Source organism: Pseudarthrobacter sp. NPDC058329 (genome assembly GCF_042879835.1).
In the GTDB taxonomy this organism is placed as follows: domain Bacteria; phylum Actinomycetota; class Actinomycetes; order Actinomycetales; family Micrococcaceae; genus Arthrobacter.
The window spans coordinates 1-40,390 of sequence record NZ_JBHVZR010000026.1 but is presented as its reverse complement, the minus strand read 5'-3'; the positions used below and the strand labels follow the sequence as shown (position 1 = coordinate 40,390).

The window sequence follows — 40,390 nt, the reverse complement described above, 5'->3', positions numbered from 1 at the left end:
AGGGCCAGGAGTGCGGGCGTGAACCACCACCACGTAGCGAAGCGACGCTCCGAACGCTGAAGATCCTTGGTGCCGTTGGATTTGGTGGAGCGGGGGCTGGCGCCCGGTGACCCGGGCGCCCTCCGTATTTTGCTCAAGTTGTACGGTCATGGGATGTTTTTCCAATCAGATTGCGTCGCCGTGGCTAAGCGCCCCGGTCGTAGGCTTCGTCCATTGCTTCCAACACCCCCTCAGGGGTGGCTTGTCCAGTTAGAAGTCCTTGGATCCCAGCTCCCAGTGCGTCGAAGACTCCGCTGTTAGGCCAGGCCAGATTTGGCTGTGAAATGATATTGGCAGGGTCTTCGAAGTATGGCTCCAGCGTCGGGAACTGGGTCGGATTCGTGCCAGCCAAAGCCGCGGTCATGGAGACATTGCCGTTGAGCTTCGCCAATGCATCCTGGTTTGCGGGTTTGGCCAGGAACTCCAGAAACTTCAATGCGGATTCCTTATTCTTTCCAGCTGCGTTTACCGCAAGGGCGTTGACTGGAGTGGCGATCATGCGGCTGTCACTGGTGCGGTCACCCGGGAAGATTGCGATCTCGAATTGGCCGTCCGCGACCTGTTTGCGGAGGGCGGCGACAGCGCCCGCAGGGGTGAACGCCGCCGTGACCTTGCCTTGAGCAACGGATGGGAACAGCTGGTCGAAGCCGGCTCCTGCCACGCCGTCCTGGTAACACCCCGCATCCTTCATTTGCACGATGCGTTCCAAGACCTTCTTCCAGTCGGACCCGGCAAACGTTGTCTCCTTCTTCTGTCTCTTGTCATCCCAATCCGCGTCCTTGGCGTACACCGTGGAAGCTGCTACCTGCATAGCGTGCATGCCTGTATTGGCTGCTGATGCGCCTGCCAGCCCGAACAGGGCCTTCCCTGCCTGGCGCGCGGCTTCGCATTGCCCCAGCACCTCGTCAAATGTTGCTGCCGGTTTCAGGTCCATCTCCTCGAGTGCGCCAATGTTGGTCAGCTGACCCAGCGGTGCCAGATCCACCGGCATGGCGAAAAGCCTGTCCTCGTCGTAATAGAGGCTCTTCGCGGGGTCGGGGACGGTGTCAGTCGCCCAGGCGTGGGCCGTGAGTTCTTCAAGGTATCCGGCATCAGCCAGTGCACCGAAGGATTGCGTGATGCCCCGCCCGGCGGTCACATAAAAGAGATCCGGCGCATTGCCCGCTTGCAGCTGTGTCCTCATGGTTTGGCCGTGCTGGTCATTTGGCGTTTCCACCAGTTTTATATTGATTTCTGGATTTTCCTTGCTGAAGGATTCCATCAAAGGCTCGTACGGATTGGCCCCACCGCCGGCGTACGCCGGGGTAGCGAGCGTCAGCTCGACAGGGCCAGCGGCAGGAGACTGCGCGGCTCCGCCGCACGCAGTGAGAGCCACGGTTGTTATGGCAACAACTGCGGCCCCGGAGAGTCGTCTGCGGTGTCCTGCCGGCCTTGTGATCTTATTCATCGTTGCGCCTTTCGTGAATTGCTTTCGAAATAGAGGTATAGATACTTGTTATCTGGAAATGTCTATTTCCGTGCCGACGCCGCCCCTAACTGCGGCGTCAATGAGCAGCCGGGCGGCGGCGAGGTCTTGGAGACCCGTCCCGAGGGAGTTGTACAAAGTGATTTCCGTGTTCGAAACCCGGCCACCTTCGAGGCCTGCCAAAACGTGGCCGATTTCCCTCCGGAAGTGGTTCTCCGTTATCGCGTTTTCCTTCAAGGGAATGAGCACGTCCCCGGATTCGGCCAGGGCGCCCTGCAAGCTATCGACAAATACGGATGAACGAACGATGCCCTCGGTGTCGATTTCGCGGTGGTCAGCCCTGGGAGGGGCTCCGACAGCGTTGATGTGGTGTCCGCTGCGGAACCATGCGCCTTTGACTATCGGCGCAGCTGAAGGGGTCAGCGTGCAGACGACGTCGCTCTCACGGACGACACTTTCGGGACCATCACAGGCCGTGGCCTGGAACCCCCTGTCCCTGGCGCTCTTGGCAAACTCCTGCCGTCGTTCGACTGATCTGCTCCACACCTTTACTGAGTCGATGTGCATCACCGTGGCGAGGGCCTGGAGGTGTGCCACGGCAAGGGCGCCGGCTCCGACGAAGCCCACCACAGCGCTGTCCCTCCTTGCCAGCGCGCTGGTTGCCGCTGCGGAAGCGGCAGCCGTCCGAAAGCGCGTCAGGGTGGGGCCGGAAATCATGGCTTCTGGCCGCCCATCGTGGGCCGACACCGCAAGGACGGTTGACCGTTGACTCGGCAGGCCCCGTTCTACATTGGACGGTATATCGGCCAGTAGCTTGACCACTGCCAGACTGTCCCGGCTTGACGCTGCGAGCATGGACATGAAGACGGAGTCTGTGCAGGAAAGCCTGGCAGCGGTGGGCGGCGGCAAAGCCACCCGCCCACACGCATGATCGATCTGGGCACGCTTTACGGCGTCTATGACGTCCGGCATGTCCAGAAGCTGAAGTACGTCGGAATTCGTGAGGATGATCATCGCAGGCGCTTTGCCAGCCGGGGGAATAGTGCCAAGGCGTTGCCGGCGGCTATGGCCGTGGCGTTTGTTGGCCCGAGTTGGTCGGCTTGTTCGAAAACCTTTTCCCGTTGCATGTGAAGCACGCTCTTCGAGCACCAGGGGATGTCGGTGCCAAAGAGGATGCGGTCGGGCCGTTCCAGCAGCTGGAGGGGGCCAAGGTTGAGCGTCGTATCGTAGTACAGGCCATCGAGTTTGGCGATTTCCCTGTCAAAGTCGGCTGGATCCGTTTCTGTGGTCCACAGCTCTCCCTGAAGCACGTACATGGCAATCCGCCACTTGATGTACGGAACCATTCCGCCGGTGTGGGGCAAAATGAATCTGATGTTGGAGTAGCGTTCAAAAGCGTTGGCTACCGCCATCTTGACGGCGAACCTCGTGGTGTCGAACGTTCCCTCGAGAAGGGCCGGCGGGAGCCCTGCAACACTTTCACGGACGAGTATCGGGTGGACGAACACTACCGCGTGGCGCTTGTTCAGCTCGTCCAGCAGGTCAACGTACTTTGGGTCGCTCAGGTAAGTGCCGTCGTTGCTGGAAAGCATGGAAACGCCGTCCAGCCCTAGCAGGTCCAGAGCCCGGACGGCCTCGCTGACGGCGGCGTCCGGGGAGAGCATGGGAATGGCTCCGAAGGCGCCGAACCTGGTCGGATGACTGGCGACCATCGACGCGAACTCGTCATTCATCGCCTGCATCAGTGCCGGTCTTTCGGCAGGTGGGAGAAATCCGAGATCAGTAGGTTGTGACAACAGTGAGGCGCTGGTCCCGATCTCCTCCATCCGGTCCAAGGCAATCTCCGGGGACCACTTCGGCAACCAATCCGGCACGACGATGTCCAGTTCCCGCTGCTTCGCCGCGATCGCTTGAAGCGATGCGTGATGATGAACATCGATGAGGAGATCGAGGGGCGTGTTCACGCGGTCCCCTCCGGCAATGGACCGTTTGTATTGACTCCATATGGCAATGGAGTTCCATAGCCCGGGTTTCTCATGTTGGCTGCCTTTCATTTGGGCACGATTGAAAAGAGCGGAGTTTGGCTCTTTGGTATACCAAGTTTGCTTGCGCGTGCCCAGCATTACAAGCGTTCAGGCGAAAATAGTTTCTGGGCATAAGGGTTTTGAATACCAACAGGGCAAGAGATTCAGCCCCTCACGGTGCCCCGCCGACGCCTATCATCAGGTCCGCCCGCCCGTGGCGCCAAGCTCCGACGGCATTTCGACGACTATCTCCTCGTGCGCAACGGCCGGAAGTCCCCTGCTACAGCAACCCCAGTGCACCTCGGAGGACGTACCGACGGTTTCCCACGCCGTCGGCTACTTCGGGGCAGGCATCAGCACCCTGGCCGACAAGTGTTCGAGTCGCAAGTGCAAGCGGCGCGTCGCAGCTCTGTGGCCCAGGCCTGTCCCTGCCGCTCCTGGTTGAGGGCGCAGACCTGATAGCGCTGGTCCCGCGCATGCTGGCTTTCAGGGCCAACGCGGCGCTGACACCCGTGGTCAGCGCACGGGCGCCGGCTGCACGAACTCTTGCCCGTGACCGCCCTCCTGGGGACTATCACTACGACGGATACCAGCCAGCAGCAAACTGCTAGTCCCTGCGAAAGCCGACAGAAACACGCTGATTTGAGAAGGGACCCGTGCCTGCTCCACCCCAACACCGAGCAGACAGGACCTCGGTGCTAACTGGAACGGCCGGTTGCCAGGCGAGGGCGGCTGCCCTTGCCTTGCAGGCGTAGGTGCTGTGGTGGTGGGCTGCGACATGGACGACAAACGGCATACCGGAAGAAGACGTTGAATGCGCTCGTTCTCGCACCTTAGGCCGGAGCCTAACTGCCCCTCAAGGGCGCAGGCGCCTAAATCCCAGCAAAGCTCCGGCGACGTACAGTTGCCGGTTCGCCCGCGGACGCAGCTGGCGGGTGAGGCGCCATTGAATGCGACCTGGGCGCTGTGGGGGTCCTGATTCTGAGCCAGGCCCTTGCGTACGCACATTCCTCATGGAGGATGCGGTTGAAGGAGTTCTACACCTCCGGCTGCCATCAGCCCTCTGGTAGGTGGCTCGCCAGTCCTTGAAGGGATGGTTCCCTGCCAAGCTCAACATGAGCAAACGCCAGCGCTGCCGCCAGGTCCGCCTTACCGTCGTAGATCGCTTGACATAAGCTCAAATGTTCGGCGCACTGAACCCCAGGATCACGGTGCCCGGTCAAGGTGAAAAGCCACTGCATCCTGCCCATTAGAGGCTTCATGGAGTCTTCCAGTAACGAGTTGCCTGCCATCGATACGATCTCCGCATGCACGGCCGTATTGGTGAGCGGTATCAGCACCTCGTCGCGATGCTTGGTTGCTTCCTCTGCCTGGTTCATGACCTGCCGCAACCGCGAGGACGGCCGACCCCTCGCCGCGGCTTGGGCGGCAAGGCGCGCCGCGAGGACTTCCAAGCTGAGCCGCACATCAAAGAGTTCATTAACATCGCGCAGGGTGATCTGCTTGACGGTGGCTCCCCGCCGGGGGAACGTGTCGATAAAACCTTCGGCTTCCAGTTGCTGAAGGGCCTCCCGGACGGGTACCCGGGAAACTTTCAAGGCCAAGGACAAATCGCGTTCCCTAAGCCGAGAGCCCGGCGGGAAGTCACCCGAGATGATTAGTTCACGAATTCGTACCCGTGTAGCCTCAGCCGAGGAAGCTGGAGATTCTATTTGGGCCGTCATTGTGCCTTCCCTAAATTCTGGTCTATAGCGCACTGTCTCAGCTAATCATCTGCACGTAGTTTAGGAGAGCCAGCTATGGTCAGGTCCTGAAGACCGATGCCACGACTTAAACAAGGTTACTTCCTCATCGCCAAGGCTCCCGGTTTTTGAGCTGACCACCACCTCAGCTAGTTCGACCTCCACGTCCCTTTGGACCACGTTGCCGCAAAGACCGCAGGCGTCAAATCTTCCGGAACCATCGATGAGCTTCCGGATTCAAACCCGCCAAGCTGGCGCCAAAATTCTTGAGGCACCCCGCTGCGTGCCTCCATCCCAAGCCACACCGAATCATCAACACCGGCGACGCCCCATTCACTCAAAACCTTTGACGCAGCCACCAACTGCCCAGGCGGACTTCATCAATTCAGATTCTTGGGACTATTTCGACTGTTCTCAAGCTTCCCGCCCGGTTTCCGCCCAATCTGACTGTCAGGGTGGGATCTGACAACATCATGATTCACTGTCCATAAAACAGAGTGCCGCACTACCCTGACACCAGCCCACCACATCGATGGCTGCCGTATCGAGTGAATGAGGGCAAAAGAACTTAAGGCGCAGAGCGATTCGAAGAATTGGCAGCCGGCATAAACGGCGCCCTGGGGCCTGGACGCCGCGTGCCAGAACAACCTTTCGCTGGCGGTTCTACGGCTAGGCGACCGCAGATAGCCCTTGACCGGTGCAAGGTGAAGCGGGCCTTGCTCCCCCAGCGCGTAGACGATGGCTACCTGACGGAAGGCCGGTTATCGGTTTTAGACAATGGCCGAAGAAGGGGTACTTTCGCGCCTTTCGTCAGGGTTTCAGGTCTCAGTGAGAGCGTTGTTGCGCTGAGCAAGGGTCCGGAGGATTCCTGTGTGGTCAAGGGCGCCGTCGCCCCGCGCGACCATTTCCCCGAAAAGATTCTGGATTACCGTGCTCAGGGGTAGCTCCAGGTGTGCTGCTTGGGCTGCCCCAAGCACGAAGTTGAGGTCCTTCAGCTGGTTTTGGGCGCTGCCGCCTCCTGTGAAGTCGCCGTCGATCCATCTGTGCCCTTTTTGGCGCAGCACCTCGGAGTCGGCCAGCCCACCCCGAAGCAGTTCAAGCATCACCGATGGATCCAGTCCCCCGCCGCGTGCGAGTAGCATGGCTTCGGAAACTGCTGTGACCGTGCCGGCGACCACGATCTGGTTGCAGGCCTTGGCCAGCGCGCCCGAACCTCCTAGACCCATGTGTCTGATGGTTGTGCCCATGAGTTGGAACGCCGGGGTCGCTGAGCGAAGTGCGTCTTCGTCTCCGCCCACCATGATGCTCAGGGTGCCGTTTTCGGCGCCCACGATGCCGCCACTGACGGGTGCGTCCAGGACTCTGAGGCCGTGGTCGCGAAGCATCTGTTCGCCAAAGGCCGCCACTGCTCCCGGCGAGACGGTTCCGTGCACGACGAGTATCGGCCGGGCAGTGCCCCGGGCTGTCCATCCGGCTATCAGGCCCTCGTCTCCCGGAAGCAACGATTCGACGTGGCTTAGGTCCGGCAATACGGTGAGAACGATGTCGGCGGCCGCCTCAAAAGGTGAGGTCGCAGCGCGGGCGCCCAGGCCCACCAGGGCTTTGGCCTTTGAAGCAGTCCGGTTCCAGACTGTCAGTCCGCCGTAGCCCTTCAGCAGCCGGCGCGCCATGGGTTCCCCCATCGGCCCTAATCCCATCAGGGCAAGCGCTGGGTGGTCATGTTCAGGCATGGGGGATCCTTTAGCAATTTGGGGCGTGCAGGTTCGTATTGGATAGCGAACTGAGGGCAGGCGTTACCGGTCGGTCAGGAGATCAGCCGGCCACAGGATGAGCTGCGGGAAGATGGCCAGCATGACGATGGCAACCACCATGACCACGTAGAGCGGCACCGCGGCCTTCACGATCTTCTCCATCGGCAGCCCGCTGACATAGGACGCCGCGAACAGGCAGACGCCGACGGGCGGCGTGACCAGGCCAACGGCAAGGGCAGCAACGAGGAAGACGACGAAGTGGATGGGATCCACACCGGCGGACACGGCCGCGGGCATGAGCACCGGTGTGCAAAGCAGGATGGCTGCGACTTTGTCCATCACGGTTCCGATGACGATCAGGATCAGACCGATCAGCAGCATGACGATGGTGGGGTTAGTGCTGACGCTCAGCAGCCAGCTGCTGACCTTTGCTGGCAGCCCGTCAATAGTGAAGATGTAAGAGGCAACGCCGGCGATCATGGCGATGAGCAGAATGGTGCCGGTGGTGAGGCCGGCGTCCACGATCATCTTGGGCATCTGGCGCCACTTCATGTCCCGGTAGACGTAGACGCCGACCAACAGACTGTAGAAGACGGCGACGGCGGCCGCCTCCGTGGGCGTGACGAGCCCGCTGAACATGCCTACCAGGATAATCACCGGGCCCCCCATGGCCGGGATTCCCTCGAGGACGATCCTCAGGCCCTTCTTGAAAGGCGTCCTTGAGACCTCGCCGTAACCATGGCGTGCCGACAGGAAGAAATTCACAAGCATCAGGACGATGATCAGGACAATGGACGGTCCAAATCCTCCCGCGAGTGCCGCGCCTACCGAGACGTTTGCGGTCGAGGCGGCGATGATCATGAGGATGCTCGGCGGTATCAATGAGGACAGGGTAGCGGTGACCATGGTCATAGCTGCCGCATAGGGCCGCGGGTACTTATGGTCAGTCATGGCCTTGATCTCGATCTTGCCAAGGCTGACAATGTCGGCAACCGAGGAACCGGAGATGCCGCCGAAGATCGCGCTCGATGCGATGTTCACTTGGCCAAGGCCGCCACGGAAGCGGCCGAAGATGACTTCGGCGCCACGGAAGATGCGGTCCGAAATACCCCCTCCGGACATGAGGTTTCCGGCCAGGACGAACAAGGGGACAGCAACCAGCAGGAAGCTGTTCATGGAGCTCATCATGGACTGCGGCAGCAGGTCGAGGGGGATATCGAAGATCAGCAGCGTGGCGATGACGCCAATCCCGAGTGAGATTGAGAGCGGAACCCCCAGCAGCAGAAGCAGGAGGAAAATGCCCAGCAGGGTCAGGCTCATGCGATCATCTCTCCTTCGAGGATCCTCTTACGCATATACGGGGAGAAGTAGACGGTCGTGATATGGGCGACGATGGCGAGTGCCGCGCTGATCACAAGGGGCAGGGTTACCAGGAACATCTTGAGTCCCAGGGCAGGACTGGACTCTCCGGCGGCGTACTGCTGCAGCATCAGTTCCACCGTCTTGTAGAGCAGGACACTGAAGAACACGGTCCCGCAAATGGCGTAGAGATGCATGCTGACTTGCTTAAGCCAGGCCGGTCCCCACGCCACCGTGAAGTTCACCCGCGGGTGCACGGCGGCCCGGAAGCCTGCGGCCATCCCCAAGAATGTGGTGTCCATGAACAGGAAACGCGTCAGTTCCTCGGTCCACGGCAGCGAGGCTCTCATCTGCCGGCTGATCATCTGGGCAGCAAGGCTGAGCAGCATCGCACAGATTCCGATGAAGAGGAGAGCATCCACGGCCTTCCAAATCAGACCCTGAGGTTCCGAGACTTCGCTTACCGGAAGCACCTTGATGCTGTCTTCGGCCGCCTGATGTTCGCCCCCCCGGGTTGGCGTGGTTCCCTCGTCATGCACTGAACCGGTCACCTTATCGTCCAAGGAACGCAAGGCTTGACTGGACGAATTCCTTGCCCACGTTGCCCTCAAGCTCGGGGTAGACCTTCTGCGCTGCCGCCTGGAACTTTTCCCTGGCTTCGGGCGTCAGCTCGTTGATCTGCACGCCTTCGCCCTTGAGCTTGTCGAGGGTTTTGGTGGCCTCGTCGTTGTCGTACTTTGCCTTGAAGTCAGCGGTTTCGTCTGCAGCTTCCTGCAGGACCTTCCGGGTGTCCTCATCGAAGGAGTCCCACTTCTTCTTGCTGAACCCCAGGACGAGGCCGTCGGAGATGTGGCCCGTCAGGGAGAGGTAGTCCTGGACTTCGAAGAACTTATTGTTGACTGGAACTTCCAGGGGGTTTTCCTGGCCGTCAATAGTGCCCAGCTGCAGGGCGGTGTAAACCTCTTTGAAGTCCATCGGCGTCGGGTTGGCGCCCACTGAGCCAAAGAACTTAACCCAGAGGTCATTCTGCGGTACGCGGAGCTTCAGGTCCTTGAAGTCCTCGGGCTGGGTGATGGGACGCACTGAGTTGGTGGTGTGCCGCGGAGTACGGGTCAGCATGGACACGCCCTTGATGCCCAGCTTGTCCAGTGAGCCCAGCAGTTCCTTGCCCGGCTCGCCCTCAAAGTACTTGGTCACCTCCTCCGAATCCTTGAACAGGTAGGGAAGGCTGACGGCATTCATCTTCGGCTCGAAGGACGCATACACCGAGGTGGACATGATGGTCGAGTCCAACGTGCCGTTTCCAAGCAGGTTGACCGCGGCATTCTGGTCCCCGCCGAACAGGGTGCCGTCGGGGAACGTCTCAACCTTGACCTTGCCGTCGCTCAGCTCGGCAACCTTCTCGGCGAAGTGCTTTGCCGACACACCCATGGAAGAGGCTGCGGGGTCGCCGATGCCGAGGCGGACGGTGGTGCTGGACCCGCCGGCGGCGCCGCCCCCGCCGCAACCGGTGAGGACAGTAGTAACAGTGAGTGCAACGGCCACAACTGCGGTGGCCATGATGCGCTTTGGCATCTGATTCTCCTTTGAATACTTGCTGGTTCCTGGCCTACACGGACAGGGGTACTGATGCTTTGATGGGGGTGACTGGGGCGTCCTGGGCTGTGCGGACAGGGTCGAGAAGGGCGTCCAAGTACACGCCTACAGAACAGAGTGGAAGATCGCGGTACTAGTGGAACCGGTACACTTTTTTACCACAAGCCCGGCGCTGCTGTAAACCGTTAGGGAGTGAGCCTGCTTGTTACTTCGAGAACTGCAGCCGGGCAACGCTGGACCGTTCGACCAGTTCGGCGGCTACGCGTATGACGTTGGGTTTTCCCGACGTCTTGCCCTGCGTGTTGGACAAAGCGAGCTGCACTGAGTGCCGGGCGAGCAGATCTATGGGTTGCCTGACGATTGTCAGGGGTGGGGTCATGAGTTCGGTCCAGGGTGAATCTTCGAAGACGATGACGGACAGCGTCCTTGGGATGTCGATTCCGGCGTGGGAGAGGCGCCGCAGGACTTCGGTTACCTGGGCGGTGTTTGCTACTACCAAAGCGGTGGGTGGCTCCACGATGCTGAGCAGTGCCGATGCGGCATCTCCTCCCGCCGGCCCGCGGAACGCGGCGTGCCGGATGAGGAGCTCATCCTGCACCAGGCCGGCTGCTTCCAGGGCTTGCCGATAGCCGGCGATCCGGTCCCTTCCGGTGGTGGAGGAAGCTGGCCCGGAGATGATCCCGATGCGGCGGTGGCCGTGGGCTGCGAGGAGCGCCGTTGCGGACCGGGCGGATTCGAAGTTGTCGATGCTGACCACGTCAACCTCGGGGAGCGACGGGATTGAGCGGTCGACAAAAACCACGTCAGTTCCCAGATCCTGGAGCTGCTTCCAGATGGCAAGGTTGTTGCCGGTCGGGGTCGCGATAATCCCACTGACCCTGCGTTCGATCAGCGTCGCCAGACGCTCTGACTCCAGCTGGTCATCCTCCTGCGTGGTCATCAGCAGCACTTGGATTCCGCGGGCGTGCGCTTCCTGCACCACCTGGTCGGCAAGGCGGGCAAAGAAAGGGTTGGAGACATCAGCGAGCAGCAGCCCCAAGGTAGTCGGCGGACCGTACTTGAGCTCCCTGGCTGCTGTGCGGGGGTGATAGCCCAGGTTCTTCATGACGTCGTTGACCCTACTGCGGGTAGCCGCGGCGACGGGACCCGACCCCGGATTGAGCACTCGGGAGACGACTGCCACGGACACCCCGGCCGCCTGGGCAACATCGCGGATGGTCGGTTGTTTCTGCACGCCTGCTCCTTGGCCTGGCACTTCCTGGACATTTGAGAACCTTGTTCAGCCTAGGGCTTGACCTTGGGCCTATCCCTGTGAAATAAAAGTGTACCGGTTCCACTTATTTTACCTTAGTTTCGGTCCCGCTTGTTCTGCAGCCTCATTGCCGTGGCGGCGAGCCGCAAGGTGAAAAGCAGAGCCCCAAAGCTGCGGTTAATCCCAGACCAGCCCGCATCGCTTCCGGAACAGCGCCGTATCCCTTGAAAGGCAACCCATGAATCTGCACCATCTCCTGACCCAGCGCGAGGCCGACGGAAAGCCCATCCGGGTCGGCCTGATCGGCGCCGGACGCTACGGGACGATGTACCTGGCCCAGGCAAACAACATTCCGGGCATCCACGTCGTCGCCATCGCAGACATCAACGTCACACGCGCTGAAGGTGCTTTCGACCTCGTTGGCTGGCCCAAAGACCAGATCGCCCCCGACATAGCAACCGCTCTGAGGGACCGCTCAACCACGATCGTGGCCAACGCTGACGAGCTTTTCGACGTCGACATCGACATCATCGTGGAAGCCACCGGCAACCCCATCGTTGGCGTCAAGCACGCGCTGCGCGCCATCGAAACAAAAAAGCACATCATCATGGTCACGGTTGAAGCCGACGCCTTGGCAGGGCCCGCCCTGGCCAAACGGGCAGAAGCAGCCGGCGTTGTCTACTCAATGGCATACGGCGACCAGCCGGCCCTCATCATGGAACTCGTCGACTGGGCCCGCACCAGCGGATTCGACGTCGTCTGCGCCGGCAAGGGCGCCAAATTCCTCGAGCACTACCACGAGATGAACCCCGACAACGTCTGGGAAAACTGGGAATTCTCCAAGGAACTCACCGACTCCGGACAGCTGAACCCCAACATGCACACCTCCTTTCGCGACGGCACCAAAGCCGCCATCGAAATGGCCGCCGTCGCCAACGGGGCAGGACTCGTCCCCTCGGACACCGGACTGACGTTCACGCCGGGAGACGTTGAGGAAATCGCCTCAATCTGCCGCCCCGCCGACGTCGGAGGAGCCCTCGCACACGAAGGGACCGTTGACGTCATGTCCAGTGTTAAGCGCGACGGCACGTGGATCCCCCATAACACCCAGGAAGGCGTCTTCGTCGTCGTGAAAGCCACGAACGAGTACGTCTCCGGCTGCTTCAACGAATACCCGTGGCATCCTGACCCCACGGGACAGTACGCCGCGCTCTACCGCCCCTACCACTACGTCGGCCTGGAACTGAACGTATCCATCGCCAACGCCGTCCTCCGCGGAGTCCCTACGGGTTCGCCCATCGGGTTCTTCGGGGACGTTGTCGCCACCGCCAAGAAAGACCTCAAAGCCGGTGAATTCCTTGACGGCGAAGGCGGATACACCGTATGGGGCCAGCTCGTTTCGGCGAAGCACTCCGTCACGACCGGTGCCCTGCCGGTTGCGCTGGCCCACCACGTGGAACTGCGCAGTGATGTGGCCAAGGGCGGGATCGTCCGCTGGGAAGACGTCATCATGGACGACTCGCTCGCCCAGGCACTCGAACTGCGGCGCGAAACCGAGGCCCTTGCGTCCACTGAAAGCCCGGCATCTGGAAACCTCGCCGCTCTCAGCTAATCCTGAAGAACACCCTGCGGATGTCCGGTGGGGACCGGCCGACTTCAGCCGTCGGTCCCCGCCGCGTCCTCAAGGACCTTCCCACACCCCCTCAGGGGCACTGTTATAGCAAGGAAAACCTCACCATGACCATCGTTGTTACCGCTGCTTTCAGCCCGAAGGAAGGCGTCTTCGACCAGGTCGTCGCTGCCCTCTCCCCCGCAATCAGCGAAGTGCACCAGGAACCCGGCTGCCTGCTCTACGCAATACACGAAGCCCCAAACAACCAGATCCTCATGATCGAAAAATGGGAATCCGCTGAGCTACTCGACGCCCACGGCGAAGGTGAACCGGTCAAACGCCTGAACGCATCCCTCGAAGGACTGCTGGAAAAACCCGTCGTCGTGACCAGGCTGGCGCCGATCCCCGCAGGAACAGCACAACAGGGAGCGCTGTAGTGCATAGCCCGCTTGTCATCATGGGCGTGTCGGGCTCGGGCAAGACAGAGGTCGGCGCTGCCCTGGCAGCCCGGCTGGGAGCAATCTTCAAGGACGCTGATGACCTGCACCCCTTGCCGAACGTCGAGAAAATGACAGCCGGCGTACCGCTTACCGATGAAGACAGATGGCCCTGGCTTCGCCTGGTCGGCGCAGAACTCGCGGCCGAACACCCCCATGGGGTCGTGGTTGCGTGTTCGGCCCTCAAACGCACCTACCGTGACGCTATCCGCGCGGCCGCTCCTTCTACCAGATTCATCCTCTTAAGGGTCGACCCTTCGGTACTGAAGGAGCGGTTGGTCCAACGTCCCGGACACTTCATGCCTGTATCCCTTCTCACCTCACAGCTGGAGACACTCGAGGCCCTGGAAACAGCCGAAGCTGGAATGACCGTGATATCCGAAGGCGGCATTGAAGCAGTAACCGATCAGATTCTGGCGAATCTGCGCGAAGGACATCTCGCAATACCGGCCGGTAACAATCAGAACGAAAGATGAACGTCTAATTCAACGCCCCCGGCGCCTTGGAACGTCCACTCAAGCACACCCCAACCTGACGTCAAAACCTCCTGGCCGGGAAGGACGTGGCTTGTGCGCGGAGCTCCCACGTGTCCTTCGATGCCCTATCCAGCCACAAACTGTGAGTATCGGCCCACCGCCCCAAGCGGACTTCATCAAGTCCGGATTCTTTGGACTTAAATCGACTGTTCTCGAGCTTCCCACCCCGATTTTCGCTCCCGACTGTCAGAGTGGGATCTGGGAACATCACCAGCCACTGTCAATAAAACGGTATTTGGCACTACCCTGACGCCAGCACGGCCGACAACGCCCACTTGCTGCCCCTTGTTTCATTGACCGGTTTGAATTGCCGGTGACACGCCTAGCGAACTGCAACGATCGGGGTGTACCTTTTGGCCACGGAACCCCGGCCTACCGCTCTTGGCCGGGGTTCCGCTACTCAGATCATCCGGGAACCGTAGGGCGGTTGGCTGCCCTTAACCCCAATACAGGGGTTGTAGCCTTTGCACCAGTGGTGGTTGTAGTTGAAGCGAACAGTCATTAGATCCTTTGCGCTGAATTAGGGTCTTAGCGTGCGTGGGGTGCGCGGCGGCGTTGTATTGCAGCGAGGATAACGGCCGGAATAAGTGTGAGCGCGACGATGATCGCGCCGACAGCGGCCGGGCCTTGTGTGCCCAGCGGGGTAGTCAGGGCAGCGCCTGCCACCGCTGTGCCGACGGCGGTACCGGCGTTGAATGCGGAGACGGCCAGCGCGGATCCAAGCGTGGCGCCCTCTCCGGAGAAGCGGACGGCGAGGTGGATCAGTACGCCGGAGGCGCTGAGACCGAACAGGCCGAGGATCACAACCAGGGCAGTCATCACCCACGGAAGGCCCGTCGTTATGCCGATGGCAACGAGAACGACGGTGGTCACCGCCGGTGTGACAATGGTGACGAGACTCGGATACGCGTCCCCGAACCGTCCGGCGAGGATTGTTCCGATGAACGAACCGATGCCGAAGGCGGTTAGAACCAACGGAACGAGGGTGGCAGGAACCGCGGCCTGATCGATGAGGATCGGTGCGATGTAGGAGTACGCCGCGAGCACACCTCCGGTCGTAGTTGCGCAGGCCAGCAGCGCCAGCCACAACCGCCCCGAACGCAGGCCGGCGAACTGTATCCGCATCGGTGTCGCTTGCTGGTTCGAGCTGTCGGCCGGAACAAGTCTGGCGACAAGGAGGGCCGCTATCGTTGCTGCAGCGGCCAGGAACCAAAACGTCCCTCGCCACCCGGCGATTTGGGCGATGAAGGCCCCGACAGGTACGCCTAAAACGGTTGCAAGCGCGCCGCCAGCGCTCACAATTCCCATCGCACGGGCGCCTGCGGCCGGGCTGACGGAGCGAGTCGCGACCACTGCTGAGACCGCCCAGAAGGCTCCCGTAGCAACGGCTGTGATGAAACGGGCGCCGAGCAGCACGGTGAATTCCGTTGCCAGGGCGACAATCACGTGGCCTGCGACGAAGACGATGAGCGCCAACACGAGGGTGAGCCGTTTCGAGATCCTCATGGTCAGCAGGGCCATCATAGGCGCGCCAACAACCATGCCGGCCGCGAACACTGCGATCAGGTTGCCCGCCTGGGCGAGCGGGATCTGCAGATCCCCTGCGACCTCAGGCAGGATTCCGGCAATGACGAACTCAGTCGTCAGCATCAGGAACGTGCCCAGTGCCAGGACATACACAACCAGCGGAAGTCGGGTCTTTCCTGGTGTGTTTGAACTGTTCACCGCAACCGGTGCGGTCTCCATGTTCTGCTTGCTTGTCAAAGTATTTCTCCTGGAAGTTTTGGTGGGTGGACCGAATCGGCATACCAGCCCTCACGCGGGCGAGAGCGTGTTTATTGGGAGGGACCCGCCCTGCGGTGTGTCTGAAGATGCCCTTAACGTGGACGCGCAGGTGTCAGGCGTTTGTCGCAGGAGCTCTTTACATCGTGAGGCGTTCCTGGTGGATGCGCCGTTGCGAGACGCCGAGGTGCCGCAGGAGACTTTGGGTGGCAAGCACTGCCGGGTTAGGGCCCACGATGAAGAACGCACCCTTTGCGATGGTTTCGGGGGTAAGGAGGCCGGTGAGGTGCTCGCGGCGGAAGCGGCCGACCTGGATGGTCACGTGCGTTTTTCCATCGGACGCTGAGCGGTATTGTTCGAGCAGGTCGCGGTAGTAGGCGTGGTCCGTCTCGCGCACGGCCCACAGCACGCGAAGTGGCCGGGTGGTGTGGTGCGCGGCGGCCAGGGACAGCAGTGGCGCGATCCCCGCGCCCATGCCCAAGAGCACGAGCGGGGCGTCGGCGTCGTGCCGTTGCACGGTCGACTCGAAACGCCCAAATGGTCCTTCCAGGCGGGCGCGGGTACCTACAGGGACGCCGGCGAGCCGGCGGGTATAGTTGCCGTGCTGCCGAATTGTGAAGGTGACCGTCTCCTGATTTGCGTCAGTGACGGAGAAGGGATGCCATTCCCGGCCGATGGCGGGCGAGCCTTCGAAACGGAGGAAGAAGAAGTCGCCCGGGCGGAGCCGGTTTTCGGGCTGATCAAGCCGGATCGAGATGCGGCGGCTCGACTCGCCGAGCGGGGTGTTCGCAGTCACGGCACCGGTTGCGTACCCGTCAGGTGCGACCCACTTCTTCCAGGCGTAGGTCGCGAGGACGGCGAGGGTATAGAGGTCGAAGAGCATCATGAACCAGAAGTACTGGTTCACACGCACGAGAAGGTGGGCATGGAGCCAGATCATCGCGATGATGACGAGGTTCAGCCGGTGCACCCACACCGAGACCTGGTGACGGAATACCTTTTCGAGCCAGCGTTTTACGGTGTGCAGTAGCCGTACGCGGTCAACGAGCCAACCGCTGAGGAAGAACACCGAATAACACAGCACGGCGAGGGCCGCATAGAAACCCCAGTCACCGAGCAGGACCGCGAGCTGTTCACCTGAGTAGGAGTTGTCGCGGTGCACGAACGCTAGAACGATCGCGAGGACCCCGAGCATGCCATGCAGCCCGTAAATCACGGGCAGACCCACCACACGTTCCAGCCATACAGGACGGACGCTCAGCAGAACCGAAAGCAGCCACCACGCATAGGCAACCAAACCCAGCGTGACGAAGAACTTTAGCTGTTCCGGCTCGCGGGCCAGGACCCAGTAGACGATCACGAGCGGCAGCGGAAACAGGACCGTGACGGACCAAAACACTAATCGCCGAAGTTGCGTCACGTGATCTCTCCTCGCTGACCGGTTGATGCCGCACTCGGTGACTTGCCGATCGCTGAATTGCCCGCCACAGTAGACAAGGCCGAGCGGGGGGACGGGCCAGCGTCGCGGATGTGCTGCAAATTCACAAAGGCGAGCACCAAAAGTGCGGCGGTGATGAGCGTGAATAGGATGATGAGCTTGGTGCGGGCCTTCATCTACTTTTCGTTATTCAGCGACTAGGGTTTTGAGCCAGGCATCTACTTCGGTTGGCGCGCTGTCCATGTCGGTGTGGGTAATCGTCAGGGCGTTTGTGTTGACTGTGGCGCCTGGCAATAACTCGGTGATGACCTCGACGGTTCCCGAGAGCCGGCTGCCACCGTGGGTGTTGAATGGAATTACCGTTTTACCGGTGAGGTCGTTCTCTGCGAAGAAGGTGTGCATCGGCATCGGCAGGTCGTACCACCAGATGGGATATCCGACGAAAACGGTGTCGTACTCGCCGAGGTTAGGGATCTGCGATGCGAGCGGCGGCCTGGCGCCGGAATCTTGCCAGTCCTTCGCGAGGTCCTCGAGAACGCTGTGGGTAAGCGGCAGTTCTTCCGCCGTCTCGATCCGGAACGTGTTCGCGCCAATGCCCGCGGCAATAAGCTGTGCGACGTACTGCGTGTTGCCCAGAACCTCGCCATTGACCACATGCGTGCTGTTTTCCTCGGCCGGGGTCATGTTCTCCGGGTTGTCCGTCTCCGGGACCGAGAAGAACACCACCAGCGTCCGATTGCTATCGAGGTTGATCAGGGCATCGGCCCCTGTAGAGCTTGCGTGGTTGGTGCCTGTGCCGGGCGATGCCGCAGGGCCGCTGCATGCTGCCAATACGGCTGCAGCCCCGGAAGCTGCTGCTAAAGCCAGAAAGGTCCGGCGTGCGGGTTGTCTGTTCATGTCGGTGGTGCTCCTTTTTACGTGTGCGTGAATCGTGCGCGGGCCGGTGAAGGCCTTCCCAGCGGGCCGGATCGCTTGACCAAAGGGCGAACGGCAGAGTGCGGGGGCCGGGAGCGGTACCGACACCAGCGCGTACTTAAACGCACTGATGTCGGTACCACCTCCACGCCTGTGCCCAAAGGATGATGTCGTTCCAGGGACCGCCGCCAAGATGTTCCCGTCCAGTCGCAGCGGCCGGGCCGGGCGGACGGGATACAACAGCGAGGACAGGACGTGTTTTCACGCCTCTAACGGGCTGCCTGGGAGGAAACGGTTTGGCAACCTTTCCGGTCTTCTTCTGTTCCGTTCGCCGTGGCTTTACGGCAGGGGTGAATTGCCGTGCCCGCCGATTGAGCTCGTCCCCAGCTTGGCTCCGGCGTCGATGATTGCCAGCATCGGCTCGCTGAGTCGTGCGCCCTGCACTCGGATTTGAGCGAAACCGTTCTCAATTTCTTGGATGTCGGCAGCGGTCAACCGGACCTGAAGCGCGTCCATGTTCTGCTCCATGTGGTCCTGCGTGGTCGGCCCTGGGATGGGCACGATAAACGGCTTACGGGCGAGCAGCCAGGCAAGCGCGATCTGGCCGGGAGCTGCTTGATGGCGGGCGCCGACCCGCTGCAGCAGTTCGACGACGGGCCAGTTTGCCCGGCGTGCCTCGGGGGTGAAGCGGGGCAGTCCAGCCCTTAGGTCTGCGGTGCCATGGACCATCATCGGGGTGACGGTGCCGGTGAGGTAACCCATTCCGAGCGGACTCCAGGGCACGAAACCTATGCCCAGTTCTTCGCAGGCCGGGAGAGCTTCGAGCTCCGGATCGCGTGTCCAGACGGAGTATTCGTTCTGCACGGCGGTGACCGGCTGTACTTTATGCGCACGGCGGATGGTCGCACCGCCCGCTGCAGACAGACCGAAGTGGCGGATCTTGCCCTCGCGGATCAAATCCTGCACCGCTCCGGCCACCTCCTCGATGGGCACCGTGGGATCGACCCGGTGCTGATACTGAAGATCGATGTAGTCAGTTTTCAGCCGGCGGAGCTGTTCTTCGGTGACCCGTCTGATGTTCTCCGGGCGGCTGTTAAGTCCCTGAACATCGCCCTTCTTCGTGATGTCGAATCCGAACTTGGTGGCAATGACCACCTCATCGCGCACCGGTTTCAACGCTTTGCCGACTATCTCCTCGCCCAGGAACGGCCCGTAGACTTCGGCGACATCGAAGAACGTGACGCCCCGGTCATAGGCTGCACGGATGATCCGGATTGCCTCCTCAAAGTCCGTCGGTGGGCCATACATCCCCGCGAAGTTCTGGCAGCCCATCCCCAGGGCGGAGACTTCCAGTGAGCCGAGCACGCGTCGATCCGTGCGCGACGGCCGCGTGCCCGTCCCGAAATTTCTTGTGCCCGTCTGTGCCTGGGCAGGAAGAGGCAGCAAAGATGCTGCGGCTACTCCAAGGCCTGCGCCCAGCAGGCTACGACGATTCATTGTCATTTGTTGATGTTTCCTTTCGGCAGAGCGTTGTTGTTGTGGCTTCGGATTCAGCCCTGTTCGGTGGGCATGATCCAGAGTTCACCGATCGCGGTGTGCCAGGGGCGGGTAACCATGTAGGAGACCCCGTCGGCGATGTCCTGGGGATCCAGGACACGGAACCCGCCGAAATTCGCCTCGATGTCGGCGCGTACTTCGTCGCTGTTGTGGGAGTCGAGTTCGGTGGCGACCTTGCCCGGTTCGAGGACACCCACGCGGACGTGGGCCTTGGCCAGTTCCTGGCGGAGGGCTTCACTGAACCCGTTGACCCCGAATTTGGTCATGTTGTACACGCCCATGCTGGGGAAAGCCGTGCGCCCTGCAATGGAGGAAATGTTGACGATGTCGGCCACCTGACGGAGGTCCTCGCCCGCTGCTTTCTGCAGATAGGGCAGGGCCGCCTTCGTCATGTACAGCAGCCCTTGCTGGTTGATGGCGATCATCCGTTCGAAGTCATCGACGCCGGCCTCGGCGAAAGGCCCGAGAATCATCAGCCCGGCGTTGTTCACCAGGATGTCCAGCCGGCCAAATGCCTCGATGATCTTCGTGACAGCGGCTTCTGCCTTGGCGCGGTTGGAAATGTCCGTCGGTACCGCCAGCGCTGTTCCGTCGGCTTTCTCAATCTCGGCAACGAGTTCATCGAGGCGGTCCCGACGGCGGGCTATAAGGGCTACCGCGGCGCCCCGGGCAGCGAGTTCAAGGGCAGTGGCGTGGCCGATGCCGCTGCTGGCACCGGTAATGATCGCGACGGTTCCGGTGAGTCGGGAAGTCATGGCAGTGTCCTTTCATACATAGGCCAATACGGCCCTGGCACTGATTCAGAAGAATTCAGCAGGGGTTGGTGCGGAAGTCGGACAGGAGGAAGCGCTGTTGAGCGGCCGCGGTTGTTCTCGCCATCTGGTCGGAAAGATCGTGCTGTCCAGTCCGGGCCAAGGGTGGCGTTAGCCTCTGTCGTTGTCGCCTTTGTGAAGTTCTAGGCCGCGCTCGGGTGACCCGCTCCTGAGCAAGCGGGGGCACCCGAACGGACGTCGTTTACTGGTCGTCGTGGGCGAGGGATGAGGACAGTTCGCGGTAGGCGTTGGCCTGCTCAAGGAGCAGGTGTGCTTTGTCTTCTGCGGTTTGGACGGCGTCAGCGCCGGCGAGGAAGCGCAGTGGCGGCTGGTCCTGCGCTGCGATGGTGATGAGGGAGGCTGCGAGTTTGGCCGGGTCGCCGCCCTGCTTGCCGTTCATTCCCTTCCAGGCCTCGATGGTGCCCTGGGTACGCTGGTCGTAGTCATCAATGGAGAGCTCGGGCCAGATGGTCGAGGCGCCTTCGACGAGCAGTTCGGTGCGGAAGAAGCCGGGGTTCACGATAGTGGTGTGAATGCCGTAGGGCTCCACGTCATAGCGAAGGGATTCCATCCAACCCTCGGTCGCGAACTTGGAGGCGCAGTATGCGGCGACGAACTCCTGGCCGGTCAGCCCGGCGGAGGAGCTGAAGGTGATGATGTGGCCGCTGCGCTGGGCGCGCATGACCGGAAGCACAGCCCGGGTGACGTTCAGGGGACCGAAGAAGTTCGTTTCCATCTGTTGGCGGAACTGGTCCGGGCTGATGACTTCGAAGAAACCGGCGTAGAAGTTCCCGGCGTTGTTGACGAGCTTGTCGATGCGGCCGAACCGTTCCACCGCCGCTTCGACCGCCGTCCTGGCCGCGGTTTCGTTGGTGATGTCGAGGGACACGGCGAGCAGGTTCTCGTGCTCGCCAAGGGCTTCTGTGACGCGGTTTGCGTCGCGGGCCGTGCCGACGACGGCGTGGCCGGCGTTGAGGGCGGCGCGTGCGATATCGATGCCCATTCCGCGGGCGGCGCCGGTGATGAACCAAACTTCCTGAGCAGTCATGGTGTTTCCTTTTCGTGTAGGTGACTGTCTTCAGTCAATATCGCCTGCAACGGGCTAGGGAGTCCCTGCTGATCGGGTTAATGCCAGTGACCCCCTAACGCCGGCTTTTGGGCGTAGCTTCGAAGGATGGACACCGTCAACGAGATCCGTGAATTCCTGATGACCCGGCGGGCCAGGATCACGCCCGAACAGGCGGGCCTACCCGTTTTCGGTTACCGCCAACGCCGTGTCAATGGCCTGCGCCGTGAAGAAGTTGCGCTGCTGGCCGGGATGAGCACCGAGTACTACATCCGCCTCGAGCGGGGGAACGCCAAAGGGGTTTCGGAATCGGTTCTGGAGGGTATCAGCCAGGCGTTGAAGCTTGATGAAGCCGAACGGGTCCATCTCTACAACCTCGTGCGTGCCGCTAACGAAGGAACACACACGGCACGTCGGCGCAGCCCAGCCCGGGCACAGCAGGTACGACCCGGCGTGCAAAGGATGATCGATATGATGACCGCTCTTCCCACCATGGTGCAGAACGAGCGCCTGGATCTCGTCGCCGCGAACCAGCTCGGGAGGGCGTTTTACTCAGAGATGTACATCCAACCGCAAAGACCACCGAACTTCGGGCGGTTCATCTTCCTCGACCCCCGCTCCAGGGATTTCTATCGCAACTGGGAGGACACGGCCCGACAAACTGTGGCGCTTCTGCGCAGCGCCGCCGGCCGGGCACCATACGACCGGGACCTCAGCGACCTCATCGGAGAACTCGCCACCCGCAGCGATGACTTCCGCACACTCTGGGCCGCCCACAACGTACGGCTCCACCACTCCGCATCAAAGCAAGTCCACCACCCCATCGTCGGAGACTTGGACCTGACCTTCGAAAGACTGGACATTGCCACCGACAAGGGCCTGTCCATGATCGCCTACACCGCCGAGCCCGGCTCCACTTCCCACGATAGCCTCCAACTCCTCGCCCATTGGGCTGCAACCAACAACCAGACAACCCAGCAACAAACCCCTCAGGCACGCCCAACAACCACACCTATCGACAACACCGAACGAAGCTGAACAATCGCAGGCTCTGACACACGTCAGACCTGTGACAAGTCGCCCAGGGAAAAATAGGGGCAGGGCGAGACCCGGTTCCAGGACGTGCAATCTCCGGGCTTGACCGGCCGATCCTGCTCAGGAGAACGGTCATCGATCCCGGTCGCTGGCCCCCGGCTCCCGCCACCTGAGTCAGACGCGGGTAGCGTCACCCCACAGAAGGAGTCCCATGACCAGAGCAGCCCGCTTCCACGCAATCTGCGGCCCCGAAACCTCCTTATCGACGAAGTCACCGTGCCGGCACCTGGCCCTGGAGAAGTGCGCATCCGCACCTATGCGCTTGCACTGAACCGGGCGGACGTCATGTTCCGCACGGGAATACACTTTTTCAAACCCCGTCTCCCCCAGGGACAAGGACTGAAAGCCGCCGGCAGAATCGAATCCCTTGGCCCCGAAGTCACTGGCCTAGCCATAGGTGACGCAGTCAGTGTTATTCCCGCCTTCCCCGTTCCCGACTACCCTCTACACGGGGAACTGGTCCTCGCGCCAGCCCGGGCAGTCGTAAAGCACCCCGAACGACTTTCCTTCAGTGAAGCGGCCGCGTTGTGGATGGCCTACTCCACTGCTTATGGCGGTCTCATCGACATCGCCGGACTCCGCGCCGGCGAGACGGTGGTGATCCCGGCAGCGTCCAGCAGCGTGGGCCTAGCGGCCATCCAGATCGCGAACCTCGTCGGAGCCACCCCGATCGCACTTTCCCGCACCCGCGACAAAACCGACCTTCTCACCCGTCATGGTGCAGCGAACGTCATCACCACCGGCACCGAGGATGTCACCGAACGCCTCGAAGCCATCACCCAGGGAGCAGGTTATGACGTACTCTTCGACCCCGTGGGCGGCCCGCTTTTCGGCGAGCTGGCCAGCGCTGCGGCCCTATACGGGCGCGTCATCCTCTATGGAGCACTCAGCAGCGAACTGACCCCGCTGCCCGCGCTGACCATGTTGCAGAAGCGCCTCACGATCCGCGGCTATGACGTTGTCGAAGTCATTGGCGACGACACGCGCTTGGCTAAGGCCGTCGTCTTCATCAATATCGGGGTCCAAACGGGCGCACTCACCCCGACCGTCGCCGCAACGATGGAGTTCGCCGACATCGCCGACGCCTACCGCTTTCTCGAAAATCACGACCATGCCGGGAAAGTAGTCATTAACGTGCCTCAGGGACATGACCAGGCTCCATAAACGAACTGGCGCCGGAGGCCTCCCCGCGGTGATCTTGCTGGAGGGCTTCCGGAATCGGCCGAGTCGCGCTCCAACGTCCGCGTGGCGGGGCGGTCGCGATTGACAGACTGTGGCGCCTGGGCTGCGGGTACTAACCGCCGCTAAGGAAAACAACGACCAAGGGCCTACCCCCACCGACACATTCCTGCGTCAAGAATGCCGGCGTTGTACTGATGTACAGGCGAACTCGATATCGAACCCTTACACCTCGGCGGGATAGAGCACACCCCAACCTGACGTCAAAACCTCCCGACTAGGGAAGTCTTGGTCTCTGGTAGTAGCTTCCACTGGTTCTCCAGCGCCCAAGCCGGACTCAAGGTGTGTCATAGGCCGTCCACTCCTCAGGCAGACTTCATCAAGTCCAGATTCTTTGGCCTATTCAACTGTCGATGAGGCTTCCCCACTCCGGATCTCGTCCCCTCCGACTGTCAGGGTGAGATCTGAGGACATCATGAGCCACTGTCAATAAGACGAAACTTCGCCCTATCCTGACGGCGGGTTGAAATCAGCCAGTGGACCAGGGCAGTGGTTACCTAGGCAGTGCGGCCGCCCAGGCAATCGAGTGCCGCTGCCGGTAATCGAGCACATCGATGTCCTGGTCACTTTCGACCTCGGTCAGATCGATTAAGGCGAGCCGCTGTTGAAGAATCGCCGGCTCGATCAGGCGCGCGTCCACTAACGCCTGAACAAACGCGAAGTCCTTCTCCCGGTGTGCCATGAGCTTCGCGGCACACAGGTCATGAGGATCCAGGCACAATCCGGTTGCGTTGTTGGTCGCCGCGGTGCGGACCCCAACTAAGCGGTATTCCCAGTCCGGCGGCAGGATGGCTGTCCGCTTGCCCCACACCTTCAATGTAGAAGCCGTAGGCGGCATGGAACTCTGACCATTCCCCTGCATCGAAGCTGAGCTGGTCACTCAAGGCCTCGGCGTCTGTGTCACGCATCGGAGCGATGTCCACCTCCGGTGACATCGTGGCCGCCGCCGGCAGCTGATCCTCAGTGTAGGAGCCCAGGATGGCCTGGCTGCCAATGATAATGACGCGGTCATCCTTGATGATCTGTGTCGCTGCCCGGATCGCGTGCTCGAGTTCATCCCTTCGCAAGTAACTGCGCCTTCTTCATAGCAACCAGGCGATCCTCTGCGCTCAGCGCCCCGGCAAATGGACTGATCTGGCGAAGATCGCGGCTCTCTTCATCGTCGGCGAGCATCGCCCGCTCAAGCTCGTCATCTGAAAGCTCGAGCAGTTCGTCCCACCGGTCCAGCCAACGCGTGGCAATGGCGGCCCGCGGCGTGCCCCGCATCTTCTCAAGATTGGTCCGCGCCACACTGCGCAGCCTGGACGATTCCTCACGCAGCCGCATGCCCAGCATGACGTGCAGCTCAAAAGGGAACCGCTCTTCACGCCGTGCAACGGGATGTCTGCCCTTGGCCGCGCCAATGGCTGCCTGAATGACGGCAGGACTACTTCCGAGCCGCTCCGCAATCTTCCGTACCGAAAGCCCAGCGGCGTGCAGTCCCAAGACGCACTCCTGCCTTCGGCGAGCAGCGGCGAGCATCCGCTGCCGGGCTTCCTCCGATTCAGCAGCCAAGGCCTTGGCCTCACCCACCAACCGCCCAACCATGGTCTCATCCATGACTGTATGGTACCCCCATACAGCGGGTGGAACAGGCTGAAGGGAATGGCACCCCTCCCCCGGCTTGACAAAGTATCCACTATCGGCTCATTCTGGGCAGCTGCAGAAGTGGTTGATTTCAGGCCTATGACTAATCCGCCGCTTCCCTCGGTGCCCGGGGCGTGCGTCGTTGTTTCGGTTCCTTTCGTCTGGCTTGTTGCTGATGTTCCTCCAGCTGTGCTTCCGCGGCTCGGCGGCGGTTTCCGATGGCGCGGGTTTGAGCAGCCGTTGGGTGGCGGTGCTCCCGTTCCCAGGAGTGGTCGTTCACTCCGGTCCTCACAATTGATTCCTTATTCGGAGTGCTGTTGCCTTGATCCATGCGGGTTTCCTTTTGTCTGGCCACTGCTGGGTAGTCGTGGGTTGGCCGGGGACGTTGACCGCATTCCGGCCGGGAAAGCTGACTGGCCGAGGACGCGGCGTCGCGGAGGAGCGGCGAAAAAAATGGAGGTCGCCCATCGCAGGCTCTTTCCTCTCGTCCCCCTGGTCATACGGTGTTTGAAGTCCGTTGCCTGCCTGGGTGGGGGCAGGAGGGGCGTCAATTCCTACCTTTTGTCGAAGGTGAAGCCGCAGGCGCACCTGTACGCGAGCAGGACACCGCCGATTTGGTTTTCCTGCGATCCAATGGCTGATGAGGTGTCTGCGGGGACTAATTGCATGGGTTCGCCGCAGTGGATGTGGGTGGCGAGCATCCGCCGCAGCAGCGGATCGTCGACAGGTCTCGTAGGAGTTGTTCCCTTTAGCTGTGCCATGGCTGGTTCCTTACTGAGCTAACGAGGCGAGGAGGGTGTTACAGGTTTGCTCGCAGCGCCGGCAGGCTCCAGCGCACACCGCGCAGTGGCGGCGCGTGAAGCCTTGCGGTCCGCATTCTTCGGCGCAGGTCTTGCACGCGGTGCGGCACGCCTGCAGCACTGCACGGGTGATATCACCGTTGATGCTCCCATTGCGGGAGAGGATCTTTCCGGTGGCCGCGCAGATGTCGAAGCAATCGAGGGTGGCATGAATGCACTTGGTCAGTTCGGCGGCCGCCTCTTCGCTCAGACAGACGTCGGCGCAGCCAGCACACGTTTGGGCGCAGTCAAAGCACGACTGGATGCATTCGACGAGTTTGGATCTATCTATGGGCCCTGAGCCCAAAGGGTGGGCGTCCAGGATGGACAGTTCATGTGTCATCGGTTTCTCTTCCGGGTTTCTACAGCAGGTTGGGGGCGTAAGACGGCAAGCCCGGTTTACGTCCTGCTGATGGAAAGCTGGAGCACCGTGAGCGCCCGAAGGCCTGACTCCAGCGGGATGGCGCTGGAAAGCTCAGTGTCAACGGGCTGCTGCTGGAGCAATGATGGCGGGTCTATCGCCCCTGTCCGTAAGGGGGCGGGTTCGCCGCGGGGAGCGTGCCGGCGTTCGCAGCAGTCCCGCTCCATGGACTCGGGGTCAACAACCGGGTTGGCCTGATGGACCGCGTGGACTGCCTGGGAAGCCGTTCCGAGCCCCTCAGGGCTGGGTGAGGATAGCGCCGGACCCGCTTGGACCTGAGCCTCTTCCTGGCCAGCTGACTGGGAACTCACTGCTTGGGACGGGCTGTGCCCAATGAGAGCATATCGGCTGCCGTGTGTGTAAGAGGCAGCTCCCGTGAGGACAAGAACCACAAGTACCCAGATGAATGCCCTTCGCAGCGAACCGAGGCGGCGAAGCATCCCTAACGACAACGAACGTGGCGCGGCCATCACCGGCTTCCTGGTGGACTGGTGGGAACCCTTTTTATCAGCCTAGCTTCGGGTCTGGCTTTGATGGTTACGTGTGTATCACTATTGGGCGTCGACTTGGGCCACGATGTTTGGCTCGCCCTCCGGTCCTGTGAGCGCCTGGGTCAGCACTTTCCTCATCCCCTGGGCAAATGGTCCCGGCAGTCAGGCCCGGCCCCCTGCCATGCTCAAGGAGAGATTTTCACGGCAGAAATCGGCACTGGTCTTGGCTCTCTGCGGAGACCGGATTTCTCCACCACGAGCTTGAAGTGAAGTTCGAGTACCGCCACGACCAGCTACGTGCCTGCGCGTTGTATCGTGTCTGCTCGATCCAGCAGGCTCTTTCGTTCGGCTGATGGATAGTCCGCGACGCCTATGGCGTTCCGCATCCGTTCCAGATGCTCAAGAACTTCTGATCGGTACTGGCCTTTCTGGTCGCACCAGGTGAGCTCCTGCAGGAGCCCGAGGAGCCGTCCGGCAACAAAGGGATCCGCTGCTCCGTACTGCCGGGGCTGGTCCATGGCCGTGCCCAAAAGGTCCCCAAGGGACGGGAGGGTCAGCACTACCCTCACCCGCCCGTGTTCGTCGATGAGATGGTCAGGGGCCGGGTTCCTGCCCACCAGCTGGCACAGCAGAACCGAGAGGTGTCCGATGACATGCACTGCCGTGGTCGGGTCGTTAATGCCGGGCGACAGGGCGCGTGTGGCGACATCGACCAGTTGGCGGAACCCGAATCCGACGTCCTGGACATTGGTGCGTTCAAACCCAGTAGTGACAGCCGCGTTCACGCCGGCGGCCAGTTCTTCCCTCACCTCGGGCGGGAAGGTAGTTGGTTGATCGACCGGCCAGGCGGTCGCGAAGGGGACGCCCTCGACCAGGGAACTGCCCGGTTCACGGTCTACCCGAATGACAGCACCGGCGTCCTTCGCAGCCTGCAGGAGCGCCTCTTTATCCAGGGACGTCAGGAACCCGGAATGGGTGGACCTGATGAGGACCGCCCCGGAGTCCGGGGCGGGGCCGGGTCCGAGGTGTGGACGGTTTTCTGGAAAGACCCGGTCGATGGCCTTCCGGGTTTCCACGCTGACCCTGCGCATCATGGTCTCCACCCGGATCTCCCGGGTGAGATGGGCCAGGAAAAGCACCAGCCCGATGACGCTGGCTATCGCCAGGACGAAGGCAATGGTGACGGAAATTTCAGGGACGAACGGGGTCGTTCGGACCCCTTCGTCGCGGACAATGCGTAGGACGGTCAATGCGAACGCGAAGGCCGCCAGGAAGAGGGCTAAGGTGCCGTGGACGAACCGGTCAGCGGTGAAGGTCCGCAGCAGCCGGGGCGAGAACTGGCTACTGGCCAGCTGCAGCGTGACCACGGTGAGCGAGAACGTCAAAGAGGTCACAGTGATCAGGGATCCTGCGATTGCCTGCAGAATCGAACGGGCCGCCTCGGGACCTCCACTGAACAGGAAAACAGCGACACCCTCCGGTAGTTTGCCGTCAACAGCAGCATCCAACCCGGGCAACACCACTCCCAGGACTACGGCCCCGACGACCGCCACCACCGGCAGGGGCCAGAGTTGTGTCCGTAGCGTATCGGCCCATCGTGCGGTGCGGCCCCCTGCCGGCAATGGAGACGCTAATTCTGGGCGCTTGGCGAGGCTGATGCGGCGGCTGACGGCAGGAAGGGACGGTATGCCTGCAGTGTGCCGTCCAACACCGGAGTAGAGAATTCCTCCTTCTCCCCACCAGCTGTCACTGAAATGGAGACCCTGGAACCCGGGATATCACTGACTGAGGAAAGGACAAGCGGGTTGGTATCAAAACCCACTTCTCCTTGAGCCTCAACACGGACAGTGACGCTGTCATCCTGATCGGACAAGACCACGTCCACGGGCTCCGTTGAGGAATTGAAAAGGGTCCCCAGGAACCGTCCAGGTTGATTTGCGTCCTCGGAGACGATCAACAGGCTACGAACCTCCACTCCCCCAACGTCCCCGTCGACACCGTTAGCTATGGCATGCCAGTCCTCATCAGGGGTCGCAGTGCTGCAGCCCGATAGAGCGACCAGAACTACACCCATGAGACAGGCGCCGAGCAAGCCGCTGTTGCACCAATGAAGTCCTCGCATGCCCGCTCCTGACTACGCTGGCCCTACCTCATGGACCGGAAGGTCCCATCAGCCTGCCACCATCCTCGTCGGGCAACAAGGGCAACAAGGCCACGACGGATAAGGCGGGAGCTGGCTCCCCCGCGCAGTGTTGCAACCGAAGCCAGCTCCCGGACGGATGTTCCCCCAACAAAAAGTTTCCGAACACCCGACAACGCACATCCTCCCGGCAGGCGCCAGCTCCCGTCAATGCTCCAACCACGACGGCCCCTGGCCTGACGTACTCGCAAATCCGTAGCCACAAGGCCTGCACTGTCTCGCCGCTTCACAAAAATCTTGAGACCAAACTACCAATCGATGCTCCACTCGATGTTCAAAACCGATCACCATAGTGTCGGTCTTGGAAAGCCCGCCGGTCCCCCACCGGCGGGCTTTCTTCCATATACGCTGCTGTCTCGTACACCCAACCTGATACAGAGGGCCTTGTGAGGCTCCAAAATTCAGGGACTTCAATCCAAGTCCACTGCGAGGTCGGTTCCGCCGTTCACACCAGGGACAATCCTCACAGGTAATCCACCGCTACTGCTGCTCGGGAGCTAATCCTGGGGCTCCCAACATCCAGCCGTGGATAACCCGAATTGACCCCAACTGTGGACGGAACAAAGTCACCCAGCGCAGCATGCCCAAGCCTCGCCAGGTTGACGGAGCATCAATCGGCTCTTCAGAAATGGTGAGGAGTGGCTGCATTACTGAAAGCCCGCCTGAAGAGGGCCGGGAACGCATCAACGCGCAAAACCGTGACGGAACCATCGGGACCGCTTGGGGGGCGCTGTGTATCAGGCCACAATCTCCACCCATCCTTCTCCGGTGTCGTTGCGAAGTACTGCTGTCCCCTTCTTCGGGGAAAGCCAACATCACACGCGCGTGTATGAGGAGATTTTCAATGAATAAGACCCTTCGGTTTATGGCTGTCCCCACCCTGGCCCTTGCCGGTCTGGCCCTGTCCGGTTCCCCCGCGATGGCAGCGGACCAGTCCTACCAGTCCACCCTGAAACAGCTCAACGGCAGCGCCGGCTCAGGCACCATCCAGGTCCATGTCACGGGCAACCAGGCCCACGTGGTCCTGAACGTTTCGGGCATGCCGGCCACGTTCATGGACGCCCCGTACCCGCACGTCCAGCACATCCACGGTGGAGCCCAGGGCGTCTGCCCGGACCCTTCAGCGGATAAGGACGGCGACCAGGTCATTTCCACCACCGAAGGTGCTCCGTCCTACGGCGGCATTGTCACCACCCTCTCCACCAGCGGTGACACCAGCCCCGCAGCAGGCCTTGACCTCAAGGTCGCCGGCCAGGGTGCTGCCTACACCGTTGACCGCACGTTCGAACTAAACGCCGAGACCAAGGCCGCCCTGGAAGCCGGGACCGCCGTGGTCGTCGTTCACGGCCTCGACCCCGCCACGCTAAGCCCGGCCGGCGCGGCAGCCAAGAGCGACCTTGTCCCCGAACTGCCGCTGGCCGCGACCTCCCCCGCCCTGTGTGGAACACTGACGGCAGGTCAGATGCAGATGCCCGCAGGCGGCGCTGACACCGGCATCGCCACCGAAACCGGCACCGACACCGGCGCCTTCGTCGTCGGCACTGGCTTGGCCCTTGTCGCCCTCGCCGGCGGATCCTACGTTGTCCGCCGCCGCACCGCAGCAGCCTAAGCAACGGCTGAGCAGATCACTACGGTGAAAACCAGGAATCCCGGCCGGCGTGGAGGTCTCGGGGCCCCCACGGCGGCCGGGATTTTGCTCGCACTGACCCTGGCCGGCTGCGCCGGTGGACCCGCCACCACTGCCGACGCCGGTTCCCAACTGTCCACCTCGCCACCGGCGGCCCCCACCGTTCCGGCTGTGACCGCCACACCGCCCGCTGCTGCCCCCGCGGCGGCTCCGCCCACCGAGCAGCTTCCGCCGGTGCTGGGAGCTTCGGCTCCGGTCACCCTGACTATCCCCTTGATCGGGGTCCGGACCGACCTTCTCCACCTGGGACTGCGGGAGAACGGGTCCCTGGAAGTACCGGAGGACACCGGCAGCGGCACCCCGGCCAGCTGGTACAACGGCTCCCCCACCCCGGGGGAACGCGGGCCCTCCGTCATGCTGGGCCATGTCAACGCCCTGGGCGGCAACAAGGGTGTCTTCGCGGACCTGCGGCAGCTCACCCCCGGCGCTGAAATCAACGTCTCCCGAACCGACGGCAGCATCGCCGTGTTCACCGTTGACCGCGGCGCCCTCTACAGCAAGAACGAGTTCCCCACCCTCGAGGTCTACGGCAATACCCCGGGAGCCGAGCTGCGGCTCATCACCTGCGACGGCTACGACCCCGCCACCGGCCTCTTTGACGACAACTACGTCATCTACGCCACCCTCAAAGCCTGACAAACGGCCCCGCACCCGCAACGGGGGCCAGAAACAAAGGAAGAGCCGTGAAACAGCGTCTGCCCCTGCTGGCCTCCCTGGCCCTGTCCGCCCTGCTGCTCTCCGGCTGCGCGACAGCAGCAGGTTCGGTGTCCGCGCCCTCGGACGTATCGACACCGGCCCCGCCGACAGCTTTGTCCGAAGCAGGGCACACCGGCGGCGGGCATCACAGCCCGGGATCGTCCTCGCCGGCGGCGACGGCGGACGGGCCCAGCGAGGCTGCCCTGATGGTTTGCGGAGAACAGCCGATGGACAGGCTCACCGCCATCCTGGACCTGGACCCCGACCCGCACACCATCAATGACTGGGCGGATGACACCTTCACCTGCACCTACCACCTGGCCGAAGGGGACCTGGAAATTTCCGTTCAGGAAGCCGCGGACAAGGCATCAGCGCTGAAATACTTCGATGCGATGCAGGCCCTGGCGAAGGACGCCACACCCATCACGGGCCTCGCGAACCTCGGCTTCCCGGCCTACGAAACCGCCGACGGCTCGGCAGTGTTTCAGAAGGACAACTTCGTGCTGCAGGTGGACGCCAGCGACCTGCCCGCCACCCTCGGACCGGACAGCATCACCAGGAACGCCCTGGCCTACCAGCTCTCCACTACCATCCTCGCCTGCTGGATCGAACACCCCTGATACACGTTTCCCGCCCGTTGCCCGCAGCCCCAGCGGCTCCCGTGAAGGATTCATCAATGAAGGCAAACACAAAGATCGGTGCCGCGCTCGGGCTCCCGGGAGCGCCCTGGCCGGCAAAGGCCGCCCACGAAGCCGACAGCACCGCCGGCCCGGACCCCCTGCCAGGCGAAATCTTGGGGCCGCGTAAGCATTCAGGTTCAACCTTCGCCATTATCGTCTGGCTTGGGAGGCCTTACCCCCTTAGTCACTGACGGGTGGGTAACGCCTATTTGGCGGAACCGGTAGTCGAACCACAGCGCGACCCCGCGGAACACTGAACGATGAAAAAGGATGAACAATGGCTGACCTGACCGCACTTGCCCTGACCTGCTCCCTGACCCCCTCGCCCGAACCGTCCAGCAGCGAGCTCATGGCCCGCCACGTCCTTGACCAGCTTGAAAGCCACGGCGTGCGCACGGCATCTCTGCGGGTCGTTGATCACAACGTGCTGCCCGGAGTCCAGATAGATATGGGCGACGGCGATGCCTGGCCCGGGATCCGCGAAAAGATCCTCACGGCCGATATCCTGGTCCTCGCCACCCCCATCTGGATGGGACACCCCTGCAGCATCGCCCAACGCGTCATCGAACGGCTCGACGCGGACCTGTCCGAAACAGATGATGCCGGACGGCCCATCATGTACGGGAAAGTCGCGATTGTCGCCGTGGTCGGCAACGAAGACGGCGCCCACAAAGTCACCGCCGACATGCAGCAGGCCCTGAACGACGTCGGCTTCACCATCCCCGCCCAAGGCGCCACCTACTGGGTCGGAGAGGCCATGCACACCCTCGACTACCAGGACCTCGACAGCGTGCCCGAAAAAACAGCTGCCACCACCGCCGGGGCTGCCCGCAACGCCGCCCACCTGGCCCGTACTCTCACCACCGCCCCCTACCCTGCCGGGTAAAGGCGCGCCGGCCGCCGGACCCGACACAGGGATGAACGCCTGAAAAGTCGCCCGGCCACTGAGTCTGCGTGTAGATTTCCGACACGGGTACGGGGGCGGGTCCGGACGCACCCTTGTGTTGTGCTTGATGAAAGGCAGCGGTGATGAGCCATCCGCATTTTGAGGTTTTTCTCGCCCAGGCAATCGATGAAGGACAGGACAAGGAAGCCGGTCTGGGCCCGGACGAGCTGTACGGCCTTTACACGAGCTGGTGCCTGCTCAATAAGGAAGAACCGCAACCGCCAGAAGCCCTCTGGGAGGCGCTAAAGGCTCACCGGATCAAACCCGAGCACAACCATCTGGGAATGAAAGGACCGGCAGCAGCCGACTACATCATTGCCAGCGCACCGGACCTCGTCTGACCGCTCCAACCGCGTCACAAAGGGGCCGGCACCGGCGCCTTTGAACAGCTCGGAGAAGAACTGCCCTAAAAACACGTCTCAGCAGGATCCGCTGGCGCACCCCAATCCGTGCAGAACCGCGCCGCTCAGTGGTGTCCAGGTCCATGCAGACGGGATCGTGGCCATTACCAGCGCCCTCATCTTGGCAGGCACTATCGGATCAGTATCGGTCTCGGATACTAAGAGATGATCGCCGCCGACGAGAGTCACCTCCCTGGTGCGCGCAGCTCTCAGCCAGAGGGCAGTATCGTCATCTCGTGGTCAAAACGGCGGGACAACACCAGATGGTCGTCGACCAACAAGGAGACAAGACCGTCAGCAGAGGCACAACACTGGACGCTGCCGTCAACTGGTTGAGCTTTCAGAGCAATGTCCGCATAGTCGCTGCTACACGCTCACCTGAAGCCACGCCTCAACATCTCTTAAGTTAAAGAAGGACGCGGTGGGCCTGGCGGGGATCTCACTCCGGGTCGTGGCGGGTGAGGAGGTAAGGGACGTACCCCAGCCTAAGCAACCTCGCCGCGCGGCTGGGCAGTGACCCCTCCGTCTCTGGACTGCGTTTTACGAAGGCAGCGGACGGTGTTCGGCTGCAAGGACCGCAAGATCGTGGATGAGCTGTTGGACTTCACGTTCACGGCCTTGGGTCGGCAAAGCCGGAGATGCTTCAAGGGGCTTGCGTGGAGGAGCGGGAAGCGGCGCCCGGCCTGCGGACGGCACCACAGAACCTGACTCCCTGACCGTAAGCGGATCAAAAAGGGTCACTCGTTCCATCACACTCCCTTAGCACCCTGCGTCGTTGCCGGTTCTGTTCTAAGTGATCAGGCCACTCCAGAAATTTCGAAGTGATCCGACTGTCGAAGAGCCAGCAGGGCACTGCCGGACCGGTCCATCAACCCGCGCCGTGTCTCCAGTGGCGCAGAGCTGAACAGCTGCGGCAATACCTCCTCATTTGTACTAACCGAAGGTGCCTCATCGCTTATCAAGAATGTCCCCCTTGACGAGCTTCTTTGAACACCTTAAAAAGCAAAGACATCTATACGGAAGCAAATTTGTCCATTGACAGGACTTATTGCGTAAATCTTGAGATTCGTCCTGGCCCTTCAGGACAGCGTCGTCGAAAGCTCCAGTCCTGCGCTCGTTTTCAGACCGTCTCCCAGCCCTTGGGATGCAGACGTCCCATCAAGTTTGCCCGAAGTAGTCAGGCATCAGGGGGCCGTTCCGGAATGAACGCACGTCCCGTTACACGGGCGACCTTCAGTCAAAGGTCTTCGCTTTCGGCGTGAAGTGGGCAAGGTCTGATGAGAGTTTGGCAGGGGCGAACCACGGCCTCTTTCGTAGCTGGACCGCACTCGAAAAGCCCAGAGAAGCTTGCGCATGGGCTCGCTGTTCGTACAGTTAGGTCACACCCCAACCTGGCAAAAACTCCTTGGCTGACTGCAGAAGCCGTAGGAACAGATTCTCCGCTCCACCGTGGATTAGCCGCTAAAGCCGCACTGACTTCAGCTGTAGCGGCTCTTTCGCGCCGTGAACCAGGCAGGGCTTATTGCGCGGAAGCGAAGACGGCGTCGCGTTCAGATTCCAGCTCTCCGGGTTTACCTTCATGGGCGGCGGGGAGCCTTGCGCTTTTGACGCTGAGCAGGCGTGAGAGCCGGTGGGCCGTGGCGACTACGGCGCTTGTGAGCTCTGTTGGTGGGGTTCCGGCTACACGGTGGTTGGGGACCGTGACGGTTACCGACCCTCGAATGATGCCGTTGACGAAGAATGGTGCGGCGATGCCGTGGGCGTCGGGGACTCGTTCACTGTCGGTGGCGGCCCAGCCCTGGGAGCGGATGAGCTCAAGCTCCTGGTCTGAAACTCCCGCTTCTTGGCCTATCCTGGCGCTTACGTGCCCGGGCAGGTGGGCGAGGATTGCTTTGCCTGCAGCTCCGGCGGTCAGCGGAATTTCTTCGCCTTCTTCCAGGACGTAGCGGACATTCCGGGCCCCGGCGATGGTTCGTCCAATGTGGGCAACTTCGGTGTCCGCGTCGTAGAGGGCAAGAGTGGTGGTTTCGCCAGTTTGTCCGCTGAGTCCGCGCAGATCTTCGTCCACCAGTTGCGGAAGGTCGTGTCCGGAGCCGAGCGAGGCTGACCAGCGCAGTAGCGTCGGGCCGGCCGTCCAGGCTTCGTTGTCCAGCGAGGTCATCAGCCCCACCTCGCGGGCTGATTCAGCAAGGCGGCGGGTAGCCACGGACCGGGTTCCCCACAGACTCGAAAGTTCCTGGAGCGACAGCTCGGCCATCGGCTCGGAGCAGAACGCCGCGATGATGGCCGCGATCCGTTGAATGAGTGCGGACGATTCGGCTTCAGGCAGGACCTGCCCCTTGTTCCTGCTGCCGGCCGGCTCGGTGAGCAGGGACTCGAGTTCCCGGGCCGCTTCGCTGAGCAGCTCAGCGCCGGCTTCGATGTCTGATTCCTTGAATTCGTTCCGCGGCCGGGACAGCGACAGGGACCCGAACAGGCTGTCGTTGACGGTGAACGGCACGCCGATACCGGCGGCGTCGGGAATGTGCTGGCCGATGCTGACGACAGCGCCGACAGTGGTGTAGCTTTGCAGCGCATTCTCAATACGTGTCCTGCTGTCCATTGAGGCGTCGGTGTACGTCTTCAATTCCTCAGGCAGCCCTGCCGTTCCGCGGCGGGTAAGGATAGCGAGCCCGAGCGCACCGGCGTGGGTTGGCAGGCTGGTGCCCGGTGGAAGCGTGTACCTAACGGGCGCGTCAGGTTCCACGGAGGCCAGGACGAAGCACTGCTCCGGATCGCCTGATTCGACGGCCATCAGCGCCGTCGCCCCGGACGCCCGGCTCAAGCGCGCAAGAATTTTCGTCCCTTCGGCAAAGAGCGGATGGCCTTCCTGTAGCGCTGCGGACAGGACCTTGAGCCGCGGTCCGATGATATACGCGCCACTGACGTCCCTGGACACCAGGCGTTCCTCAACAAGGCGGCTGAGGATCCGGTTGACGGTGCTTCGGCTCGCGCCAAGTTCCTCGGCCAGCTCCCGGACGCCCCATCCGTAGCCGGCGCGGCCGATGACAGCCTCAATGACGGCAACGACCTCTTTCGAGCCGTCCCGCTGTGCCGACTGGTCCACTTGCTCCATATTTGCAGTATCCCACGTCACCCGCTGCCCTCCTCCTTGAGCTAACCCTGCTTCCGCGCCGCCGCTTGACAGTGGCGTGGAACACAGGCATTCTTGAATCAATCCCCCAAATGAGACAGTGTCCCACTTTTCTAAACCTAAAGACAGAGAGGTCTTCGGATGACCACCCCCACACTGGCAGTTCCAGACGCTGCCCGGCGCACCAAAGCCAAGAAGGCCACCGGCGTTGCCGCCTTCGGAACCTTCATCGAGTACTACGACTTCAGCGTCTACGGCTACGTCGCCGCGACGCTGGCCATCGTCTTCTTCCCCGGCGATGACCCCGTCATCGGCCTGCTGAACACCCTGCTGGTGTTCGGCTCCGCGTTCATCGTCCGCCCGCTCGGCGCCGTCTTCTTTGGCCGCCTCGGTGACCGTAAAGGCCGCCGCACGAGCCTGATCGCCAGCATCACCTGCATGGGCGTCGCCGCGACACTGACCGGCCTGCTGCCGGGCTACGCACAGATCGGCGTGCTCGCCCCGATCCTGCTGGTGCTGCTGCGCATGCTCCAGGGCTTCTCCACCGGCGGGGAAATCGGCGGCGCCGCCGCCTACATCCACGAATGGGCAGCACCGAACCGCCGCTCCCTCTTCGTCTCCCTGATCCCGTCCGTCGCCCAGCTCGGCAAGGGCCTGGCCGCAGGTCTGGCAGCCCTCGCCGCGGCAATGATGCCCGCCGCCGACCTGGCAGCCTGGGGCTGGCGCATCCCGTTCCTCCTTGCCCTGCCCCTGGGCATCCTGTGCCTGGTCATGCGCCTGAAAGTCGAAGACAGCCCGGAGTTCCAGGCCATCAACAAAACAACTGAAGGAACCTCCAAGGCTCCGTTCAAGGAAGTCCTCACCAAATACCCCAAGGCACTGGCCAAGGTCACCTCCATCTCCCTCGTCCAGAACCTCGGCACCTACATCGGCACCGTGTTCGTCGCCGTCTACTTCAGCGAAGTCCTCGGCTTCACCAAGGGCGAAGCCTCCACCATCGTTCTCCTGGCAGTCCTCTTCGCAGCACTCCTGATTCCCATGGCAGGCCAGCTCGGCAGCCGCATCGGCAGCAAAAAGGTCCTGCTCTGGGCCTACGTCGCCTACGTCGCCATCACCATCCCGTCCTTCGCCATGATGAACCAGGGCTCCTTCGTCCTGGCCCTCCTCGGCCTTGGCATGGGCATCATCCCTTACGCCCTCTGCCAGGCCGGAACCTACGGCGCGATGCTGGAGTTCTACCCCACCCGCGTCCGCCACACAGGCGTCGCGTTCGGCCACAGCGTAGGAGCAGTCATCGGCGGCGGCGCCGGCCCCTACCTCGCCACGTACCTCATCGACTTGACCGGCAACACCTTTGTCCCCGCCTTCATCCTGGTGGGCGCAGGCGCCCTCGGTCTCCTGGTGGTTGGCCTTACCGTCAGGGCCAACTCCGATCCCACCTCGCACCTCTACCGTTAGGCCCCGCACCGTGACCGAGATCTACATCTCCGACGTCGTCCACGAGGACGTCCTGGCAGACATCCGCAAGAACGCCCTCGTGCACGTCGGCTACGGCCCCGACAAGGTCAGCTACCTCGACGTCAGCGAGAACATTGACGCAGTGATCCTGCGGGCCGAAACCTTCACCCGCGAAATGATCGAAGCCTCCCCCCGCCTGAAGATCATCGCCCGTCACGGGGTCGGCACCGACAACGTCGACATCCCGGCAGCATCAGAGAATGGTGTCTGGGTCACCAGCACCCCGGGCTCGAACAGCAACGCCGTCGCCGAGCACGTCTTCGCCCTCCTGCTCTCCCTCACCCGCCGGATCGTCCCGGCAGCGAACCGTGTCCTTACAGGCACCTGGGCCGAGGGCCGCGGGGACCTGATCGGATTCGAACTCTCCGGCCGCACCCTCGGGATCGTCGGCTTCGGAGCCATCGGCAAACGTGTCGCCGCCATCGCCCGGGGCTTCGGGATGCGGGTCATCGCCTCCGACCCGATCGCCAGCGCAGCCGATGTCGCGGCTGCGGGCGCTGACCTGGTGGAGCTGGACACCCTGTATGACGGGGCGGACATCATCACCCTGCACGCCCCGCTGCTGCCCGGCACCCGCCACATGATCTCCACCCGCGAACTGGCCCTGATGAAACCCAGCGCCATCGTCATCAACACCTCCCGCGGTGGGCTGATCGACGAGGACGCGCTGGTCACGGCCCTGACCAGCGGCGCCCTCGCCGGCGCGGCCCTTGATGTGCTCGAAGCCGAAAGCATCGACATGAAGGACCCGCTCTCCCACAACAGGGTGCCCCTGCACGCAGTACCCAACCTTCTTGTCACCCCGCACATCGCCGGCCAGACCCAGGAAGCATTCCAGGAAGCCGGCACCCGCTCCTGGTCAGAAGTGCGCGCCGTCCTGGCAGGGACAAACCCTGCCTTCCCGGTCAACGCCACCGACCTGCACAAGATCCCCGCCTGAACCGGCCCACCACACTCCAAGGAACCACACGTGTACATCAACGCTTCCGCCGAAAACATCACCGTCTACCCCGAATGGCCCCGCCCCGCCCAGGCGCTCGTCCAATCACTGGCCGCCTACCCGCCCGCGCTGATCGGTGACGTACGCAAACGCCTGGACATGATGTCAGCCGACATCCGCTGCCTGACCCCCGGTACCCGGCTGGCCGGGACAGCACTCCCCATCCAGATCTGGGAAGGCGACAACCTCGCTATCCACCGCGGCCTCGACGAAGCCAAACCCGGAGACGTCCTGGTCATCTCCGGGAACGGCGTCACCAACCGGTCCGTCTTCGGCGGCATCCTCGCCGAAATCTGCCTCCACAAAGGGGTTACCGGCGTCATCGTTGACGGGGCTGTCCGGGACATAGAGGAGATGAACGAGATGGGCCTCGCCGTATTCGCCCGCGCCGTCGTCCCCGCCGGGCCCTCCAAAAACGGACCCGGATACGTCGGCAAACCGGTCGCCTGCGGCAACGTCGTCTGCAACCCAGGCGATGTCGTCATCGGAGACCAGGACGGCATAGTCGTCATCCCCCAATCCGAACTTAACGAAACACTTGCGGCCCTCCCCGCCCAGGAAAACCTCGAACGCCAGATCCGCGACCGGATCAAAGAAGCCGTCGCCTCCTAGAGGCCACCGCGGCTCCCTCCCCGCCGACAAAAGTGGCAGCGGCCCGGCATGGGCCGCTGCCGCTCTCTAGACCAGAACCGGAAAGCCCATGACACTGAACCGAGCAACGCCGCGTCAACACGGTGACTGGAGCCTGCTGATCAACGCCCTGGTGGAAATCCGCCAAAACGGCCAGGTGATCAGAACGGGGTTCGTCGAAGAAGTAATGCCCGACTCCTCCGTACTCTGGCTCGCGGCCGACCGGGACAACCCCCGCCAAATGTTCGAAGGGGACTGTCTGAATAACGGTGGATCCGTGGTTGGCCTGACACGCCGGGCTTTGCCTGGCGGGAAGGACTGATCATGAGCGACACCATGGATCCC

General features: G+C 62.1%; 39 protein-coding genes. 14 read left to right on the top strand and 25 right to left on the bottom strand.

Going from position 1 to position 40,390, the window contains the following annotated elements:
• Window positions 1–184 precede the first annotated feature (184 nt).
• The 9 genes from ACFVYC_RS21475 to ACFVYC_RS21435 form a co-directional block, all read right to left on the bottom strand.
• A complete protein-coding gene (locus ACFVYC_RS21475) occupies window positions 185–1,300 on the bottom strand; it encodes an ABC transporter substrate-binding protein (protein WP_387554109.1) in 1,116 nt (371 codons plus the stop codon).
• 234 nt (window positions 1,301–1,534) lie between these two features.
• Window positions 1,535–2,518, bottom strand: a complete 984-nt coding sequence (locus ACFVYC_RS21470; RefSeq protein WP_387554107.1) for an ornithine cyclodeaminase family protein — start codon at window positions 2,516–2,518, stop codon at window positions 1,535–1,537.
• Window positions 2,515–3,468, bottom strand: a complete 954-nt coding sequence (locus ACFVYC_RS21465) for an amidohydrolase family protein (RefSeq protein WP_387554105.1) — start codon at window positions 3,466–3,468, stop codon at window positions 2,515–2,517. The genes ACFVYC_RS21470 and ACFVYC_RS21465 overlap by 4 nt, the downstream gene beginning before the upstream one ends.
• Window positions 3,469–4,583: 1,115 nt before the next feature.
• Complete coding sequence (locus ACFVYC_RS21460) at window positions 4,584–5,252, bottom strand: GntR family transcriptional regulator (protein ID WP_387554103.1); 669 nt, start codon at window positions 5,250–5,252, stop codon at window positions 4,584–4,586.
• 836 nt (window positions 5,253–6,088) lie between these two features.
• Window positions 6,089–7,000, bottom strand: a complete 912-nt coding sequence (locus ACFVYC_RS21455; protein ID WP_387554101.1) for an NAD(P)-dependent oxidoreductase — start codon at window positions 6,998–7,000, stop codon at window positions 6,089–6,091.
• A 63-nt stretch (window positions 7,001–7,063) separates the two neighbouring features.
• Window positions 7,064–8,341: a TRAP transporter large permease gene (locus tag ACFVYC_RS21450; protein WP_387554099.1), complete on the bottom strand. Its 1,278-nt coding sequence runs from the start codon at window positions 8,339–8,341 to the stop codon at window positions 7,064–7,066.
• Window positions 8,338–8,802, bottom strand: a complete 465-nt coding sequence (locus ACFVYC_RS21445; protein ID WP_387554097.1) for a TRAP transporter small permease — start codon at window positions 8,800–8,802, stop codon at window positions 8,338–8,340. The genes ACFVYC_RS21450 and ACFVYC_RS21445 overlap by 4 nt, the downstream gene beginning before the upstream one ends.
• A 130-nt stretch (window positions 8,803–8,932) precedes the next feature.
• Window positions 8,933–9,955 (bottom strand): DctP family TRAP transporter solute-binding subunit, encoded by a 1,023-nt coding sequence (locus ACFVYC_RS21440; RefSeq protein ID WP_387554094.1) that lies wholly within the window; start codon window positions 9,953–9,955, stop codon window positions 8,933–8,935.
• A gap of 226 nt (window positions 9,956–10,181) precedes the next feature.
• Entirely contained in the window at window positions 10,182–11,210 is a 1,029-nt protein-coding gene (locus ACFVYC_RS21435; RefSeq protein WP_387554092.1) for a LacI family DNA-binding transcriptional regulator, read from the bottom strand.
• Between the two features lie 256 nt (window positions 11,211–11,466).
• Here ACFVYC_RS21435 and ACFVYC_RS21430 point away from each other — a divergent pair, with 256 nt between their 5' ends.
• The 3 genes from ACFVYC_RS21430 (at window position 11,467) to ACFVYC_RS21420 (ending at window position 13,813) form a co-directional block, all read left to right on the top strand.
• Window positions 11,467–12,840, top strand: a complete 1,374-nt coding sequence (locus ACFVYC_RS21430) for an NAD(P)H-dependent oxidoreductase (RefSeq protein WP_387554090.1) — start codon at window positions 11,467–11,469, stop codon at window positions 12,838–12,840.
• Window positions 12,841–12,965: 125 nt separating this feature from the next.
• Complete coding sequence (locus ACFVYC_RS21425) at window positions 12,966–13,277, top strand: putative quinol monooxygenase (RefSeq protein WP_387554088.1); 312 nt, start codon at window positions 12,966–12,968, stop codon at window positions 13,275–13,277.
• Window positions 13,277–13,813 (top strand): gluconokinase, encoded by a 537-nt coding sequence (locus ACFVYC_RS21420; protein WP_387554086.1) that lies wholly within the window; start codon window positions 13,277–13,279, stop codon window positions 13,811–13,813. Before ACFVYC_RS21425 ends, ACFVYC_RS21420 begins: the two co-directional genes overlap by 1 nt.
• Window positions 13,814–14,401: 588 nt before the next feature.
• On the opposite strand, the gene ACFVYC_RS21415 is transcribed toward ACFVYC_RS21420, so the two are convergent.
• From ACFVYC_RS21415 to ACFVYC_RS21385, 7 genes are all read right to left on the bottom strand, one after another.
• Complete coding sequence (locus tag ACFVYC_RS21415) at window positions 14,402–15,637, bottom strand: MFS transporter (protein WP_387554084.1); 1,236 nt, start codon at window positions 15,635–15,637, stop codon at window positions 14,402–14,404.
• 157 nt (window positions 15,638–15,794) lie between these two features.
• Window positions 15,795–17,075, bottom strand: coding sequence for an FAD-binding oxidoreductase (locus ACFVYC_RS21410; protein WP_387554082.1), 1,281 nt, complete (start codon window positions 17,073–17,075; stop codon window positions 15,795–15,797).
• Window positions 17,072–17,269, bottom strand: a complete 198-nt coding sequence (locus ACFVYC_RS21405) for a hypothetical protein (RefSeq protein WP_387554080.1) — start codon at window positions 17,267–17,269, stop codon at window positions 17,072–17,074. Before ACFVYC_RS21405 ends, ACFVYC_RS21410 begins: the two co-directional genes overlap by 4 nt.
• A gap of 10 nt (window positions 17,270–17,279) precedes the next feature.
• Window positions 17,280–17,990 carry a flavodoxin gene (locus tag ACFVYC_RS21400; protein WP_387554078.1) on the bottom strand — a complete coding sequence of 237 codons (711 nt, stop codon included), beginning with the start codon at window positions 17,988–17,990 and terminating at the stop codon, window positions 17,280–17,282.
• A gap of 357 nt (window positions 17,991–18,347) precedes the next feature.
• Window positions 18,348–19,373, bottom strand: coding sequence for an aldo/keto reductase (locus ACFVYC_RS21395; protein ID WP_387554076.1), 1,026 nt, complete (start codon window positions 19,371–19,373; stop codon window positions 18,348–18,350).
• A 185-nt stretch (window positions 19,374–19,558) separates the two neighbouring features.
• Window positions 19,559–20,320, bottom strand: a complete 762-nt coding sequence (locus tag ACFVYC_RS21390; RefSeq protein ID WP_387554074.1) for an SDR family oxidoreductase — start codon at window positions 20,318–20,320, stop codon at window positions 19,559–19,561.
• 259 nt (window positions 20,321–20,579) lie between these two features.
• Complete coding sequence (locus ACFVYC_RS21385; protein WP_387554072.1) at window positions 20,580–21,425, bottom strand: SDR family oxidoreductase; 846 nt, start codon at window positions 21,423–21,425, stop codon at window positions 20,580–20,582.
• A 126-nt stretch (window positions 21,426–21,551) separates the two neighbouring features.
• Here ACFVYC_RS21385 and ACFVYC_RS21380 point away from each other — a divergent pair, with 126 nt between their 5' ends.
• Together ACFVYC_RS21380 and ACFVYC_RS21375 are read left to right on the top strand one after the other, a co-directional pair.
• Complete coding sequence (locus ACFVYC_RS21380; protein WP_387554070.1) at window positions 21,552–22,481, top strand: helix-turn-helix transcriptional regulator; 930 nt, start codon at window positions 21,552–21,554, stop codon at window positions 22,479–22,481.
• A 297-nt stretch (window positions 22,482–22,778) separates the two neighbouring features.
• Entirely contained in the window at window positions 22,779–23,702 is a 924-nt protein-coding gene (locus tag ACFVYC_RS21375; protein ID WP_387554068.1) for a zinc-dependent alcohol dehydrogenase family protein, read from the top strand.
• Between the two features lie 568 nt (window positions 23,703–24,270).
• On the opposite strand, the gene ACFVYC_RS21370 is transcribed toward ACFVYC_RS21375, so the two are convergent.
• The 8 genes from ACFVYC_RS21370 to ACFVYC_RS21335 form a co-directional block, all read right to left on the bottom strand.
• Window positions 24,271–24,459, bottom strand: coding sequence for a hypothetical protein (locus ACFVYC_RS21370; protein ID WP_387554066.1), 189 nt, complete (start codon window positions 24,457–24,459; stop codon window positions 24,271–24,273).
• 19 nt (window positions 24,460–24,478) lie between these two features.
• A complete protein-coding gene (locus ACFVYC_RS21365) occupies window positions 24,479–24,844 on the bottom strand; it encodes a hypothetical protein (protein ID WP_387554064.1) in 366 nt (121 codons plus the stop codon).
• Window positions 24,831–25,376 carry a hypothetical protein gene (locus ACFVYC_RS21360; RefSeq protein WP_387554062.1) on the bottom strand — a complete coding sequence of 182 codons (546 nt, stop codon included), beginning with the start codon at window positions 25,374–25,376 and terminating at the stop codon, window positions 24,831–24,833. The genes ACFVYC_RS21365 and ACFVYC_RS21360 overlap by 14 nt, the downstream gene beginning before the upstream one ends.
• A gap of 581 nt (window positions 25,377–25,957) precedes the next feature.
• Complete coding sequence (locus tag ACFVYC_RS21355) at window positions 25,958–26,164, bottom strand: hypothetical protein (RefSeq protein WP_387554060.1); 207 nt, start codon at window positions 26,162–26,164, stop codon at window positions 25,958–25,960.
• 10 nt (window positions 26,165–26,174) lie between these two features.
• Complete coding sequence (locus ACFVYC_RS21350) at window positions 26,175–26,585, bottom strand: four-helix bundle copper-binding protein (protein WP_387554059.1); 411 nt, start codon at window positions 26,583–26,585, stop codon at window positions 26,175–26,177.
• 56 nt (window positions 26,586–26,641) lie between these two features.
• Complete coding sequence (locus ACFVYC_RS21345; RefSeq protein ID WP_387554057.1) at window positions 26,642–26,974, bottom strand: hypothetical protein; 333 nt, start codon at window positions 26,972–26,974, stop codon at window positions 26,642–26,644.
• 473 nt (window positions 26,975–27,447) lie between these two features.
• Window positions 27,448–28,776, bottom strand: coding sequence for a DUF2254 domain-containing protein (locus ACFVYC_RS21340; protein WP_387554055.1), 1,329 nt, complete (start codon window positions 28,774–28,776; stop codon window positions 27,448–27,450).
• A gap of 8 nt (window positions 28,777–28,784) precedes the next feature.
• Window positions 28,785–29,276, bottom strand: coding sequence for a hypothetical protein (locus ACFVYC_RS21335; RefSeq protein ID WP_387554054.1), 492 nt, complete (start codon window positions 29,274–29,276; stop codon window positions 28,785–28,787).
• Between the two features lie 922 nt (window positions 29,277–30,198).
• Here ACFVYC_RS21335 and ACFVYC_RS21330 point away from each other — a divergent pair.
• From ACFVYC_RS21330 to ACFVYC_RS21310, 5 genes are all read left to right on the top strand, one after another.
• Window positions 30,199–30,963, top strand: coding sequence for a hypothetical protein (locus ACFVYC_RS21330; protein ID WP_387554052.1), 765 nt, complete (start codon window positions 30,199–30,201; stop codon window positions 30,961–30,963).
• Between the two features lie 24 nt (window positions 30,964–30,987).
• A complete protein-coding gene (locus ACFVYC_RS21325) occupies window positions 30,988–31,677 on the top strand; it encodes a sortase domain-bontaining protein (RefSeq protein WP_387554050.1) in 690 nt (229 codons plus the stop codon).
• A gap of 47 nt (window positions 31,678–31,724) precedes the next feature.
• On the top strand, window positions 31,725–32,357 hold the full coding sequence (locus tag ACFVYC_RS21320) for a hypothetical protein (RefSeq protein ID WP_387554048.1): 633 nt from the start codon (window positions 31,725–31,727) through the stop codon (window positions 32,355–32,357).
• Between the two features lie 337 nt (window positions 32,358–32,694).
• A complete protein-coding gene (locus ACFVYC_RS21315) occupies window positions 32,695–33,303 on the top strand; it encodes a flavodoxin family protein (RefSeq protein ID WP_387554046.1) in 609 nt (202 codons plus the stop codon).
• Window positions 33,304–33,446: 143 nt separating this feature from the next.
• Entirely contained in the window at window positions 33,447–33,704 is a 258-nt protein-coding gene (locus ACFVYC_RS21310) for a hypothetical protein (RefSeq protein WP_387554044.1), read from the top strand.
• Between the two features lie 1,579 nt (window positions 33,705–35,283).
• On the opposite strand, the gene ACFVYC_RS21305 is transcribed toward ACFVYC_RS21310, so the two are convergent.
• The gene (locus ACFVYC_RS21305) at window positions 35,284–36,879 is read right to left on the bottom strand and encodes an IclR family transcriptional regulator (RefSeq protein WP_387554042.1); all 1,596 of its coding nucleotides are present in this window, start codon (window positions 36,877–36,879) and stop codon (window positions 35,284–35,286) included.
• A gap of 159 nt (window positions 36,880–37,038) precedes the next feature.
• Between ACFVYC_RS21305 and ACFVYC_RS21300 the strand changes: the two genes are divergently transcribed.
• The 4 genes from ACFVYC_RS21300 (at window position 37,039) to ACFVYC_RS21285 (ending at window position 40,367) form a co-directional block, all read left to right on the top strand.
• On the top strand, window positions 37,039–38,355 hold the full coding sequence (locus tag ACFVYC_RS21300) for an MFS transporter (RefSeq protein WP_387554040.1): 1,317 nt from the start codon (window positions 37,039–37,041) through the stop codon (window positions 38,353–38,355).
• A gap of 10 nt (window positions 38,356–38,365) precedes the next feature.
• The gene (locus tag ACFVYC_RS21295) at window positions 38,366–39,355 is read left to right on the top strand and encodes a hydroxyacid dehydrogenase (RefSeq protein WP_387554038.1); all 990 of its coding nucleotides are present in this window, start codon (window positions 38,366–38,368) and stop codon (window positions 39,353–39,355) included.
• 30 nt (window positions 39,356–39,385) lie between these two features.
• Entirely contained in the window at window positions 39,386–40,027 is a 642-nt protein-coding gene (locus ACFVYC_RS21290) for an RraA family protein (protein WP_387554036.1), read from the top strand.
• Between the two features lie 88 nt (window positions 40,028–40,115).
• Window positions 40,116–40,367, top strand: coding sequence for a hypothetical protein (locus ACFVYC_RS21285; protein ID WP_387554034.1), 252 nt, complete (start codon window positions 40,116–40,118; stop codon window positions 40,365–40,367).
• The last annotated feature ends 23 nt before the right edge of the window (window positions 40,368–40,390 follow it).

Coding starts and splice junctions, on each gene's coding strand:
- ACFVYC_RS21440 (WP_387554094.1), bottom strand. CDS start 9,955: ATGCCAAAGCGCATCATGGCCACCGCAGTTGTGGCCGTTGCACTCACT.
- ACFVYC_RS21360 (WP_387554062.1), bottom strand. CDS start 25,376: ATGGATGAGACCATGGTTGGGCGGTTGGTGGGTGAGGCCAAGGCCTTG.
- ACFVYC_RS21425 (WP_387554088.1), top strand. CDS start 12,966: ATGACCATCGTTGTTACCGCTGCTTTCAGCCCGAAGGAAGGCGTCTTC.
- ACFVYC_RS21285 (WP_387554034.1), top strand. CDS start 40,116: ATGACACTGAACCGAGCAACGCCGCGTCAACACGGTGACTGGAGCCTG.
- ACFVYC_RS21450 (WP_387554099.1), bottom strand. CDS start 8,341: ATGAGCCTGACCCTGCTGGGCATTTTCCTCCTGCTTCTGCTGCTGGGG.
- ACFVYC_RS21335 (WP_387554054.1), bottom strand. CDS start 29,276: ATGCGAGGACTTCATTGGTGCAACAGCGGCTTGCTCGGCGCCTGTCTC.
- ACFVYC_RS21350 (WP_387554059.1), bottom strand. CDS start 26,585: ATGACACATGAACTGTCCATCCTGGACGCCCACCCTTTGGGCTCAGGG.
- ACFVYC_RS21470 (WP_387554107.1), bottom strand. CDS start 2,518: ATGATCATCCTCACGAATTCCGACGTACTTCAGCTTCTGGACATGCCG.
- ACFVYC_RS21315 (WP_387554046.1), top strand. CDS start 32,695: ATGGCTGACCTGACCGCACTTGCCCTGACCTGCTCCCTGACCCCCTCG.
- ACFVYC_RS21355 (WP_387554060.1), bottom strand. CDS start 26,164: ATGGCACAGCTAAAGGGAACAACTCCTACGAGACCTGTCGACGATCCG.
- ACFVYC_RS21310 (WP_387554044.1), top strand. CDS start 33,447: ATGAGCCATCCGCATTTTGAGGTTTTTCTCGCCCAGGCAATCGATGAA.
- ACFVYC_RS21460 (WP_387554103.1), bottom strand. CDS start 5,252: ATGACGGCCCAAATAGAATCTCCAGCTTCCTCGGCTGAGGCTACACGG.
- ACFVYC_RS21455 (WP_387554101.1), bottom strand. CDS start 7,000: ATGCCTGAACATGACCACCCAGCGCTTGCCCTGATGGGATTAGGGCCG.
- ACFVYC_RS21405 (WP_387554080.1), bottom strand. CDS start 17,269: ATGAAGGCCCGCACCAAGCTCATCATCCTATTCACGCTCATCACCGCC.
- ACFVYC_RS21380 (WP_387554070.1), top strand. CDS start 21,552: ATGGACACCGTCAACGAGATCCGTGAATTCCTGATGACCCGGCGGGCC.
- ACFVYC_RS21370 (WP_387554066.1), bottom strand. CDS start 24,459: ATGGCACACCGGGAGAAGGACTTCGCGTTTGTTCAGGCGTTAGTGGAC.
- ACFVYC_RS21300 (WP_387554040.1), top strand. CDS start 37,039: ATGACCACCCCCACACTGGCAGTTCCAGACGCTGCCCGGCGCACCAAA.
- ACFVYC_RS21400 (WP_387554078.1), bottom strand. CDS start 17,990: ATGAACAGACAACCCGCACGCCGGACCTTTCTGGCTTTAGCAGCAGCT.
- ACFVYC_RS21390 (WP_387554074.1), bottom strand. CDS start 20,320: ATGACTTCCCGACTCACCGGAACCGTCGCGATCATTACCGGTGCCAGC.
- ACFVYC_RS21305 (WP_387554042.1), bottom strand. CDS start 36,879: ATGGAGCAAGTGGACCAGTCGGCACAGCGGGACGGCTCGAAAGAGGTC.
- ACFVYC_RS21330 (WP_387554052.1), top strand. CDS start 30,199: ATGAATAAGACCCTTCGGTTTATGGCTGTCCCCACCCTGGCCCTTGCC.
- ACFVYC_RS21385 (WP_387554072.1), bottom strand. CDS start 21,425: ATGACTGCTCAGGAAGTTTGGTTCATCACCGGCGCCGCCCGCGGAATG.
- ACFVYC_RS21475 (WP_387554109.1), bottom strand. CDS start 1,300: ATGGAATCCTTCAGCAAGGAAAATCCAGAAATCAATATAAAACTGGTG.
- ACFVYC_RS21430 (WP_387554090.1), top strand. CDS start 11,467: ATGAATCTGCACCATCTCCTGACCCAGCGCGAGGCCGACGGAAAGCCC.